Source organism: Pseudomonas sp. ANT_J28, from assembly GCF_008370005.1.
GTDB lineage: Bacteria > Pseudomonadota > Gammaproteobacteria > Pseudomonadales > Pseudomonadaceae > Aquipseudomonas > Aquipseudomonas frigoris.
This window is the reverse complement of sequence record NZ_VOBM01000003.1, coordinates 113,834-170,046: the sequence shown is the minus strand read 5'-3', so window position 1 is coordinate 170,046 and position 56,213 is coordinate 113,834. Positions and strand designations below refer to the sequence as shown.

52 protein-coding genes and 3 pseudogenes (1 of these 55 cut by a window edge) are annotated in these 56,213 nt (G+C 60.2%); 27 read left to right on the top strand and 28 right to left on the bottom strand.

What is annotated here, in order from left to right; all coding sequences use genetic code 11:
- Nucleotides 1-69: 69 nt before the first annotated feature.
- Nucleotides 70-726, bottom strand: coding sequence for an HAD family phosphatase (locus FQ187_RS02980; protein ID WP_129440255.1), 657 nt, complete (start codon nt 724-726; stop codon nt 70-72).
- A gap of 143 nt (nt 727-869) precedes the next feature.
- Between FQ187_RS02980 and FQ187_RS02975 the strand changes: the two genes are divergently transcribed.
- Nucleotides 870-1,349 carry an RNA pyrophosphohydrolase gene (locus FQ187_RS02975; protein ID WP_008150514.1) on the top strand — a complete coding sequence of 160 codons (480 nt, stop codon included), beginning with the start codon at nt 870-872 and terminating at the stop codon, nt 1,347-1,349.
- 22 nt (nt 1,350-1,371) lie between these two features.
- The gene (gene ptsP, locus FQ187_RS02970) at nt 1,372-3,651 is read left to right on the top strand and encodes a phosphoenolpyruvate--protein phosphotransferase (RefSeq protein ID WP_033060547.1); all 2,280 of its coding nucleotides are present in this window, start codon (nt 1,372-1,374) and stop codon (nt 3,649-3,651) included.
- Nucleotides 3,652-3,796: 145 nt separating this feature from the next.
- Here the strand turns inward: ptsP and FQ187_RS02965 are convergent, their stop codons facing one another.
- Nucleotides 3,797-4,543 (bottom strand): NRDE family protein, encoded by a 747-nt coding sequence (locus FQ187_RS02965; protein WP_149628344.1) that lies wholly within the window; start codon nt 4,541-4,543, stop codon nt 3,797-3,799.
- 120 nt (nt 4,544-4,663) lie between these two features.
- Between FQ187_RS02965 and FQ187_RS02960 the strand changes: the two genes are divergently transcribed.
- The 3 genes from FQ187_RS02960 (at nt 4,664) to FQ187_RS02950 (ending at nt 7,354) form a co-directional block, all read left to right on the top strand.
- Entirely contained in the window at nt 4,664-5,446 is a 783-nt protein-coding gene (locus FQ187_RS02960) for a sulfite exporter TauE/SafE family protein (RefSeq protein WP_149628373.1), read from the top strand.
- An 81-nt stretch (nt 5,447-5,527) separates the two neighbouring features.
- Nucleotides 5,528-6,334 carry a prolipoprotein diacylglyceryl transferase gene (gene lgt / locus FQ187_RS02955; RefSeq protein WP_123368536.1) on the top strand — a complete coding sequence of 269 codons (807 nt, stop codon included), beginning with the start codon at nt 5,528-5,530 and terminating at the stop codon, nt 6,332-6,334.
- 48 nt (nt 6,335-6,382) lie between these two features.
- Nucleotides 6,383-7,354 (top strand): thymidylate synthase, encoded by a 972-nt coding sequence (locus tag FQ187_RS02950; protein WP_149628343.1) that lies wholly within the window; start codon nt 6,383-6,385, stop codon nt 7,352-7,354.
- Between the two features lie 124 nt (nt 7,355-7,478).
- Here FQ187_RS02950 and cadR read toward each other — a convergent pair whose 3' ends face one another.
- The gene (gene cadR / locus FQ187_RS02945) at nt 7,479-7,928 is read right to left on the bottom strand and encodes a Cd(II)/Pb(II)-responsive transcriptional regulator (RefSeq protein ID WP_129440262.1); all 450 of its coding nucleotides are present in this window, start codon (nt 7,926-7,928) and stop codon (nt 7,479-7,481) included.
- 85 nt (nt 7,929-8,013) lie between these two features.
- Here cadR and FQ187_RS02940 point away from each other — a divergent pair, with 85 nt between their 5' ends.
- The 7 genes from FQ187_RS02940 to FQ187_RS02905 all read left to right on the top strand — a co-directional run bounded on the left by FQ187_RS02940 (nt 8,014) and on the right by FQ187_RS02905 (nt 17,098).
- Nucleotides 8,014-10,281 carry a heavy metal translocating P-type ATPase gene (locus tag FQ187_RS02940; protein WP_149628342.1) on the top strand — a complete coding sequence of 756 codons (2,268 nt, stop codon included), beginning with the start codon at nt 8,014-8,016 and terminating at the stop codon, nt 10,279-10,281.
- A gap of 16 nt (nt 10,282-10,297) precedes the next feature.
- Nucleotides 10,298-11,161: a LysR family transcriptional regulator gene (locus FQ187_RS02935; protein ID WP_134420738.1), complete on the top strand. Its 864-nt coding sequence runs from the start codon at nt 10,298-10,300 to the stop codon at nt 11,159-11,161.
- Between the two features lie 225 nt (nt 11,162-11,386).
- Nucleotides 11,387-12,463, top strand: a complete 1,077-nt coding sequence (locus FQ187_RS02925) for a putative 2-aminoethylphosphonate ABC transporter ATP-binding protein (protein ID WP_149628340.1) — start codon at nt 11,387-11,389, stop codon at nt 12,461-12,463.
- Nucleotides 12,463-14,187, top strand: coding sequence for a putative 2-aminoethylphosphonate ABC transporter permease subunit (locus FQ187_RS02920; RefSeq protein ID WP_149628339.1), 1,725 nt, complete (start codon nt 12,463-12,465; stop codon nt 14,185-14,187). The genes FQ187_RS02925 and FQ187_RS02920 overlap by 1 nt, the downstream gene beginning before the upstream one ends.
- 48 nt (nt 14,188-14,235) lie before the next feature.
- Nucleotides 14,236-15,261, top strand: coding sequence for a putative 2-aminoethylphosphonate ABC transporter substrate-binding protein (locus FQ187_RS02915; protein WP_090178483.1), 1,026 nt, complete (start codon nt 14,236-14,238; stop codon nt 15,259-15,261).
- A gap of 146 nt (nt 15,262-15,407) precedes the next feature.
- Nucleotides 15,408-16,541, top strand: a complete 1,134-nt coding sequence (locus tag FQ187_RS02910; protein ID WP_149628338.1) for a TIGR03364 family FAD-dependent oxidoreductase — start codon at nt 15,408-15,410, stop codon at nt 16,539-16,541.
- Complete coding sequence (locus FQ187_RS02905; RefSeq protein ID WP_149628337.1) at nt 16,541-17,098, top strand: phosphonate degradation HD-domain oxygenase; 558 nt, start codon at nt 16,541-16,543, stop codon at nt 17,096-17,098. Before FQ187_RS02910 ends, FQ187_RS02905 begins: the two co-directional genes overlap by 1 nt.
- A 138-nt stretch (nt 17,099-17,236) precedes the next feature.
- On the opposite strand, the gene FQ187_RS02900 is transcribed toward FQ187_RS02905, so the two are convergent.
- Both FQ187_RS02900 and FQ187_RS02895 read right to left on the bottom strand, forming a co-directional pair.
- Nucleotides 17,237-18,613 (bottom strand): GTPase/DUF3482 domain-containing protein, encoded by a 1,377-nt coding sequence (locus tag FQ187_RS02900; RefSeq protein WP_149628336.1) that lies wholly within the window; start codon nt 18,611-18,613, stop codon nt 17,237-17,239.
- Nucleotides 18,606-19,976, bottom strand: coding sequence for a DUF2868 domain-containing protein (locus FQ187_RS02895; protein ID WP_149628335.1), 1,371 nt, complete (start codon nt 19,974-19,976; stop codon nt 18,606-18,608). The genes FQ187_RS02900 and FQ187_RS02895 overlap by 8 nt, the downstream gene beginning before the upstream one ends.
- An 85-nt stretch (nt 19,977-20,061) precedes the next feature.
- Between FQ187_RS02895 and FQ187_RS02890 the strand changes: the two genes are divergently transcribed.
- Entirely contained in the window at nt 20,062-20,574 is a 513-nt protein-coding gene (locus FQ187_RS02890) for a dihydrofolate reductase (protein ID WP_149628334.1), read from the top strand.
- A gap of 99 nt (nt 20,575-20,673) precedes the next feature.
- On the opposite strand, the gene FQ187_RS02885 is transcribed toward FQ187_RS02890, so the two are convergent.
- The gene (locus FQ187_RS02885) at nt 20,674-22,065 is read right to left on the bottom strand and encodes an L-cystine transporter (protein ID WP_149628333.1); all 1,392 of its coding nucleotides are present in this window, start codon (nt 22,063-22,065) and stop codon (nt 20,674-20,676) included.
- Between the two features lie 242 nt (nt 22,066-22,307).
- Here FQ187_RS02885 and FQ187_RS02880 point away from each other — a divergent pair, with 242 nt between their 5' ends.
- Entirely contained in the window at nt 22,308-23,363 is a 1,056-nt protein-coding gene (locus FQ187_RS02880) for a haloacid dehalogenase-like hydrolase (RefSeq protein WP_149628332.1), read from the top strand.
- A 199-nt stretch (nt 23,364-23,562) separates the two neighbouring features.
- Here the strand turns inward: FQ187_RS02880 and ilvD are convergent, their stop codons facing one another.
- The 5 genes and pseudogenes from ilvD to FQ187_RS02855 all read right to left on the bottom strand — a co-directional run bounded on the left by ilvD (nt 23,563) and on the right by FQ187_RS02855 (nt 30,526).
- Nucleotides 23,563-25,404 (bottom strand): dihydroxy-acid dehydratase, encoded by a 1,842-nt coding sequence (ilvD, locus tag FQ187_RS02875; RefSeq protein WP_149628331.1) that lies wholly within the window; start codon nt 25,402-25,404, stop codon nt 23,563-23,565.
- 258 nt (nt 25,405-25,662) lie between these two features.
- A pseudogene (locus FQ187_RS02870) lies at nt 25,663-26,861 on the bottom strand (MFS transporter).
- Nucleotides 26,854-27,829 (bottom strand): annotated as a pseudogene (locus FQ187_RS02865) (diiron oxygenase). Before FQ187_RS02865 ends, FQ187_RS02870 begins: the two co-directional pseudogenes overlap by 8 nt.
- Nucleotides 27,826-28,905, bottom strand: coding sequence for a SagB family peptide dehydrogenase (locus FQ187_RS02860; RefSeq protein WP_149628330.1), 1,080 nt, complete (start codon nt 28,903-28,905; stop codon nt 27,826-27,828). Before FQ187_RS02860 ends, FQ187_RS02865 begins: the two are co-directional and overlap by 4 nt.
- Before the next feature lie 424 nt (nt 28,906-29,329).
- Nucleotides 29,330-30,526, bottom strand: a complete 1,197-nt coding sequence (locus FQ187_RS02855) for a class I SAM-dependent rRNA methyltransferase (protein ID WP_033060516.1) — start codon at nt 30,524-30,526, stop codon at nt 29,330-29,332.
- 233 nt (nt 30,527-30,759) lie between these two features.
- Here FQ187_RS02855 and FQ187_RS02850 point away from each other — a divergent pair, with 233 nt between their 5' ends.
- Genes FQ187_RS02850 through FQ187_RS02840 form a run of 3 tightly spaced genes read left to right on the top strand, consistent with a single transcriptional unit; the run spans nt 30,760 to nt 32,793 of the window.
- On the top strand, nt 30,760-31,575 hold the full coding sequence (locus FQ187_RS02850; RefSeq protein ID WP_178122664.1) for an HDOD domain-containing protein: 816 nt from the start codon (nt 30,760-30,762) through the stop codon (nt 31,573-31,575).
- Nucleotides 31,576-31,603: 28 nt separating this feature from the next.
- Complete coding sequence (gene mutM, locus FQ187_RS02845) at nt 31,604-32,416, top strand: bifunctional DNA-formamidopyrimidine glycosylase/DNA-(apurinic or apyrimidinic site) lyase (RefSeq protein WP_095127062.1); 813 nt, start codon at nt 31,604-31,606, stop codon at nt 32,414-32,416.
- Nucleotides 32,417-32,469: 53 nt separating this feature from the next.
- Nucleotides 32,470-32,793 (top strand): multidrug transporter, encoded by a 324-nt coding sequence (locus tag FQ187_RS02840; protein WP_149628328.1) that lies wholly within the window; start codon nt 32,470-32,472, stop codon nt 32,791-32,793.
- 131 nt (nt 32,794-32,924) lie between these two features.
- Here FQ187_RS02840 and FQ187_RS02835 read toward each other — a convergent pair whose 3' ends face one another.
- From FQ187_RS02835 to FQ187_RS02815, 5 genes are all read right to left on the bottom strand, one after another.
- Nucleotides 32,925-33,176 (bottom strand): YfhL family 4Fe-4S dicluster ferredoxin, encoded by a 252-nt coding sequence (locus FQ187_RS02835; RefSeq protein WP_038358877.1) that lies wholly within the window; start codon nt 33,174-33,176, stop codon nt 32,925-32,927.
- A gap of 136 nt (nt 33,177-33,312) precedes the next feature.
- Nucleotides 33,313-33,792 (bottom strand): pantetheine-phosphate adenylyltransferase, encoded by a 480-nt coding sequence (coaD, locus tag FQ187_RS02830; RefSeq protein ID WP_123368514.1) that lies wholly within the window; start codon nt 33,790-33,792, stop codon nt 33,313-33,315.
- A 115-nt stretch (nt 33,793-33,907) separates the two neighbouring features.
- Nucleotides 33,908-35,503 (bottom strand): GMC family oxidoreductase, encoded by a 1,596-nt coding sequence (locus FQ187_RS02825; RefSeq protein ID WP_149628327.1) that lies wholly within the window; start codon nt 35,501-35,503, stop codon nt 33,908-33,910.
- Between the two features lie 43 nt (nt 35,504-35,546).
- Nucleotides 35,547-36,092, bottom strand: a complete 546-nt coding sequence (locus tag FQ187_RS02820) for a twin-arginine translocation pathway signal protein (protein ID WP_149628326.1) — start codon at nt 36,090-36,092, stop codon at nt 35,547-35,549.
- 28 nt (nt 36,093-36,120) lie between these two features.
- The gene (locus FQ187_RS02815; RefSeq protein WP_149628325.1) at nt 36,121-37,551 is read right to left on the bottom strand and encodes a coniferyl aldehyde dehydrogenase; all 1,431 of its coding nucleotides are present in this window, start codon (nt 37,549-37,551) and stop codon (nt 36,121-36,123) included.
- 146 nt (nt 37,552-37,697) lie between these two features.
- Between FQ187_RS02815 and FQ187_RS02810 the strand changes: the two genes are divergently transcribed.
- Both FQ187_RS02810 and FQ187_RS02805 read left to right on the top strand, forming a co-directional pair.
- Nucleotides 37,698-38,369 (top strand): TetR/AcrR family transcriptional regulator, encoded by a 672-nt coding sequence (locus tag FQ187_RS02810; protein ID WP_134098681.1) that lies wholly within the window; start codon nt 37,698-37,700, stop codon nt 38,367-38,369.
- 44 nt (nt 38,370-38,413) lie between these two features.
- Complete coding sequence (locus FQ187_RS02805; protein ID WP_149628324.1) at nt 38,414-39,268, top strand: sulfurtransferase; 855 nt, start codon at nt 38,414-38,416, stop codon at nt 39,266-39,268.
- A 13-nt stretch (nt 39,269-39,281) separates the two neighbouring features.
- On the opposite strand, the pseudogene FQ187_RS02800 reads toward FQ187_RS02805, so the two are convergent.
- From FQ187_RS02800 to FQ187_RS02780, 5 genes and pseudogenes are all read right to left on the bottom strand, one after another.
- A pseudogene (locus FQ187_RS02800) lies at nt 39,282-39,501 on the bottom strand (helix-turn-helix transcriptional regulator); the annotation flags it as partial.
- A gap of 79 nt (nt 39,502-39,580) precedes the next feature.
- Nucleotides 39,581-40,579, bottom strand: coding sequence for a hydrolase (locus tag FQ187_RS02795; RefSeq protein ID WP_149628323.1), 999 nt, complete (start codon nt 40,577-40,579; stop codon nt 39,581-39,583).
- A gap of 63 nt (nt 40,580-40,642) precedes the next feature.
- Nucleotides 40,643-41,254 (bottom strand): 16S rRNA (guanine(966)-N(2))-methyltransferase RsmD, encoded by a 612-nt coding sequence (gene rsmD, locus FQ187_RS02790; RefSeq protein WP_033060498.1) that lies wholly within the window; start codon nt 41,252-41,254, stop codon nt 40,643-40,645.
- Complete coding sequence (locus FQ187_RS02785) at nt 41,254-42,744, bottom strand: pitrilysin family protein (protein ID WP_149628322.1); 1,491 nt, start codon at nt 42,742-42,744, stop codon at nt 41,254-41,256. Before FQ187_RS02785 ends, rsmD begins: the two co-directional genes overlap by 1 nt.
- On the bottom strand, nt 42,737-44,092 hold the full coding sequence (locus FQ187_RS02780; protein WP_149628321.1) for a pitrilysin family protein: 1,356 nt from the start codon (nt 44,090-44,092) through the stop codon (nt 42,737-42,739). The genes FQ187_RS02785 and FQ187_RS02780 overlap by 8 nt, the downstream gene beginning before the upstream one ends.
- A gap of 344 nt (nt 44,093-44,436) precedes the next feature.
- Here FQ187_RS02780 and ftsY point away from each other — a divergent pair, with 344 nt between their 5' ends.
- The 4 genes from ftsY to rpoH all read left to right on the top strand — a co-directional run bounded on the left by ftsY (nt 44,437) and on the right by rpoH (nt 48,600).
- A complete protein-coding gene (gene ftsY / locus FQ187_RS02770; protein ID WP_149628320.1) occupies nt 44,437-45,945 on the top strand; it encodes a signal recognition particle-docking protein FtsY in 1,509 nt (502 codons plus the stop codon).
- On the top strand, nt 45,942-46,613 hold the full coding sequence (gene ftsE, locus FQ187_RS02765) for a cell division ATP-binding protein FtsE (RefSeq protein WP_008152655.1): 672 nt from the start codon (nt 45,942-45,944) through the stop codon (nt 46,611-46,613). The genes ftsY and ftsE overlap by 4 nt, the downstream gene beginning before the upstream one ends.
- Complete coding sequence (gene ftsX, locus FQ187_RS02760; protein ID WP_149628319.1) at nt 46,610-47,632, top strand: permease-like cell division protein FtsX; 1,023 nt, start codon at nt 46,610-46,612, stop codon at nt 47,630-47,632. Before ftsE ends, ftsX begins: the two co-directional genes overlap by 4 nt.
- 113 nt (nt 47,633-47,745) lie before the next feature.
- Entirely contained in the window at nt 47,746-48,600 is an 855-nt protein-coding gene (gene rpoH / locus FQ187_RS02755) for an RNA polymerase sigma factor RpoH (RefSeq protein ID WP_007897890.1), read from the top strand.
- Between the two features lie 67 nt (nt 48,601-48,667).
- Here the strand turns inward: rpoH and mtgA are convergent, their stop codons facing one another.
- Nucleotides 48,668-49,390: a monofunctional biosynthetic peptidoglycan transglycosylase gene (mtgA, locus tag FQ187_RS02750; protein WP_149628318.1), complete on the bottom strand. Its 723-nt coding sequence runs from the start codon at nt 49,388-49,390 to the stop codon at nt 48,668-48,670.
- A gap of 74 nt (nt 49,391-49,464) precedes the next feature.
- Here mtgA and FQ187_RS02745 point away from each other — a divergent pair, with 74 nt between their 5' ends.
- From FQ187_RS02745 to trmB, 4 genes are all read left to right on the top strand, one after another.
- A complete protein-coding gene (locus FQ187_RS02745; RefSeq protein ID WP_149628317.1) occupies nt 49,465-49,836 on the top strand; it encodes a DUF423 domain-containing protein in 372 nt (123 codons plus the stop codon).
- A 90-nt stretch (nt 49,837-49,926) separates the two neighbouring features.
- Nucleotides 49,927-50,127 (top strand): sulfur carrier protein ThiS, encoded by a 201-nt coding sequence (thiS, locus tag FQ187_RS02740; RefSeq protein WP_007897898.1) that lies wholly within the window; start codon nt 49,927-49,929, stop codon nt 50,125-50,127.
- A 60-nt stretch (nt 50,128-50,187) separates the two neighbouring features.
- Nucleotides 50,188-50,982: a thiazole synthase gene (locus tag FQ187_RS02735; RefSeq protein ID WP_007897902.1), complete on the top strand. Its 795-nt coding sequence runs from the start codon at nt 50,188-50,190 to the stop codon at nt 50,980-50,982.
- A 9-nt stretch (nt 50,983-50,991) separates the two neighbouring features.
- Complete coding sequence (gene trmB / locus FQ187_RS02730) at nt 50,992-51,717, top strand: tRNA (guanosine(46)-N7)-methyltransferase TrmB (protein ID WP_149628316.1); 726 nt, start codon at nt 50,992-50,994, stop codon at nt 51,715-51,717.
- Nucleotides 51,718-51,848: 131 nt separating this feature from the next.
- On the opposite strand, the gene FQ187_RS02725 is transcribed toward trmB, so the two are convergent.
- The 6 genes in view from FQ187_RS02725 to FQ187_RS02700 are tightly spaced (at most 26 nt apart) and all read right to left on the bottom strand, a layout consistent with a single transcriptional unit that may run on beyond the window.
- The gene (locus FQ187_RS02725) at nt 51,849-52,172 is read right to left on the bottom strand and encodes a DUF3392 domain-containing protein (RefSeq protein WP_046045220.1); all 324 of its coding nucleotides are present in this window, start codon (nt 52,170-52,172) and stop codon (nt 51,849-51,851) included.
- 22 nt (nt 52,173-52,194) lie between these two features.
- The gene (gene hemW / locus FQ187_RS02720) at nt 52,195-53,400 is read right to left on the bottom strand and encodes a radical SAM family heme chaperone HemW (protein ID WP_149628315.1); all 1,206 of its coding nucleotides are present in this window, start codon (nt 53,398-53,400) and stop codon (nt 52,195-52,197) included.
- Nucleotides 53,397-53,993 (bottom strand): RdgB/HAM1 family non-canonical purine NTP pyrophosphatase, encoded by a 597-nt coding sequence (rdgB, locus tag FQ187_RS02715; RefSeq protein ID WP_149628314.1) that lies wholly within the window; start codon nt 53,991-53,993, stop codon nt 53,397-53,399. Before rdgB ends, hemW begins: the two co-directional genes overlap by 4 nt.
- Nucleotides 53,990-54,424 (bottom strand): DUF4426 domain-containing protein, encoded by a 435-nt coding sequence (locus tag FQ187_RS02710; RefSeq protein ID WP_149628313.1) that lies wholly within the window; start codon nt 54,422-54,424, stop codon nt 53,990-53,992. Before FQ187_RS02710 ends, rdgB begins: the two co-directional genes overlap by 4 nt.
- A 26-nt stretch (nt 54,425-54,450) precedes the next feature.
- Nucleotides 54,451-55,071 carry a methionine biosynthesis protein MetW gene (metW, locus tag FQ187_RS02705; protein WP_149628312.1) on the bottom strand — a complete coding sequence of 207 codons (621 nt, stop codon included), beginning with the start codon at nt 55,069-55,071 and terminating at the stop codon, nt 54,451-54,453.
- 7 nt (nt 55,072-55,078) lie between these two features.
- Nucleotides 55,079-56,213 carry the 3' portion of a homoserine O-acetyltransferase gene (locus FQ187_RS02700; protein ID WP_149628311.1) on the bottom strand. The gene runs 5 nt beyond the window's last position, so 1,135 of the gene's 1,140 nt are visible here — the last part of the coding sequence; its start codon lies off the right edge, out of view; the stop codon is at nt 55,079-55,081.

Here is a 56,213-nt window from a genome sequence, read left to right as displayed (position 1 = left end):
TTCAGCGAACACAGATTTTGTGTACGACGCAGATCAAATGTGGGAGCGGGCTTGCTCGCGAAAGCGGTATCAGCCGCGCAGAGTAATCACCGGCCAGCCACGCTTCTCGGCTTCAGCACGCAGATTCGGGTCCGGATCGACAGCGATCGGATGCGTCACCTGCTCCAGCAGCGGAAAATCATTCATCGAGTCGCTGTAGAAATAGCTGTCCTCCAGCGAATACCCAGTCTCCTCCAGCCAGCGATTCAACCGCGTCACCTTGCCTTCCCGGAAGCACGGGACGTCGGTGCTGCGCCCGGTGTAGCGGCCATCAACCATCTCGCATTCAGTGGCGATCAGGGTTTCGACGCCCAGACGCTGGGCAATCGGCCCGGTAACAAAACGGTTGGTCGCGGTGATGATCACCAGTTTGTCACCCGCCTCGCGGTGCTTGGCCAGTAGTTCGAGACCCTTGGGTAAAACAATCGGCTCAATGCAATCGCGCATGTAATCCAGATGCCATTGATCCAGCGTGGCCATCTCGGTGCGGCCGAGCACTTCCAGGCAAAAGTTCAGGTAGGCATCGTTATCCAGTTTGCCGGCCAGGTAATCCTGATAAAACTCGTCGTTGCGTGCCTTGTAGGCGACGGCGTCGAGGAAGCCGCGTTCGCACAGGTAATCGCCCCAAGCGTGGTCACTGTCACCGCCCAAGAGCGTGTTGTCCAAGTCGAATAAAGCCAGCCGCATTGCAGTTACTCGCTGAAAAGTCTGTAGAAAGGCGTCCAGAATACGGACTTTTCACAAGAGTGCACATAAGGTAGACCGGCTCGTTGCTGCTATCACAACCTTTGTGGAACAATGCGGCGACATGCGTTTGCGAGGTTGTTGCCGTGATCGACCCCGATGGTTTCCGCCCCAATGTCGGGATCATTCTCACGAATGATGCCGGACAGGTGCTATGGGCTCGCCGTATCAATCAAGATGCCTGGCAGTTTCCACAGGGCGGAATCAACCCCCAGGAGACGCCGGAAGACGCCTTGTACCGCGAGTTGAACGAAGAAGTGGGTCTTGAGCGCGAAGATGTTGAAATTCTCGCCTGCACTCGGGGCTGGTTGCGCTATCGTTTGCCGCAACGTCTGGTCAGGACACACAGCCAACCGCTGTGCATCGGCCAGAAACAGAAATGGTTTCTCCTGCGCCTGGTCTCCAACGAGCAGCGGGTGCGGATGGATTTGACCGGTAAACCGGAATTCGATGGCTGGCGCTGGGTCAGTTATTGGTATCCGTTGGGCCAGGTGGTGACATTCAAGCGCGAAGTGTATCGACGCGCTCTCAAAGAGCTTGCCCCGCGCCTTTTATCGCGCGACTGACGACGGAGTTCGACCCCGAGCCATGCTCAATACGCTGCGCAAGATCGTCCAGGAAGTTAACTCCGCCAAGGATCTCAAGGCGGCGTTGGGGATTATTGTGTTGCGCGTCAAAGAGGCCATGGGCAGCCAGGTCTGCTCGGTCTACCTGCTTGACCCTGAGACCAACCGCTTCGTGCTGATGGCCACCGAGGGCTTGAACAAGCGCTCGATCGGCAAAGTCAGCATGGCACCCAACGAAGGTCTGGTTGGCCTGGTCGGCACGCGTGAAGAACCCCTGAACCTCGAAAACGCCGCGGATCACCCGCGTTACCGCTACTTCGCCGAGACCGGTGAAGAGCGCTACGCCTCGTTCCTCGGGGCGCCGATCATTCACCACCGCCGCGTCGTCGGCGTGTTGGTCATTCAGCAAAAAGAACGTCGCCAGTTCGATGAAGGTGAAGAAGCCTTCCTCGTGACCATGAGCGCGCAGCTCGCGGGCGTTATCGCCCACGCCGAGGCCACCGGTTCGATCCGGGGTCTGGGCCGTCAGGGCAAGGGCATCCAGGAAGCCAAGTTCATCGGCGTACCGGGTTCGCCGGGTGCGGCAGTCGGTACCGCGGTGGTCATGCTGCCGCCGGCCGATCTGGACGTGGTGCCCGACAAGACCATTACCGACATCGCCGCCGAACTCGGGCTGTTCAAGACTGCCATCGAAGGCGTGCGCGCCGACATGCGTGCCTTGTCCGCCAAGCTGGCGAACCAGTTGCGCCCGGAAGAGCGCGCGCTGTTCGATGTCTATTTGATGATGCTTGACGATGCCTCGCTCGGCAGCGAAATCACCACCGTGATCAAGACCGGTCAGTGGGCCCAGGGCGCGTTGCGTCAGGTGGTGACCGAACACGTCAACCGTTTCGAATTGATGGACGACGCCTACCTGCGTGAGCGCGCCTCGGACGTCAAAGACCTCGGTCGGCGCTTGCTCGCCTACTTGCAGGAAGAGCGTCAACAGACCCTGGTCTACCCCGACAACACCATCCTGATCAGCGAAGAACTGACGCCGGCAATGCTCGGCGAGGTGCCGGAAGGCAAGCTGGTCGGTCTGGTGTCGGTACTCGGTTCCGGCAACTCCCACGTGGCGATCCTGGCGCGCGCCATGGGTATCCCGACGGTGATGGGCCTGGTCGACCTGCCGTATTCGAAAGTCGACGGCATCCAGATGATCGTCGACGGCTACCACGGCGAGGTCTACACCAACCCCAGCGAAGTGTTGCGCAAGCAGTTCGCCGAAGTGGTCGAGGAAGAGAAGCAACTGGCCCTCGGGCTGGATGCACTGCGGGACTTGCCGTGCGTGACCCTCGATGGCCACCGCATGCCGCTGTGGGTCAACACCGGCCTGCTGGCGGACGTGGCGCGGGCGCAGAAGCGTGGCGCTGAAGGCGTCGGTCTGTACCGCACCGAAGTGCCGTTCATGATCAACCAGCGCTTCCCGAGTGAAAAAGAGCAACTGGCGATTTATCGCGAGCAGCTCGCCGCGTTCCACCCGCAACCGGTGACGATGCGCAGCCTGGACATCGGTGGCGACAAATCGCTGTCGTACTTCCCGATCAAGGAAGACAACCCGTTCCTCGGCTGGCGCGGCATTCGCGTCACGCTCGATCACCCGGAAATTTTCCTGGTGCAGACCCGCGCCATGCTCAAGGCCAGCGAAGGCTTGAACAACCTGCGGATTCTGCTGCCGATGATCTCCGGCACTCACGAACTGGAAGAAGCCCTGCACCTGATTCACCGGGCCTGGGGCGAAGTCCGCGACGAAGGCTGCGACGTGCCTATGCCGCCGATCGGCGTGATGATCGAAATTCCGGCGGCGGTTTATCAGACCAAGGAACTGGCGCGGCAAGTGGACTTCCTGTCGGTCGGCTCCAACGACCTGACCCAGTACCTGCTGGCGGTGGACCGAAACAACCCGCGTGTAGCCGACCTCTACGACTACCTGCACCCAGCGGTGCTGCAAGCCCTTCAGAGCGTGGTGCGTGACGCTCATGCCGAAGGCAAGCCAGTGAGTATCTGCGGTGAGATGGCCGGTGACCCGGCGGCGGCGGTGCTCTTGATGGCGATGGGCTTCGACAGCCTGTCGATGAACGCCACCAACTTGCCGAAAGTGAAGTGGATGCTGCGTCAGATCAACCTGAGCAAGGCCAAGGAATTGCTCGCCGAACTGATGACCATCGACAACCCGCAAGTTATCCACAGCTCGCTGCAATTGGCGCTGAAGAACCTTGGGTTGGCGCGGATGATTAATCCGGCTTCGGCCAAGACCCTCTAAACGCTGATGGCCCCTTCGCGAGCAAGTCGAGTCGTCGCACCGCCGCTCCCACATTTAACCGAGTTTTCCCAGAAGAACGCGGTCGAATGTGGGAGCGGCGGTGCGACGACTCGACTTGCTCGCGAAGGCGTCAGTCCTGACAGCGCTAAACCCTGATTTCCACTTCCCCCAAATGCCCGCCATACGGCCCGAAACTCCGTTCAACCATCCACCGCGTCCCATCCGCCTGAACAATCAGCGCCGTACTCGCTCGCGTCCCATAAGTCGGACTGGCAATAAACACACTCGACAGCAACGTCTCGGTGGCCAACCCGACCCCGGTATCCGGCAGTTCGGTAAATGGTGCCGCCTGCGGATCATTCAGCAACGCCAATAAAGCCTGAGGTTGCGGATCGTCCAGCACTTCCTCCAGCGCTGCCCGCGCCTTGAGCAGTTTCGGCCACGGCGTATCCAGCCCCGCGTTCGACAACCCATACACCCCCGGTGGCAGCATCACCGCCTCAGTCTCCCGGGCATTGAAGTGCCATAGTTCGTTGGCATTACCGATCAGCAGATTAAATCCGGAATATTCCAGCGAACGTGCAACAACGTCGCTCAAATAGTCATCTATCGGCATATCCCCGCTAAGAAATCGTGCCACCAGCTCGCCTCGCGACTTGCGCGCGGGCGGCTGATGCGGATCGCGGATATTGGTCAACGCAGCGAAGCGTCCATGGGCGCCAACACCGAGCCAGGTGCCTCCGGCCTCCAGATCGCGACCGGCATGCACGTGCGGTGCTTCGGGCCATTGCGCCAACGGCAGGCTGGGCCGGGCATAGAATTCGTCACGGTTGGCCGCCACGATCAGCGGCTGGGCGTGACCCGGTCGCCAAGCGAAAACAATCAGGCACATAAGGTAGTCCTTGTGTGTTTTCTGCCCACTCTACTCAGTCATCGTGTGGGTATCCATCGCCATCCAGTGGAGCTTGAGGCCATGCATCCGTTACCATGCCGCTCTCATTTGGGGATGCGCATGGAATTTCTGCTCTATCTGGCGCTGGGCGCCTGTGCAGGCGTGCTGGCCGGGCTGTTCGGGGTCGGCGGCGGGATCATTATCGTTCCGGTGCTGGTCTACAGTTTCAAGCTGCAAGGGTTCGATCCGTCGATCCTCACGCACCTGGCGGTCGGCACGTCCCTGGCGACAATCATATTTACCTCGGTCAATGCGATTCGCGAACATCACCGTCGCGGTGCCGTGCGTTGGCCGATTTTTGCCTGGATGACGCTCGGTATTCTCATCGGCGCCGGTTTTGGGGCGCTGACGGCGGAGGCGATTTCCGGGCCCAACCTGCAGAAAATCATTGGCGTCTTCGCCTTGGTCATCGCCGCGCAACTGGCACTGGATTTCAAACCCAAGGCCAGTCGAACGGTGCCGGGTAAAGTCGGTCTGACCATGGCCGGCAGTGTGATTGGCTGGGCCTCGGCGATTTTCGGGATTGGCGGCGGCTCGCTGACGGTGCCGTTCCTGACCTGGCGCAGCGTACCGATGCAGCAAGCGGTGGCGACTTCATCCGCCTGCGGCCTGCCGATTGCCTTGTCCAGTGCGTTATTTTTCATGATTCTGGGCTGGCACGATCCATTGCTGCCGGCCCATAGTCTCGGTTTTGTTTATTTGCCGGCGTTGCTGGGGATCGCCCTGGCCAGCATGTTCTTCGCCCGCCTCGGCGCACGACTGGCCCACAGCCTGTCGCCGAAGTTGCTGAAAAGACTGTTCGCCGCTTTGCTGTTCTGCGTTGGCCTGAATTTCCTGCTCTGACGCAGCGCAATCCTGGCTTAATCCTGGCGTGACAGCGTCGCCCGGGAATTTTAAAGGTTTCAACTCTAACGAGGAGTCGCAATGCTGCCTTACCCGCAGATCGACCCGGTGGCATTGGCCATCGGTCCGCTGAAAATCCACTGGTACGGCTTGATGTACCTGATCGGCATCGGTGGCGCCTGGCTGCTGGCGTCGAGCCGGTTGAACCGCTTCGACCCGACCTGGAGTAAAGAGAAACTCTCCGACATGGTGTTCTGGATGTCGATGGGGGTCATTGTCGGCGGCCGCTTGGGCTATGTGCTGTTCTACGATCTGAGTGCTTACATCGCCAACCCGCTGTTGATCTTTGAAGTGTGGAAGGGCGGTATGTCGTTCCACGGCGGGTTCATCGGCGTGATGTTGGCCGCGTTGTGGTTCGGTAAAAAGAACGGCAAGTCGTTCTTCCAACTGATGGACTTCGTTGCACCGATGGTGCCGATCGGTCTGGGCGCCGGACGTATCGGCAACTTCATCAACGCCGAGTTGTGGGGCAAGGCCACCGATGTGCCGTGGGCGATGGTCTTCCCGACCGATCCGGCGCAACTGGCGCGTCACCCGTCGCAGCTGTATCAGTTCGCCCTCGAAGGCGTGGCGCTGTTCGCCATTCTCTGGTTGTTCTCGCGCAAGCCGCGGCCGACCATGGCGGTGTCCGGGATGTTCGCGCTGTTCTATGGCATCTTCCGTTTCATCGTCGAATTCGTCCGCGTACCGGACGCGCAACTGGGCTATCTGGCCTGGAACTGGCTGACCATGGGTCAGGTGCTGTGCGTACCGATGATCGTCGGCGGTCTGTACCTGATCTGGCTGGCGTATCACCGCGCTCCGGCGGCTCCAGCGGCGGCCGTATAAATTCGAACCCCGGGGCGACGGTCCCGGGTTCAAGGACACAGGTAACTCATGAAGCAATATCTCGAACTGGTCGCCCACGTCATCAAGAACGGCACCAAACAGGCCAACCGCACCGGCGTGAACACCATCAGCTTCCCTGGCGCGATGCTGCGTTATGACCTGAAGGAAGGTTTCCCGGCGATCACCACGCGCAAGATGGCCTTCAAATCGGCCATCGGCGAGATGTGTGGTTTTCTGCGCGGGGTGAACAACGCCGCCGAGTTCCGTGCCTTGGGCTGCAAGGTCTGGGATCAGAACGCCAACGAAAACGCCCAGTGGCTGGCCAACCCGTTCCGCCAGGGCGAAGACGACCTTGGCGAGATCTACGGCGTGCAATGGCGCAAATGGCCGGCGTACAAGCAGATTCCGGTCAGCAATCAGGCCGCCATCGAACAGACCCTGAGTCAGGGCTACCGCCAAATCGCCGAAGGCGAAGAAGACGGCCAGGCCTACGTCGTTCTGTACAAGGCGATCGACCAGATCCGCCAGTGTGTCGACACCATCATCAAAGACCCGGGCAGCCGCCGCATTCTGTTCCACGGCTGGAACGTCGCCCAGCTCGACGAAATGGCCCTGCCGCCGTGCCATCTGCTGTACCAGTTCCACCCGAACGTCGAGACCAAAGAGATTTCTTTGACCCTCTACATCCGTTCGAACGACCTGGGCCTGGGCACGCCGTTCAACCTCACCGAAGGCGCCGCGCTGCTGAGCCTGGTCGGTCGGCTGACCGGCTACACGCCGCGCTGGTTCACCTATTTCATCGGTGATGCCCACGTCTACGAAAACCATTTGGACATGCTGAATGAACAGCTCAAGCGCGAGCCGTTCGCGATGCCGAAACTGGTGATCAGTGATCGTGTGCCGGAGTTTGCCAAGACGGGTGTTTATCAGCCGGAGTGGCTGGAGTTGATAGAGCCGAGTGATTTCTCGCTGGAAGGTTACGAGCACCACGCGCCGATGACCGCGCCGATGGCGGTCTAAGCCTTAACACCGACCAAATGTGGGAGCGGGCTTGCTCGCGAAAGCGGTATGCCAGTCGACATCATCGTTGACTGACACGACGCATTCGCGAGCAAGCCCGCTCCACATTTGATTTTCGGTGTTCTTAATGCCCGTGACTGCGGCCAACATGGGAATGCTCCACCTCCGTCGCCACAACCCCGCCGTTCACTTCAAGCCGCTGCAAAATCCCGCACTGATCAATATCCGGCCCCTCGCCACAACGTTGGCGCAGGTCGAGTAGTTGTGTCTGCAACGCCATCAACCCATCGATCCGCGCCTTCACGTGATGAATGTGCTCGTCAATCAACGCATTCACGCTTTCGCACTGATCCTGCGGACTGTCACGCAGGGCCAGCAGGCTGCGGATTTCCTCAAGCGTCATGTCGAGGGTGCGGCAGTTGCGGATGAAGGTCAGGCGCTCGGCGTGGGCCTGGGTGTAGACGCGGTAGTTGCCGTCGCTACGGGCCGGCTCCGGCAGCAGATTTTCGCGCTCGTAGTAGCGAATGGTTTCCACGGCGCAGTCGGTGAGTTTGGCCAGTTCTCCGATCTTCATGACGGCAATCTCCAAAAGGGTGCTTGACCCTATAGTGGCTACAGGGTCTTTACTTGGCAACAGGCACCTTTCCGGACGCGACCCAATGAGCGATTCCCTTCACACGCACAAACCCGCGGCTGATCACGATCACGATCACAGCCACAAGCTGCAGCCTGTGCAGAAGCATGACCATGGCAGTCACGGTGATTCCTGCTGTGCATCCAAAGTGGTAGCACCTTCGCTGATCAAGTTGAGCGATAAGCCGACCGACGGCGCACGGCTGAGCAGTTTTCGCATCGACGCCATGGATTGCCCGACCGAGCAGACGCTGATCCAGAACAAACTGGGCAAGCTGGCGGGTGTGCAGCAACTGGAGTTCAACCTGATCAATCGGGTACTGGGCGTGACCCATGACCTGCCGAGCACTGCGCCGATTATCGCGGCGATCAAGTCGCTGGGCATGGTGGCCGAACCGATGGAGCAGGGCACCGAAGCGCCAGCGCCAATCCCCGAGAAAAAGCACTGGTGGCCACTGGCGCTGTCCGGCGTGGGCGCGCTTGCTGCAGAAGTGATCCACTTCACCAACGCCGCACCGACTTGGGTGGTGGCAATCATCGCGCTGATTTCAATCCTCAGTGGCGGCCTCACCACTTACAAGAAAGGCTGGATTGCGCTCAAGAACCTCAACCTGAACATCAACGCGCTGATGAGCATCGCGGTGACTGGTGCGATTTTGATCGGTCAGTGGCCGGAAGCGGCGATGGTGATGTTCCTGTTTACCGTGGCCGAGTTGATCGAAGCCAAGTCGCTGGATCGGGCGCGCAACGCCATCGGCGGCCTGATGCAGATGACCCCGGAACAGGCCACGGTGCAGCAGGCCGACGGCAGTTGGATCGAGCAAGACGTCAAAACCATCGAACTCGGTGCGCGAGTGCGGGTGCGTCCCGGCGAGCGAATCGGTCTGGACGGTGAAGTGGTGGCGGGCAGTTCAACCATCGATCAGGCGCCGATCACCGGCGAAAGTCTGCCGGTTGAGAAGACTGTTGGTGACAAGGTTTTCGCCGGGACCATCAACCAGGCCGGCTCCCTGGAGTACTCGGTAACCGCTGCGGCCAACAACTCCACCCTGGCGCGGATCATCCACGCCGTCGAACAGGCTCAGGGCGCACGGGCACCGACCCAGCGTTTCGTCGACAGCTTCTCGAAAATCTATACGCCGGCGGTGTTCATCCTGGCCCTTGCCGTCGCGGTAATTCCACCGCTGTTCATGGGCGCTGTGTGGTTCGACTGGATTTACCGGGCGTTGGTGTTGTTGGTGGTTGCGTGCCCATGTGCTCTGGTGATTTCCACCCCGGTGACCATCGTCAGCGGACTCGCGGCAGCGGCGCGCAGAGGGATTCTGGTGAAGGGCGGCGTTTATCTGGAGGGCGGTTACAAGCTCGACTATCTGGCCTTGGACAAGACCGGCACGATCACACACGGCAAACCGGTGCAGACGGATTACTTGTCCCTTGATCCGACTGCCGACGAATCGGCCCCAGGCATTGCGGCGGCGCTGGCCGGTCGCTCCGATCACCCGGTGTCCTTGGCCATTGCCAACGCGGCTGTGGATAAACAACTCGCGCCGCTGATTGTGGATAACTTCGAAGCGCTGGCCGGTCGCGGTGTACGCGGCGAAATTAACGGTCATGTTTACCACTTGGGTAATCACCGTTTAGTGGAAGAACTGAACCTGTGCTCGCCTGCACTGGAGGAAAAGCTGTTCGCGCTGGAGAAACAGGGCAAGTCCGTGGTGCTGCTGCTCGACAAGTCCGGCCCGCTGGCGCTGTTCGCCGTGGCCGACACCGTAAAAGAGTCCAGCCGCGAGGCGATCCAGCAACTGCACGACCTGGGCATCAAAACCCTGATGCTGACCGGCGACAACGTCCACACCGCTCAGGCGATTGCCGCGCAAGTCGGCATCGACGAGGCCAAGGGCGATCTGCTGCCGACCGACAAGCTGCAAGCCATCGACGCCCTTTATGCACAGGGCCATATCGTCGGTATGGTCGGCGACGGCATCAACGACGCTCCGGCGCTGGCGCGAGCCGAGATCGGTTTTGCCATGGCGGCGGCCGGCACGGATACCGCCATCGAAACCGCCGATGTCGCCCTGATGGACGACGATCTGCGCAAAATCCCGACCTTTATCCGGCTCTCTCGGCAGACCTCCAGCATCCTCAAACAGAACATTGCCCTGGCATTGGTCATCAAAGCGATCTTTCTTGGGGTAACCTTCGCCGGGATCGCCACCATGTGGATGGCGGTGTTCGCCGACATGGGCGTGAGCTTGTTGGTGGTGTTTAACGGTTTGCGTCTGTTGCGCAAATAGACGATGAGGAAAGGGTGTGCTGAGTGCCGAACTGAAGGCGTTTTACATGGTTGCCCGCCTGGGCAGCATTACCCTGGCGGCGAAAAAACTCGGCCTGAGCCAACCCACGGTGACGACGCAGATCCGCAATCTGGAAAGTCAGTACTCGGTTGAACTGTTCTACCGTGGCGGCCGCCGCCTCAGTGTCAGCGATGAAGGCGCGCGGTTGCTGCCGATGGTCAAGGCGCTGTTGCAGCAGGAAGCCGACATCGAGTTTTTCCTGCGTAACAGCGGACAGGTCCAGGGCACGTTGCGCATCGCCGCGACCGCGCCGTATTACATCCTCGATCTGGTGAAGACCTTTCGCGAGCGCTTGCCGCAGGTGGAGGTGTCGGTGGAAATCGGTAATTCCCAGCAGGTGCTTGAAGCGCTGGAGGATTACCGGGTAGATGTCGCGGCGTCGTCGCAATTGCTCGACGATGCACGGCTGATTCGCCGGGTGCTCGGCAGTGATCCGCTGGTGCTGGCGGTGCATCGCAATCATCCGCTGGCGGTTCACGACCATGTTCCTCTGAGTGCATTGGCCGGGCATACGTTATTGATGCGCGAATCGGGTTCGACCACTCGACGCCTGACCGAGGAATTGCTGGCCAGCGCGGGGGTGAGTTTCGGGCCGTTGTTGGAGATTGGCAGCCGTGAGTCGATCCGTGAGGCGGTGTTGCGCAATATCGGCATCAGCATCATTGCCCGGCAGGAAGTGCCGCATGATCCGCAACTGCGCGTGCTGACCATCGAGAATGCGCCGCAGATTCCCGAGTATTTGTACTGCCTCAAAGAGCGAAAAGGCGCACGGCTGCCGGCGGCGTTTCTTGGGTTGGCGCAGGAAATGGCTCCGGTTTGAGAGTTGCGCTGACTGTGCGGGCCTCTTCGCGAGCAAGCCCGCTCCCACAGGGGGAACGCATTCCAAAATGTGGGAGCGGGCTTGCTCGCGAAGGCGCCAGACCAGACAACCCATAACTCCAACCCAAATCCTTGAATACCACTATCAGCCGTTTTTGCCTCACTGCCACATGTCGGACGCATTACAAATCTAGGATGGCCTTCATCTGCTTGATGAGGACTGTCCATGAACCACTCGATCGCAACTGCCCTGACCAACCCCGGCGCCCCGATGAAAGTGCGCGGTGTGCAGAAACGCTTCGGCGCCTTTACCGCGCTGGATAACGTTTCCCTCGAAGTGGCGGCTGGTGAACTGGTGTGTCTGCTCGGTCCGTCGGGCTGCGGAAAAACCACCTTGCTGCGCTGCATCGCCGGTCTTGAGAAACAGGACCGCGGCGAGTTGTACCTCGGCGATCGCGACGTTTCCCACCTGGCGCCCCAGGCGCGGGACTACGGCATTCTGTTTCAGTCCTACGCGCTGTTTCCCAATCTCACCGTCGAAGCGAACATTGCCTACGGCCTCGCCGGCAGTGGTCGCGATGAAGTGCGCCAGCGCGTCGGTCAGATGCTGGAACTGGTCGGCCTGATCGGCAGTGAGAAAAAGTACCCTGGCCAATTGTCCGGCGGCCAACAGCAGCGCGTCGCACTGGCTCGGGCCTTGGCGCCGGCACCTTCGTTGCTGCTGCTGGACGAACCGATGTCGGCCCTCGACGCCCGAGTCCGCGAGCACCTGTGCACCGAACTGCGCCAACTGCAGCGCAACCTCGGCATCACCACCCTGATGGTCACGCACAATCAGGACGAAGCCATGCTGATGGCCGACCGCATCGCCGTGATGAACAACGGCAAGGTCGAGCAATACGCCACGCCGCAGGAAATCTACGACCGCCCGGCCACACCGTTTGTGGCCGAGTTCGTCGGCCAGGGCAATTGGCTGCCGTTCCGCCGCAGCAGCGACAGCCACGCTCAGGTCGGCGGGATGAACCTGCGCCTGGCCGACGGCAGCGCCCAAACCGCGTCCGGACGTTTGTTCTGCCGCCCGGAAGCGATCAACGTCAACCCGCCCGCGCCTGAAGAAAACCTGTTCCCGGCCAAGGTTCGCGAGATCACCTTCCTCGGCAACCGCTGCCGCATGAGCTTCGAACTCGATCAACTACCGGGTCATGCGCTGCTGGCGGAACTGGCGCCAGAAGCCATGCCGCGCCTCGGCGCGCAACAGATCATGGTCGCCTTGCCACCGCGCAGCCTGCAGGTGTTTGCCTGATGAGCGCGAACCTCGCGCTGCCGATACCGCACAAGCAGGTTCGGCAGACCTCCCGTGCCGAGATCGGCGACCGGGTGTTCGTGGTCGGCGGCAAAGTCCTTTTGCTGGTGTTGCTTGGCGTTGCGGTACTGATGCCGTTGCTGGCGATTTTCTGGCGCGGTTTCAGCCCGGAAGCCGGGCAGGGCGGCGGTCTGGTGGCTGCCCGTGAATTGGTGACCAGTGCGAATTTCCACTGGTTGCTCGGCAATAGCCTGAAAGTTTCCCTCAGCGTTGCGGCGATTGTCGTACCGCTGGCCTACCTGTTTGCCTACGCCCTGCAACGCACATTGATACCGGGCAAAGGCATCTGGCGTGGGATGTCGCTGTTGCCACTGATGGCGCCGTCGATGTTGCCGGGCATTGCGCTGGTTTATCTGTTCGGCAACCAGGGCATGTTGCGCGGTTTGCTCTCGGACAATATCTACGGTTTCTGGGGCATCGTGCTGGGCGAGGTTATCTACACCTTCCCACATGCGTTGATGATTCTGCTGTCGGCGCTCTCCCTGGCGGATGCGCGACTGTTCGATGCCGCCTCCAGCATGGGCGCCAGTCCGGCGAAAGCCTTTCGCAGCATCACTTGGCCGGCAACGCGTCAGGCTGTGTTCGCGGCGTTCTGTCTGGTGTTCACCCTGACCATCACCGACTTCGGCGTGCCCGTAGTGGTCGGTGGCGATTATCAAGTGCTGGCGCTGGAAGCCTACAAAGCCGTGGTCGGCCAACAACAATTCGGTCGCGGCGCGTTGATCGGCATGGTCCTGCTGCTGCCAGCGCTGTTCAGTTTTGGGGTCGACGCCTGGCTGCGTCGGCGTCACGGCGATTCCATGAGCGGCCGGGCTCAGGTGTTTCAACCGGCACCGTCGAAACTGCGGGACGGCTGCTACCTGGCCATCGTGCTGCTGATCTGCGCGGTGTTGCTGCTGGTGTTCGGCATGGCGGTGTACTCGTCGCTGGTAAAATTCTGGCCGTACAACCTGTCGCTGTCGCTCAACCATTACCAGTTCAACGACACGGCGGGTGGCGGCTGGCTGGCCTACGGCAACAGCGTGAAGATGGCGCTGTGCACGGCGTTGATCGGCAGCGTGCTGATCTTCACCGGCGCCTACCTGATGGAAAAAACCAAGGGCCAGCGCGGGCTGAATCTGACACTGCGCATGCTCAGTTTCGTACCGATGGCGGTGCCGGGTCTGGTACTGGGCCTGGGTTACGTCTTTTTCTTCAACCTCAGCGGCAACCCGCTGCATGTGCTCTACGGGACCATGACCCTGCTGGTGGTCTGCACCATTGCTCACTATTTGACCACCGCGCAAATGACCGCCACCACGGCGCTGCGCCAACTCGATGCCGAGTTCGAAGCCGCCGCGCTGTCGCTCAAGGCGCCGCTGTATCGGCACTACCTGCGCGTCACCGTGCCGATCTGCCTGCCGGCGCTGCTGGACATCGTGCGCTACCTGTTCGTCTCGGCCATGACCACCGTGTCAGCGGCGATCTTCCTCTACAGCCCCGACACCATCCTCGCGGCGGTGGCGGTGCTGAACATGGACGATGCCGGCAACGTCGGCGGCGCGGCGGCGATGTCGACCCTGATTCTGTTCACCTCGGCGGGCGTGTCCCTGCTGCTGGCCTGGGCTTCGCGCGGTTTGTTGCGCCGCTCCCAGGCCTGGCGGCAGACCGCGCCTGGTCATTGATTCCCCGCTCCTCAACCCAAAAGCCTTCAACTCAAACAGGAAAAGATCATGTTCAAGCCCCTGGCCCTGGCCGCTGCTGTCCTCACCGCTTTCAGCCTGAACGCCTTCGCGGCGAAAACCGAGTTGACGGTGTACACCGCCCTCGAAGCCGAACAACTGAAGACCTACAAAGAAGCCTTCGAAAAGGCCAACCCGGACGTCGAGATCAAGTGGGTGCGCGACTCCACCGGCATCATTACCGCCAAGCTGCTGGCGGAAAAAGCCCGTCCGCAGGCTGATGCAGTCTGGGGCCTGGCCGCTTCGAGCCTGGCGATACTCGATCAGCAAGGCATGCTGCAAAGCTACGCGCCGAAGGACCTGGGCAAGATTGGCGGCAACTACCGCGACGCCGCCAACCCTCCGGCCTGGGTCGGCATGGACGTCTGGGCCGCGACGATTTGCTTCAACACTGTCGAAGCCGAAAAACAGGGTTTGAGCAAACCCGTGAGCTGGCAGGACCTGACCAAGCCTGAGTACAAAGGCAAGATCGTCATGCCCAACCCGGCCTCGTCCGGCACCGGTTTCCTCGACGTCAGCGCCTGGCTGCAAACCTTCGGCGAGAAGCAGGGCTGGGCCTACATGGATGGCCTGCACCAGAACATCGGCCAGTACGTTCACTCCGGTTCCAAGCCGTGCAAGCTGGCGGCGGCGGGTGAATTCCCGATCGGCATTTCCTTCGAGTACCCGGCCGTTCAACTGAAACGCCAAGGTGCGCCACTGGACATCATCCTGCCGAAAGAAGGCCTGGGCTGGGAGATCGAAGCGACGGCTGTGATCAAGGGCACACCGCATGAAGACGCGGCGAAGAAACTGGCTGACTTCTCGGCAAGCCCTGCAGCGATGGAGCTGTATAAAGAGAACTTCGCGGTGCTCGCGCAACCGGGTATCGCCAAGCCGCAAACCGAATTGCCGGCGGATTATGAGCAGCGTTTGATCAAGAACGACTTTGCCTGGGCTTCGAAGAATCGCGATGAAATCCTGACCGAATGGCGCAAACGCTATGACGGCAAGTCCGAGAAAGTGGTTGCCAAGTAAGATTTTCATCGGCTGACAGGGCCCCTTCCCGAGCAAGCCCGCTCCCACACTCGATCTCTAGCGGACACTAAATTTGTGAATGACAAAGATCAAATGTGGGAGCGGGCTTGCTCGCGAAGGCGGTTCAGATTTTGGGGCATCTCTTAATGACACAACACAACGACATGCTGATCGTCGGCGCAGGTATCCTCGGCCTGTCCCACGCTTACGCCGCCGCCAAACGCGGTCTCAAAGTCACCGTTTTCGAACGCAGCGAAACGCCTTTGGGTGCCTCGGTACGAAACTTCGGTCAGGCACTGGTCACCGGCCAACCACCGGGCCCGATGCTCGAACTGGCCAAAGCCAGCCGCGAGATCTGGGGCCAATGGGCACAACTCGCCGGTCTGCAACTCAAGCGCAACGGCTCGTACCTGTTCGCCCGCACCGAAGCCGAAGAACACCTGCTGGAAGCCTTCTGCTCCGGTCGCGCCGTGGAACACGGCTACCGCGTCGACTTGCTGCGCGGCGCTGCATTGCGCGACTTGTACGGCGGCCAGTTCAGCCATCATCGCGCCGCGTTGCACGGAATGGACGATCAGCAGTTGTATTCGCGCGAAGCGATTCCGGCGTTGATCGACTACCTGCACCGCGAACTTGGCGTCGCGTTTCACTTCTCCACCCTGGTGCGCGACATCGAGCCCGGCCGCTTGCACAGCACCGCCGGATCCTTCAGTGCCGAACAGATCATCGTCTGTTCCGGCCACGATTATCAGACGCTGCTGGCCGAGCCAATCGCCGAGCTCAACCCGCAAATCTGCCGCCTGCAAATGCTCCGCGCTCGACCGCAGATCAACCTCAACCTGCAACACGCGCTGCTCACCGGTTTGAGTTGCGTGCACTACGGCGCTTTCGCCGACCTGCCGGAAGCGGCGGCGGTGCAGGCGCACATCCTGCGAGAGGAACCGCATCTGCATGAAAACGGCATTCACCTGCTGATCAGTCCGACGCCGTATGGTGAATTGATCATCGGCGACTCCCACCATTACGGCAGCGCCCCGTCGCCATTCAATGCCGAGCAAGTGGACAACTGGATGATTGAACTGGCCGAGCAGACGTTGGGTTGCAAGGTGCAAGTGGTGGAACGCTGGCAGGGTGTCTATGGTTCGCGGGGACCGGGGCCATTCTCGTTTCTGCGTCCGATGCCGGGTGTGAGCGTGGCACTGATGCACACCGGTGTCGGCATGAGCGTCGGGCCGGCGATGGCTGAACGCAACGTAGCGACGTTGTTGGGAGAGCGTTGATGGACCGCAATGAGCAAGTGATCGCCGAGGTGTTCGCGTTATACGAGCGCTTTGGCGACAGCGATTACATCGGCGAGCCGGTGTCGCAGATCGAGCACATGTCACAGGTCGCCGAACTGGCCATGGCCGAGGGCTTCGATGACGAAGTGGTGCTGGCCGCGTTCTTCCACGACATCGGGCATATCTGCGCCGAGAGCGCCGAGACCATGGGCGGCTTCGGCGTGGTCAGTCACGAACGGTTGGGCGCGGATTATTTACGACGCGCAGGTTTCAGCGAGCGCATGGCGCGGCTTGTGGAATACCACGTTCAGGCCAAGCGTTATCTGACGCTGAAAGAGCCTGGGTATTACGAGAGATTGAGCGAAGCCAGTCGCCGCACTCTGGAATATCAGGGCGGAGTGATGACCGCTGAAGAGGCTGAAGCTTTCGAGCAGGATCCGTTATGTGCGGTGAGTTTGCGGATGCGGCAGTGGGATGAGCAGGCCAAGGAAATGGCGGTGCCGGTGATTGATCTTCGTCTCTTGAAAGAAAAGGCGTTGCGCCTATTGGTGGCTTAATGCAAATGAACCGAGGTGCGGCCTTCGCGAGCAAGCCCGCTCCCACATTAGATCCGTGTCATACACAAATATTGGGTCACTGAAAATCAAATGTGGGAGCGGGCTTGCTCGCGAAGGGGCCGCCCCAACACCCCAGACCTAAAGCTGCTGCGCCAATACCTCAACCTGCTCTAGCCTTTCCGCCTGATTCAACTTCGGATGCGGATTGAGCGACGACCACTGCGGATGCGCCCGCGCCTTGTTCAGTGCCTCGGGCAGTTTGCCTTCGCGCCAGGATTTGTCCTGGGGCGTGGCGACCTGAATGCTGTCCATCGCCGCATGCCCGCGCGCATTGAGCGCTTGCAGCAGTTGTCGCTGACGCAATGCCAATAGCCGCAGCACGCTGTCATCGACGGTCAGTTCTCGCTGACCTTTGATCTTGCCCAATAACCGGCTGCCATAACTGCGGGCGGTTTGCAGGGCGCCGCCGGCAATTGCGCCGGCGAGTGCCGCTGCGCCAAGGGTCAACCCACCCACCAACAAGTCGACCCCGGCCCCGGCTGCCGCGCCGGCCGCGATACCGCTACCGACTCGCACGCCGAGCTGTTTCAGGGTTTCCGGATTGAACAGGTCATCGCCCCAGCGGCCATCGAGCAGTGGCAGATCACTGGCCGCCGCGTCCTGCGGGCGGAAGGCGTAGAGCTTGAGCAGCGCTTCGACGCAGCGTTGTTCTCGTTGGCGAACCGCTTTGCGCAGTTCGTTGATGGCCTGCTGTTCTTGCTCGGCTTCGCTGACCACGCTGCGTCGGCAGGCGGCACAGTCGATCAATAATTCGGCAATCAGCCGCGCCGCACTCTGTTGCCGGGCCTGGCGTTGGGCTTGCTGATCGGCGATCAGGCGTTCCAGTTGCGGGCGGGCGTTTTCCAGCAGCAGCGCGAGGCTTTCGTAGAGTCGACGTTCGCCATCCTCCGGCGGTGCGACGCTGTCGAAACGCACCAAGGCGTGTAAGCCCAGACGTGCCAACGCTTCGCGCCAATCCGGCTCGCGGTGGTTGGCGCTGCTGACGAAATTCAGCACCGGCAGCAGCGGTTTGCCGCAGCTGGCCAACACGTCCAGTTCGTCGCGGTACTTGGCCAGCACCGGCTCCCGGGCGTCGATCACATAGAGGCCAGCGTCGCAGGTCAGCAGTTGCCGCAGCACCTTGGCTTCCTGTTCGAAACGCTGCCGGGCTTCGCTGCCCTCAAGAAAGCGCGCCAGACGCGCCGGACCGTCGAGGCGTTCACCCGGTCGTTCCAGACGTTCGAGATAGTCGAGCAGGGCGATGGCGTCTTCCAGGCCCGGCGTATCGAAAAGGTCGAGCAAGGGCTCGCCGTCTACCGACAACCGTGCACCTTCCACGTGTCGAGTGGTGCTGGGGCGATGAGAGACTTCGCCGAAGCCGACATCTCGGGTCAACGTTCGCAGCAACGAGGTTTTGCCGACATTGGTGTGGCCGACCACAGCGAGCTTCAAGGGCGCTTTCCATGGATTAGTCATGACCGCTCTCCAGCCAGCTCAACGGCGCGCAATCGGCGAACGGCAAGTCCAGCTGTTGCAGCGCCACGTGCCAGTCACCCAGCCTTTCGGCGTCCAGCGCTTCGCCCGGCGGTGCTTGCAGCAACCAGACGCGGGTGGCAGTGGCGTTGCGCGCCAGTTCGGCGATCAATGCCAGGCTGCCACGGTCCGGCGAGCGCCGTGGATCGCAGGCGATGGCCAAGCGTGCCGGGGGGAAACGGCTCAGTTGTTCGAGCAGTTTGTTGCGCGATTCGCGGCTGTCGAGGATCCCGGCGTTGCTGACGGTTTTCGGTAGCTGCGGCGGCCACGGACGTTGATCGTCCAGCTCGATGGCCACCAACAATGCGCCATCGCTTGGCAGGTCGCTGGCAGCGGTCTCGACGCGATGAAGGTGTTCCGGGGCGGCGTCGCTGATGCCCAGGCGTTCACTGGTCGGCATCAGCCGTTCGCGCAGTTGGGCATAACCGGGCAGGTTCAAATCCAGACGCAATGCCGCTTGGCCGGTTTTCCAGCACCACAGGCAAAACAACGCCAACAACAGTCGCGGCAAAACACCGTAGACCACCAGTACACCGACCAGCCATGTTGCCCAGGCCTGACGGGCGCTTTCGATGTTCAGCGCGGCATCGCCGCTGGTGCGGATCATTTCCATGGTCGGAACGTTGAAACCCAGCATGGCCGGTAGGGCGCCGAGGGCCTGGGTCATGGCGACGAAGGTGTCGCCGCCGAGGAGCGTGGTTTCCCAGACAAAGCCGTAACGCCGGGTCGCCATCAGCATCAACAGCATCACCAGCGCACTGAGCATCGCCAGCAACCACAAGCCATTGACCAGCACGCCGACCGCCCAGCGATTGAGTTTCTGTCGTTGCAGCAAGAGCAGCAGGGCCGGGGCCAGTTGCGCGGCTTTGGCATCGCGAGCGAGTTTTTCGCTGAGCCATAACCACAAGCGTCCGAGGGTGGCGCCGTGTTCGCCAGCGAAGACCAGGCCCAACGCCCAGCTCAGCAATAGAATCAGGTTCAGTCCAAGCAAACTGCCCAAGGCCCAGAACACATTCACCGGAGTTTGTCCGTCGCCCAGCGCGGCAAACGCCAGGCCAGCGCCGCTGGCAACGGCGAGAACAGCCAGCACCAACAGAGCCAGCCGCGCACCTTGCCGCCAATTTTTTAGGGCACTGGCCAGCCCATCGCGCTCGGCCAGCCACAGGGCGCGGCGTTGAATGCGTGTCGGCAGGTCGCCGCCGGCGCTGCGGGCCAATCGGTTGGCTTCCAGATCATCCAGGGGGCCGGCGTGTTCTTCACGCAGGCGAATGGTTTCCGTCAACCAGAGGTTATTCAGTTCAGTCACGCGGCATCCCGTCGCTCAATTGAACGGTGAGCATAACCGCTGTGGCGCTTATCGGGGTACGGGAGGCTCTGGTATCCTCGCCGGCATGACTAAATCACTCCCCCTCAGCCTGATCGCAGCCCTCGGTGAAAACCGTGTGATCGGCGTCGACAACAGCATGCCCTGGCACTTGCCGGGGGACTTCAAATACTTCAAGGCCACCACCCTCGGCAAGCCGATCATCATGGGTCGCAAGACCTGGGATTCGCTCGGTCGTCCGTTGCCGGGCCGGTTGAACATCGTGGTCAGCCGTCAGGTGGATCTGGTGTTGGAGGGCGCGGAGGTTTATCCGTCGCTTGCGGCTGCCGTTGTTCGCGCTGAAGAGTGGGCAAAGGAGCAAGGCGTCGATGAGCTGATGCTGATTGGCGGGGCGCAGTTGTATGCGCAGGGGATGGCGCAGGCTGATCGGCTGTATTTGACGCGCGTGGCGTTGAGCCCGGAAGGGGATGCGTGGTTTCCGGAGTTTGATTTGGGGCAGTGGAAATTGGTGTCGAATGTTCCGAACGCGGCGGAAGGCGACAAGCCAGCGTACAACTTCGAGGTTTGGGAAAAAGCCTAACAGCTTCGCGAGCAAGCCCGCTCCCACACTTGATCTGCGTCGTGCACAAATCCAATGTGGGAGCGGGCTTGCTCGCGAAGGCGGACTATCAGGCACTACTTAAGCGTGAGCCAACTCCGAATGCTCATCCGCCTCCAGCAGCTCTTTATCGGTCTGCTGCATGATCTGGCTGGTGATCGCCCCGGCGGTAATCGAACCGCTGACGTTCAAAGCCGTACGGCCCATATCAATCAGCGGCTCAACCGAAATCAGCAACGCCACCAGTGACACCGGCAAGCCCATCGCCGGCAACACGATCAACGCGGCAAACGTCGCGCCACCGCCGACACCCGCCACACCGGCCGAACTCAGCGCCACAATCGCCACCAACGTCGCGATCCACAGCGGGTCCAACGGGTTGATGCCCACAGTCGGCGCGACCATCACCGCCAACATCGCCGGGTACAGACCGGCACAACCGTTCTGGCCAATGGTCGCGCCGAACGACGCGGCAAAACTGGCGATGGACTGTGGAATACCCAAACGGCTGGTCTGGGCTTCGATGCTCAGTGGGATGGTCGCGGCACTGGAGCGGCTGGTGAAAGCAAACGTCAGCACCGGCCAGATCTTGCGGAAGAAGCGCAGCGGGTTGATCCCGGCGGCCGACACCAGCAGGCCATGGACCACAAACATCAGGCCGAGCCCGATGTAGGAAACCACCACGAAACTGCCGAGTTTGATGATGTCCTGCAGGTTGGAGCCGGCGACCACTTTGGTCATCAGCGCCAATACGCCGTACGGGGTCAGCTTCATCACCAAGCGCACCAGGCGCATCACCCAGGCTTGCAGGGTGTCGATGGCGTTGATCACTTTCTGACCTTTCTCGACATCGTCCTTGAGCAGTTGCAGCGCAGAGACCCCAAGGAACGCAGCAAAAATCACCACGCTGATGATCGAGGTCGGCTTCGCGCGAGCGAGGTCGGCGAACGGGTTTTGCGGAATGAACGACAGCAACAGCTGCGGCACATTCAGGTCGGCAACCTTGCCCGCGTAGTCGGTCTGGATGGTTTGCAGGCGGGCCATTTCCTGGGTGCCTGCGACCAGGCCTTCGGCCGTCAGGCCGAAGAGGTTGGTCAGGCCGATGCCGATCAGCGCCGCGAAGGCGGTGGTGAACAGCAGCGTACCGATGGTCAGGAAGCTGATCTTGCCCAGCGACGAGGCATTGTGCAGCCGGGCCACGGCGCTGAGGATCGAGGCGAACACCAGCGGGATCACGATCATTTGCAGCAACTGCACGTAACCGTTGCCCACCAGATCGAACCAGCCGATCGAGGCTTTCAGTACCGGGTTGCCGGTACCGTAAACGGTGTGCAGAGCCACACCGAACACCACGCCCAGCACCAACGCGAGCAGGACTTTTTTTGCCAGGCTCCACGTGGTGTGTCGGGTTTTCGCCAGGCCAAAGAGCAGGGCGAGGAACACCAGCAGATTCAGGATCAGCGGCAGATTCATTGGAAAACTCCGATAAGACTTGTGCCAGCCACCTTCCGGGGTGACTGCGAGCCGGCAAGCCTAACAGCTTGATTTACAATGAATTAATACCAAAAACGTATGGAATCAGTCGTTTTTGGAATAAGCACGCGTCGCTCTCAGGGATGCAGCTGGCGCAATAGGGACGTGGACGGTCGCTGACAGACGAGGACTGTCACACTTATTTGTTAGCGTCGATGTCTTTAATTCAGGGAGAAATGCCGATGAAACTCGCACCGAAATTTCTGGCTGCCGCACTCTGCTTGGGCCTCGCCGGCCAAGCCTTTGCTACGGATTTGAAGCATTGGCCAGCCGATCAGGCCAAGGCGCTGGACGCAATGATTGCCGCCAACGCCAACAAAGGTAACTACGCGGTGTTCGACATGGACAACACCAGTTACCGCTACGACCTCGAAGAGTCGTTGCTGCCGTTCATGGAAAACAAAGGCCTGATCACCCGCGAGAAGCTCGACCCCTCCCTGAAACTGATGCCGTTCAAAGACACCGCCGACCACAAGGAAAGCCTGTTCAGCTACTACTATCGCCTCTGCGAAGTCGACGACATGGTTTGCTACCCATGGGTCGCGCAAGTGTTCTCCGGCTTTACCCTCGAGGAACTCAAAGGCTACGTCGATGAGTTGATGGCTTCCGGTAAACCGGTGCCGGCGACTTATTTCGAAGGCGATGTGGTCAAGAACCTCGACGTCAATCCGCCGAAAATCTTCACCGGCCAGAAAGAGCTCTACAACAAGCTGATGGAGAACGGCATCGAGGTCTACGTGATGACCGCCGCCTCCGAAGAACTGGTGCGCATGGTCGCTGCCGATCCGAAATACGGCTACAACGTCAAACCGCAGAACGTAATCGGCGTGACCACGTTGCTAAAGGATCGCAAGACCGGCGAACTGACCACGGCGCGCAAGCAGATCACCGCGGGCAAATATGACGAGAAGGCCAACCTCGGCCTCGAACTGACCCCGTATCTGTGGACTCCGGCGACCTGGATGGCCGGCAAGCACGCGGCGATCCTGACCTACATCGACGAGTGGAAAAAACCGGTACTGGTGGGCGGCGATACGCCGACCAGCGACGGTTACATGCTGTTCCACGATGTCGACGTGGCCAAGGGCGGCATCCACTTGTGGGTCAACCGCAAAGACAAATACATGACCCAGATTAACGGCATGATGGCCAAGCACGCCGCGGCTCAGGCCAAGGAAGGGTTGCAGGTCACGGCGGACAAGAACTGGGTGATTGTGACGCCGGCAGAAATCCAGTAAGCGAGATCAAGCTCACTCTCACTGGCAACACGGAGCAAATGTGGGAGCGGGCTTGCTCGCGAAGAGGTCGTCACATCCGACATTGATGTCGACTGATACACCGCTTTCGCGAGCAAGCCCGCTCCCACAATTGACCGAGTTGGCCGCAAAAAAAATGCCCCGCACTTGGCGGGGCATTTTTTTGTTCAACGGTTAAGCATCATAGTCCGTCGAGCATCGCCTTATTACGCACTGCACCCTTGTCGGCGCTGGTCGCCAGCAGGGCGTAGGCCTTCAGTGCGGTGGTCACCTTGCGTGGACGTTTTTCCACAGGTTTCCAGCCTTTCTGATCCTGCTCGGCACGACGGCCGGCCATTTCCTCGTCGCTGATCAACAGGTTGATCGAGCGGTTCGGAATGTCGATCAGCACTTTGTCGCCATCCTGCACCAGACCAATCGCGCCGCCCGCCGCCGCTTCTGGGGAAGCGTGGCCGATGGACAGGCCCGAGGTGCCGCCGGAGAAACGGCCATCGGTGAGCAGGGCGCAAGCTTTGCCCAGGCCTTTGGATTTCAGGTACGACGTCGGGTACAGCATTTCCTGCATGCCCGGGCCACCTTTCGGGCCTTCGTAACGAATGATCACGATGTCGCCGGCCTTCACTTCGTCAGCGAGGATGCCGCGTACGGCGCTGTCCTGGCTTTCGAAGATCTTCGCGTTGCCTTCGAAGACATGAATCGACTCGTCGACGCCGGCGGTTTTCACCACGCAGCCGTCCAGCGCGATGTTGCCGTACAGTACGGCCAGGCCGCCTTCTTTCGAGTAGGCGTGTTCGACACTGCGGATGCAGCCGTTTTCACGGTCGTCGTCCAGGGTCTCCCAACGGGTCGACTGGCTGAACGCGGTTTGCGTCGGGATGCCCCCAGGGCCAGCCTTGAAGAAGTGATGCACCGCTTCGTCGCTGGTCTGGGTGATGTCCCACTTGGCGATGCCTTCGGCCAGGGTTTTGCTGTGCACGGTCGGCAGGTCGGTGTGCAGCAGACCGCCACGGGCCAGCGAGCCGAGGATGCTGAAGATCCCGCCAGCACGGTGCACGTCTTCCATGTGGTACTTCTGGATGTTCGGCGCGACTTTGCACAGTTGCGGCACGTGGCGGGAGAGGCGGTCGATGTCCTTCAGGTCGAAGTCGATCTCGGCTTCCTGGGCAGCGGCCAGCAAGTGCAGGATGGTGTTGGTGGAACCGCCCATGGCGATGTCCAGGGTCATGGCGTTTTCGAACGCCTTGAAGTTGGCGATGTTGCGCGGCAATACCGACTCATCGTTGTCGCCGTAGTAGCGCTTGCACAGCTCGACGATTGTGCGCCCGGCCTGCAGGAACAGCTGTTCACGGTCGCTGTGCGTAGCCAGGGTCGAACCGTTGCCCGGCAATGCCAGACCGAGGGCTTCGACCAGGCAGTTCATCGAGTTGGCGGTGAACATGCCGGAGCACGAACCGCAAGTCGGGCAGGCGCTGCGCTCGTACTCGGCGACTTTCTCGTCAGAAGCGCTGGCATCGGCGGCGATCACCATGGCGTCGACCAGGTCGAGACCGTGGCTGGCCAGTTTGGTCTTGCCGGCTTCCATCGGGCCGCCGGACACGAAGATCACCGGGATGTTCAGGCGCAGGGCAGCCATCAGCATGCCTGGGGTGATCTTGTCGCAGTTGGAGATGCAGACGATGGCGTCGGCACAGTGGGCGTTGACCATGTACTCGACGGAGTCCGCGATGATCTCGCGGCTCGGCAGCGAATACAGCATGCCGTCGTGGCCCATGGCGATGCCGTCATCCACGGCAATGGTGTTGAATTCCTTGGCGACACCGCCGGCGCGTTCGATTTCGCGGGCGACGAGTTGGCCCAGGTCCTTGAGGTGGACGTGGCCTGGAACGAACTGGGTGAAGGAGTTGGAAATGGCGATGATCGGCTTTTTGAAGTCGTCATCTTTCATCCCCGTGGCGCGCCACAGTGCGCGCGCGCCGGCCATGTTGCGGCCGTGGGTGGATGTTTTCGAGCGGTAATCAGGCATGAAGCACTCCGGGCGGCTAATCAGGTATCAAAAGGGAAGTGAGCTTCTATTGACGTCTGGAACACTCAGAAATGGCCGTGTGTCCGGAAGTTGCCGATAACTTTGCGGGATCGCCGCGCGCTTCAGCTTGAGCTCATAAACCCGCCGGGGGATGACTGGCGATGAATGTCGCGATTCTACACGGCTGGCGTCAGGAGGGAATGCCGGAAAAGGGTGATCCAGCGCTGACGGAACGTGTGGGATGACCATCGGTAGGAATCACCCGCTATTCAGCGCGAGCTGCCGACGTGCGATCAGTGCATTGAAGGAAACGCCGACGGTGCTCAAGGCGAGGAAACTCAGTGCGAGAGTCGTTTGCAGATGGGCTCCACTCAGATTGATCAGGGCGCTGATCAGCCCGCCAGAGATGAAGACCAGCGTGTTCCCGGCCGACGCCGATGTACCGGCATTGTCCGGGAAAACTTCCATGGCTTTGGAAGTGGCGACAGGGCGGGTGATGGTCGTGCCAGCGGTGCAGATGATCATCGGGATCAGCACGGTCAGGGCTGAAAGCCCCAGCAGGTTTGAGAGCAAGAGCATCACCAGTCCAGAAATGAAGATCAGGCCCAGGCCGACGACTATCTGGGTATCGGCCGTGACCCGCCCGACGAGGACTCGAGCGACAATGCCGCCGATGATGTAGGCCACGCCATACAGCAGCAGCGTCAGGGAAAACTCGTAGGCCGAAAGCTGTAGCTGCTCCATGAAGATCAGGGGCGAGATGACAATGAAGGAAAAGTGGCAGGTGAAGGCGATTGCGGCGATCAGCCAATAGCCGAGGAACCCCGCATCGCGACATACACGCCGGTAGGATTGAAGAATACTTCGGCGCTGGGTTGCGGCGGTGTGCCGGTTTTCAAGAAAGAAGCAGGCCTTAAGGAACACGGCGGCGGCGAGGGCAATAAAGACAATAAAGCTTGCGGGCCAGTCCAGTGCCTGTTGCAACAGGGTACCAGCCAGTGGCGAGAAGGAAATAAAGATCCCGCTGACGGTGGCCATCAGAATCCGCAGTTGATCCCGCTCCTTGCCGTCGAACAGGTCCTGGACCAACGCCTGTGAAAGTACGAAGCAACCGCAGCCGATGGCCTGCACCACCCGGAACACCAGGAACCAGGCGTAGTCGGTGGACAGCACGCAACCTGTCGCACCGATCATCGAGACCACCATTCCCGCCAGCAGCAGACTTTTGCGCCCGATGACATCCGAGAGCGGCCCGACCAGTAGTTGGGAAAGTGCAATCCCGATGGCAAACAGACTGATGGAAAACGCGATGTCGTGGTCCGGAAGTGTTCGGCCAGCGCCGGGAACGATGGCAGCAGAACATCCAGAGGGAAGACCCCGAGCATCACCATGGTCATTAATAGGGTGATCGCAGAGCGGCGGTGTTTGACACTGACCGCAGATTTTCCTTCATCCATCGACAAGGCCTGCCTGTGCGAAGAGCTGCTGGTTAAAAGGCAGGTCGAAAAAACCTGCCTTTTCCATTGCCAGTAGCGTCGCGCCTGCGCCTGATCGGGCGCGCTGAAGGCAGGCTTGCGGGCCGGTAGGGCACTGAGAATTTCTGCGACGCAACTCTCCCGGAGGCCCACGCTGTTCAGGCTTACCTTCAGCCATCGCTCATCGACCTCGAAGAAAATCATGATGATGTCCACCAGCAGCTTCGCGGCGAACGTGCGTTGGCTGCTGTTCAGGGTCAGCCACAGGTAATGGAACACTTCGCAAAAATAACGACTGTGTCGGGCCTCGTCGGTGAGGTGGTCCCTGAGCATTTCCTGGACGCTGGACACCAGCTCGTTGCGACAAACCTCGAGCAGTTCCCTGGCGATGATGGTCTCGATACGAAACCGACGAGAAACCAGGCCAGCGCCTTATGCCTCTCTGGGCTGTGGTCAATCAGGGCGTTCAGTCGGGTAATGCGGCGCGGCATCACCGGGCGTTGGGTCATGCCGTAGAGGTCGGCTATCTGCTCGGCGAGACTATTGGAGAACAAGGCGTGATAACCCTCATCGGTGTACAGCTGGAGGGCGGCTGTTTTCATCCGTCGGGGGATGGACGCGCCGAGCTCATCGTGGACGAGGGTTTCCACGGAGCGGTTGACGATTCGATGTTCGAGCCGGGTGGTGTAGTCGAGGAAATACACCAGATGGTTGGCCGATAAACGATGGGTGATCGCACTGCCGGCTGCATCGATTTCCGGGTGATTCAGGTAGGGCAGGAAGGCGGGCGGGAACCAGTGTCGTGTTTCCAGTTGCCGTTCCAGATCAGATGGCAATTGATAGGTGTGCTCGCTGGTTCGTACCGAGGCCCGGGCATTCCACTCGCCGAGTGTGAAGCGCTGTGCCCAGGCATCGGGCAGTGACAGGTCGCCTGTGCGGGGCTCGGTCATTGTTGTGAGCCTCGGTTGCGCAGCAGCGCTTTCAATTCCTTGCACATCACTTGACCGTCACTCCGCCCGCAGCCCACAAAAAACAACGGCTGTTCGGCGCTGTCCTCGATCCCCAGCAACGTTTCGACCTGATCGTCCGCCAACGCACCGGTCAGCCAGGTGCTTAACCCGAGTGCGGTGGCCACCAGTTGAAAGGTCTGGGAAATATGACCTGCTTCGACGTAAGCCATTCGGTAGGCCCGCGAGTGTTCATATTTCCACCACAGTTTGTCGAAGCGAGCGGTGATGAACAGGCCGACTGGCAGATTGTTGATGAAATGCTGCCCACACAACAACTGCCCCAAGGGCGAGTCAGGCAGCGGATTGACGAAGCTCAATGCGTGTTCGGTGGGGTGGTAGGCGTAGAACCCGGGATTCAGGCCGTTGACGTTCTGAACGTGAAGAAAACCTTCGCAGGCATTCAGTCCACCACCGGATGGACTGCTACGCCGGGCGCCATGGCCTTCTGCGATGGTTTCGTCGATATCGTTTTCGCGCTCACGCAGATAGCCAAGGGACAAATACAAAAGAGTGCCCACATCGTCGAGAGAAACCCCTTCACCCGTGAAGGAGCGACAGGTCTTTCGGTCGATCAAGGTCTTTGCAAGTGCGCTTTGCGGCAGACAGGAAGGTTGAGGCAGGGCAATCCGTTCGCTTGTCGGGCGTTCTGCGAGTATGACCTCCGGGGCAGGCGTGGCCAGTACTTCGGCGCAATGGTCCAGATAGTGTCTCGACCATTCATTAATATCCTGGGGGACATATTCACAAGGAATGTTCTTGGTCCCGATATGAAATATCTTCGACAGTTCATCCCATCCCCATTCAAGGGGGGCTTGTATTGAAGGTGTGAGTATTCCCGCGTTCAGGAGTTGTGTGTCGATTATATTGTTGTGATCAAACTTTTCGGGGTTGTCGATAAGGTGTGCGAGACGGGTTGAGTATTCCAGATTAAGTTCGAATTGTTTATGGTTCTTGTAATCCCAGACTATTTGTCCGGGCGAACGAGGAAGTATGAATATATACGGGTTTATCTGCATGATCGGCGACTCACTCTGGTCCGTGCCATAGAAAACGCTGGGTAGCCGGCACTCCCCAGCGTCTCATTTATTTAGCGGGCTTTTGGAGCAACCAGAAAAGACAGGTTGGCGATTTTGTTAGATTCCAGAGTAATTGCTTTCATGTTTTGAACTCCTTGTAGTTGATAGTGAGTGTCACTCCTTTGTGACGACTTAATCATAGTTTGTAATGAATTCTTATCAAGGGGAGATTGGGTAGGAATGTTCCAGTAATTTTGTCGGATTGATCTGATGGTTGTATGGATCTTGTAAGCACTGTCCGCTTAAATAAAAGACAAAGTGAAACGTCCTGCAAGTCATTAAGGCCGCTGGAGTAGGAAGTTGGAGAATTCAATAACAGATAACAGAACGGGGAGCCGGCGGGCTCCCCGTCAAACCGGCAAAATCAGCTGTTTGGCAGCAGACGGCAGGTGATGCTCTTGATGTAGCGGGTTTCGGCGATGGCCGGGTGAACCGGGTGATCCGGGCCCTGACCGCCACGCTCCAGCATCTGGATGTTGCGGTCCAGGTGACGGGCGCTGGTCAGCAGGATGTTCTGCAGATCGTCCTCGGGCAGGTGCATCGAGCACGAAGCGCTGACCAGGATGCCGTCCTTGCTGAGCAGGCGCATGGCTTGCTCGTTCAGGCGACGGTAGGCACCTTCACCGTTCTTCATGTCTTTTTTGCGTTTGATGAACGCCGGAGGATCGGCAACGATCACGTCGAAACGCTCTTCGCTGGCTTTCAGCTCTTTCAGGGCTTCGAACACGTCGCCTTCGATGCAGGTCATCTTGTCGGCGAAACCGTTCAGCGCGGCGTTGCGCTCGACGCCGTCGAGGGCGAAGGCCGATGCGTCGACGCAGAACACTTCACTGGCGCCGAACGCAGCCGCTTGCACGCCCCAACCACCGATGTAGCTGTACAGGTCCAGCACGCGTTTGCCTTTGGCGTAAGGTGCCAGACGCGCGCGGTTCATGCGGTGGTCGTAGAACCAGCCGGTTTTTTGTCCCTGGATGACGGGCGCTTCGAATTTCACGCCGTTTTCTTCCAGGGCAACCCACTCCGGCACCAGGCCGAACACGGTTTCGACGTAGCGGTTGAGGCCTTCGGCATCACGGGCAGCGGAGTCGTTCTTGAACAGAATGCCGCTAGGCTTGATCACTTGGGTCAGCGCTGCGATCACGTCTTCTTTATGGGCTTCCATGGTTGCCGAAGCGATCTGTACCACCAGGATGTCGCCGAAACGGTCGACTACCAGACCTGGAAGCAGGTCGGAATCGCCGTAGACCAGGCGATAGAACGGCTTGTCGAACAGGCGATCGCGCAGGGACAGCGCGACGTTCAGGCGATGCACCAGCAGCGACTTGTCCAGCGGCAACTTGATGTCGCGCGACAAGAGGCGGGCGCAGATCAGGTTGTTCGGGCTCATGGCAACGATGCCCAGCGGCTTGCCGCTGGCTGCTTCGAGGATCGCCTGGTCGCCGGCCTTGAAACCGTGCAAAGGAGTAGCAGCTACATCGATTTCGTTGCTATAGACCCACAAATGGCCGTTTCGCAGGCGACGGTCGGCGTTGGCTTTGAGGCGCAGGCTAGGCAGGGACATGACGTCGCTCCGGAAAAAAGAGCGGGAGTATAGCGTGTTGCGCACGGCCACGGTTTGGCGGATGGACATGCGGTGAGGAAGGGCCGGCATTTGATGAAACTTCAGACGATGGGCCGGCCAAGGTGTCGGATCCAACTTTATAAGGGTTAGAATCGCCGCCTGTCCCAGAGTGTGTACTTATGTCCCCAGAGCTGACTACCGAACAGATTCAACAGTCCCTGCAAGGCATCAGCGTGCCGGCCCAGCCGCAAATCATGGTGGATTTGCAGATGGAACAGTACATGCCCGATCCGGATCTGGAGGTGATCGCGAAGCTGATCTCCCAGGACCCGGGCCTCTCTGGTGCCTTGTTGAAAATCGTCAACTCGCCGTATTACGGCTTGAGCAACAAGATCGCCTCGATTCAGCGTGCAGTGAACCTGCTGGGCAGCCGCTCGATCATCAACCTGATCAACGCGCAGTCGATCAAGGGCGAGATGAACGACGACACCATCGTCACCTTGAACCGTTTCTGGGATACCGCTCAGGACGTGGCGATGACCTGCCTGACCCTGGCCAAGCGTATCGGCGCCCAGGCCGGCGATGAAGCGTACGCCCTGGGTCTGTTCCATGACTGCGGCGTGCCGCTGATGCTCCAGCGTTTCCCCAACTACATGACCGTTCTGGAAGAGGCCTACGCCAGTGCCAGCGCCGAATGTCGGGTGGTGGACACTGAGAATCGGGTGTTCAATACCAATCATGCGGTGGTGGGTTATTACACCGCCAAATCCTGGCGCCTGCCGGAGCATGTGACCGCCGCCATCGCCAATCACCACAATGCGTTGGCGATCTTCAGCGATGAGTCGTCGCGCAACAGTCAGCTGAAGAACCTGCTGGCGATCCTGAAAATGGCCGAGCACATTTGTGCGTCCTTCCGGGTGCTGGGCAACCAGCGTGATGACCACGAGTGGAACAGCATCGCACCGCTGGTTCTCGATTATGTCGGTCTCTCGGGCTACGACTTCGAGACCCTCAAACAAACGATTCGCGACCTTGGCGCTCACCGCTGAGCGTTGCACAGCCTGATTCGAGAGCACCATGCCGGAACTGCCTGAAGTCGAAACCACCCGCCGCGGAATTGCGCCGCACCTGGAAGGCCAGCGCGTCAGCCGGGTGATCGTGCGTGAGCGGCGCTTGCGCTGGCCGATTCCCGAAGACCTGGATGTGCGGCTGTCTGGCCAGCGTATCGTGCTGGTGGAGCGACGCGCGAAGTACCTGCTGATCAATGCCGAAGTCGGCACGCTGATCAGCCATTTGGGGATGTCGGGAAATCTGCGTCTGGTGGAAGTCGGCACGCCGGTGGCCAAGCATGAGCATGTGGACATCGAACTGGAATCCGGCCTGGCCTTGCGTTACACCGACCCGCGACGGTTTGGCGCGATGCTCTGGAGCCTTGACCCACTCAACCATGAGTTGTTGATTCGCCTGGGGCCGGAGCCGTTGACCGACCTGTTCGACGGCGAGCGCTTGTTCCAGCAGTCCCGTGGGCGATCCATGGCGGTCAAGCCGTTCATCATGGACAACGCGGTGGTGGTCGGCGTGGGCAACATCTACGCAACCGAAGCGTTGTTCGCCGCCGGTATCGACCCGCGTCGTGAGGCCAAAAGCATCTCTCGGGGGCGTTATCTGAAACTGGCGATCGAGATCAAGCGCATCCTGGCGGCCGCTATCGAGCGCGGCGGCACCACACTGCGAGACTTTATCGGCGGTGACGGTCAGCCGGGTTATTTCCAGCAGGAGCTGTTCGTGTATGGCCGTGGTGGTGCGCCCTGCAAGGTCTGCGGCACGGAGTTGCGGGAAGTGAAGCTCGGGCAGCGCGCCAGCGTCTTTTGCCCGCGTTGTCAGAGCTGATACGCCTACGGTCTATAGTCAGTGTTCTGACTGCCTAGCCCAAGGACCGTGCCATGAACCTGTTTCGAACCCTTGTCGTCGTTTTGCTGCTGAGCGTCGGTGCGCCAGCGCTGGCAGCAAACACAGGCAGCGGCGACCCGCGTTACACCATCCAGAATCCCCCGGCGTACGCCATGATCGGCGATTTGCTGATTGCCCGACCCTTGCTGGTCGTGGCAACAGTGATCGGTGCCGGAGCGTTTGTGGTGTCGTTGCCGTTTACCGCGCTGGGCGGCGGCGTCGGCGATGCGGGGCGGGCGTTGGTGGTCGACCCGGCGAAAGCGGCGTTCGTGCGGTGTCTGGGGTGTATCGGAGAAGGGTTTGAGCAGCGGGAGTGAAGTCGGTTAATTCTTGGGTGTGGCTGATGGCCTCATCGCGAGCAAGCTCGCTCCCACATTAGACCGCGATCAACTGTGGGAGCGAGCTTGCTCGCGATGAGGCCCTTACAAACGCTACAAAACTATCTGACTCAAGCCTTACCGGTAATGATCCGGTACTTCTCCATCAACTGCTCTTCAGTTTCCGGATGTGCCTCGTCCAGCGGTATGCAATCCACCGGGCACACTTGCTGGCACTGAGGCTCGTCGTAGTGGCCGACGCACTGGGTGCACAGGTTCGGGTCGATCACGTAGATTTCTTCGCCCTGGGAGATGGCGGCGTTCGGACACTCGGGTTCGCAGACGTCGCAGTTGATGCAATCGTCGGTGATGATCAGGGACATGCTAACTCCAGCCAGGGCGGAAGGCCCGGGCGCAATAAACCAATGCGCACAATTGTGCCGCATTGGCGCCCGCAGTGCACGCGGGCGCGATCAAGGGAAAAGATCGTCCGAACGCGGCCCGAACCTTCGGCAGCTCCTACTTTTTAAAGCGTTCGTTCAGGGCGTCCGCCACCACAGGGTGGACAAACTTGGTGATATCGCCGCCCAGGGCTGCAATTTCACGCACCAGCGTCGAGGAAATGTACGAATAACGCTCGGATGGGGTAAGAAACAAACTTTCCACATCCGGCGCCAGCTGACGGTTCATGTTGGCCAGCTGGAATTCGTATTCGAAGTCCGACACTGCACGCAAACCCCGCAGAAACACGTTGGCGTTCTTCTCTTTGGCGAAGTGCGCCAGCAGCGTCGAGAAGCCGACGACTTCAACGTTGGGCAGATGTTTAGTGACCTCGCGGGCCAGCGCCACACGCTGTTCCAGGGGAAACAACGGGTTTTTCTTCGGGCTGGCGGCGACGGCGATGATCACATGATCGAACAGGCGCGCGGCGCGTTCGACCAGATCGCCATGGCCCTTGGTAATAGGGTCGAAGGTACCTGGGTACAACACTCGGTTCATCGCGTCGTCCTGGCGGGAGTCCGTTGGGGAGTCGGATGGTATCGCAGCCTTCCCGGTCGGCCAAGTCGCCTTTTGGGTAAGAAAGCACTATAGACCAGTGGAATATTCTCCATTTTCATGGGTTTTTCAAACGTTCGGCCAAAGAAGTTGCCAGCTGCGCCGTCAGCCCGTAGACCGACAATTGCGGGTTTGCGCCAATGCTGGTGGGAAACAGCGAGCCGTCATGAATCGACAGGTTGCCTAACTGATGATGCCGGCCGAGGCTGTCGGTCACAGCGTTTTTCGGGTCTTCACCCATGGCACAACCGCCCATCACATGGGCGCTGCCCAGGCGTGTGCGATACAGCTCAAGGCTCAGGCCGTCGATCAGTGTGCGCGCTTCGGCCAGGGTTTTCACGTAGCGAGCGTCGGCGTGCATTGGCATCACCGCATGGGCACCGCCCGCGAACTGGATCTCGGCCATGCTGTGGAACGCCCGCCGCAACCCGTCCCAGGCATAGGGTGAAACCTGATAGTCGAGCACTGGCGTGCCGTCACCGCGCAACTCGACGCTACCGCCGGGGCTGTCCGGGTGAAAACCGTCCCGCAGCAAGGCCAGCATGGCGTGGGTGTGGGGCAGCTTTTCCATATGCTGGGCGTTTTCTTTGCCGAAGCCTCCGAGCAGAGTGGTCGCCAGCGCTGGGTGCAGCGGCGGCACTTCGAGTTTGTAAGACATTTTTCCAGTGGTGCCGTCCTGCCATTGGAAGTGGTCGGAATAGATCGACTGTGGCGCGCCATAAAACGGGTTGATCACTTCGTCGAACAGCCCTGCCGACATGTTCACCAGGTGTAGAAAAGTTCGTTTGCCCAGCCGTTTGTGCGGATCCGGTGCCTCGGAGCGCATGAGCAGCGCCGGGCTGTTGATCCCGCCGCCGGCTAGCACGTAATGCCGCGCCTTGACCGTGATCGTGTGTCCGGTAGGCGCGACGCAGCGGTCATCCATCGCTACGCAATGCAAGCCCGTGACCTTGTCGCCGCTGATCAAGAGCTTTTCGGCGCGAGCCAGATAGAGCAACTCCCCACCTTTTTCCAGGGTCGCCGGGATGGTCGTGACCAGCATCGATTGCTTGGCGTTGGTCGGGCAACCCATGCCGCAGTAGCCAAGGTTCCAGCAGCCACGCACATTGCGCGGGATCACATGCCAGGCGTAGCCGAGTTTTTCGCAGCCCTTGCGGATCACGTCGTTGTTGGCGTTGGGCGGGATCATCCAGGGGGCGACGCCCAGGCGTTGTTCCATTTTCTCGAACCACGGCGCCATCTCGGCCGGCGAGTGGCCTTTGACGTCGTGTTCCTTGGCCCAGTGGTCGAGGGTCGGATCCGGCGTGCGAAAACTTGAGGTCCAGTTGATTAGCGTGGTTCCGCCCACCGCCCGGCCCTGAAGGATGGTGATCGCGCCGTCCTTGCTCATGCGGCCGATACCTTCCTGATAAAGGCTGGTGTAGGCCTGGTCTTCGAGCATCTTGAAGTCGCTGCTGGTCTTGAGCGGGCCTTCCTCGATCAGCAATACCTTGTAGCCCGCGGCGCTGAGGATTTCGGCGGTGGTGCCGCCGCCCGCGCCGCTGCCGATAATCGCCACGTCCGCTTCGAGGGTCAGGTCCTGGGTCAGTTGCGAACCGTTATAGGTTTTCCAGCCACGGGCCAGGCCTTCGCGGAACGGATCGGGTACGGGCATCTTCAGTTCTCTTTTTATTATTGGAGGTGTGGGCGGGCCGATCTCAAACGGTAGGCGGTCCGGGATACCCGCAATGCACCCAGGATTCCGAGCGGCTGTACCACGCCATCATCACCAGTTGCAGCAACGAGCTGTGTCCCATGCGCAGAAGGCCTAACGAGCTGTTTTCCCAGCGATCGAGAAAGTGCCGGATATCGTCGGCACTGGCGTTTTCCCAGCTGCCCCAGATCCCGGTCAGTGGGCCGCGGGTGATGCTCATTCCCAGCACATCGAATAACTGCCGGGTGAGCTTGAGCATTTCCGGTGACAGGTGATTCAGACCGTTATCCAAGGTTTGAAGGGTGTAATCGACGGCTGCTGGCATTGTTTCGACGGCCACAGCGCCGTCGAGCATCACCGGAATCAGTGCGCGCAAAAACAGCAAGTCACCGCTGCGCAGAATCGCGTAACCGCTGGCCGGAATGCTCGATGAGCAGCCGCTGAGGTTCGCTCCCAAACCGGCGGTGGCGAGAAAGGCGCTGGCACCCAGGCTGAACTTAAGCAAGCCGCGCCGTGACAACGCGGGTGTATCGGACAGGCTTGGGCTCATTGTTGTTATTACCCGAAGGGGATGATCGTTAGCGGATAAACAGCTTCTGAATCAGCTTCTGAATGGATTTCCCGTACGGCGGATAGATCAATTTCGCTGCGTTGAACCGCTGTTTGATCAGCACACCTTTGGCTTTGCTGAAGGTCAGGAAACCTTCGTGGCCATGGTAATGGCCCATGCCCGAGGCGCCGATCCCGCCGAATGGCATATCGTCCTGAGCGACGTGCAGCAGGGTGTCGTTCAGGCACACGCCGCCGGAATGGGTTTCGTGAAGTACGCGGTGTTGCTCACGCTTGTCGTAGCCGAAGTAATACAGGGCCAGCGGACGGGGTCGTTCATTGATGTAGGCAAAGGCCTGATCCAGATCCTTGTAGGGAACGATCGGCAACAGCGGACCGAAGATTTCGTCCTGCATCACCATCATGTCGTTGCTGACGTTGAGCAGCAGGCTGTGGCTCATGCGGCGCCCCTGGCCCTTGTCGAACAGCGGAATCAGCAGCGCGCCCTTGCTGGTGGCGTCGCTGATGTAGCCGTTGAGGCGTGCCAATTGTCGGTCATTGATGATCGCGGTGTAGTCCGGGTTATCGGTCAAAGTCGGATAAAACCCGCGAACCGCCTGACGATAGGCTTCGACGAAAGCGCCTACGCGATCTTCCGGCACCAGCACATAGTCCGGGGCCACGCAGGTCTGTCCGGCGTTGAGCGTCTTGCCGAAGGCGATGCGTTCGGCAGCATCCTTGAGCGGCACGTCGCGCGACACGATGGCCGGGGATTTGCCGCCGAGTTCGAGGGTCACCGGGGTCAGGTTCTCGGCCGCAGCGCGCATCACGTGTTTGCCGATGCTGGTGGCGCCAGTGAACAGCAGGTGATCGAAACGTAATCTGGAGAACGCTACACCGATATCGGCTTCGCCCAGTACCACGCAGACCAGGTCTTGCGGGAAGATTCGGCCCAGCAGTTCCTTGAGCAACAAACCGGTGGCGGGAGTTGATTCGCTGAGCTTGAGCATCACCCGATTGCCTGCCGACAATGCGCCCACCAACGGCCCGATGGCCAGATACAGCGGGTAGTTCCACGGCACGATCACCCCGACCACACCCAACGGTTGATAAATGACTTTGGCCGCCGCGGGTTGAAAGGCAACCCCGACCTTGCGTTTCGACGCTTTCATCCAGCCTTTGAGATGCTGACTGGCGTAGTGAATGCCGTGCAGGCTGGGCATCAGTTCGGCGAGCAGGGTTTCATCGGCGCTGCGGTGGCTGAAATCCTGGCTGATCGCATCGATCAGTGCCTGACGCTCATTGCTCAACAGATCGCGCAGAGCTTTCAGCCATTGCTGGCGCTGGGCGGCGGGCGGCATCGGGTTGGCGGCATACGCCGCGCGTTGGGCGTCGAACAGGGTCTGGAGCTCTTCCAGAGGCTGCTGCAGGTTCTGCAAGTAGGCGATGTCAGCAGTCATGGTCAGCTCCGGATTTATTGTAACGAGGGACTTTTTAGAGTCTATGCTCTATAAAGTCAAATGACATCCTGGCGCAGCTTTGTTTTATCCAGCCACGGATAGGTCGTAAGATGCCGGTCAACGCACTTTGAATTAAAGCCCAAGCCATGGCCCCTCGGATCAAAACCAGCGAGCGCATCGTGCAGAACAGCTTGGAGCTGTTCAATCAGCAGGGTGAGCGCAGCATCAGCACCAACCACATTGCCGCCCATATGGAAATTTCCCCGGGCAACCTGTACTACCACTTCCCCAACAAGCAGGCGATCATCGCCGTGCTGTTCAGTGAGTACGAAAGCCTGGTGGACAGCTTCCTGCGCCCGCCACAGGGTCGTGCCGCCACGGTCGAAGACAAGCGCTTCTACCTTCAGGAGCTGCTGGCCGCCATGTGGCGCTACCGGTTTTTGCACCGCGATCTGGAGCACTTGCTCGACAGTGATCCGGAGTTGGCCGCCCGTTATCGACGCTTTTCCCAACGCTGTCTGATCCATGGCACGCACATCTACGCGGGCTTCGTCGAGGCCGGCATCCTGCAAATGGACAAGGTTCAGATCGAATCCCTGACGCTCAATGCTTGGATCATCCTGACGTCCTGGGTGCGTTTTCTGTGCACCACACGTGAAAATTCCAATCACCTGAGTGAACAGGCCATTAAACGTGGGGTGTATCAGGTACTGGTGCTTGAGGCCGGTTTTGTCACGGATCAGTCTCGCGATGCGGTGAATGCGCTGTTCGAGGAGTTTTACGTGCCGCTGGCCCAAGCGCTGGAAGAAGTGGGGTAGAAAGTGCAGTAGGATCAAACATCGCCTAATCACAGGAGCCCGTTATGCCCATTGCGCAACTGATCAGCCCGCAAGCGTTGGACCTGAAAAAGGAGCAGCGGGGGCTGGTGATTCTGGATTGTCGTTTTGCCCTCGAAGACCCGGACTACGGTCAGCGCAGCTATGCCGAAGGGCATATCGCCGGGTCGAGCTTTGCCGATCTTGAGCGTGATTTGAGCGGGACAGTGGTCAAGGGTGTGACCGGGCGACATCCGTTGCCTGAGCCTGAAGACTTGATCGAACGTCTGCAAGCCTGGGGCGTCAACGCCGACAGCGACGTGATTTTGTACGACGACGGTCCGGGTGCGTTCGCGGCGCGGGCCTGGTGGTTGCTGGCCTGGCTGGGCAAACGTGATGGCGTGTTCATTCTGGATGGCGGGCTCAAGGCCTGGCACGCGGCCGGTTTGCCCCTGAGTCTTGATGCGCCGCAGATTGAACGTGGCACCTTCACGGGGTCGCCGGACGACGCGCTGGTCTTGAGCGCCGGACAGCTCCAGAAACGTCTCGGCCAGCCCGCGCTGACCCTGCTTGATGCCCGCGGCTTGCCGCGTTTCAAGGGCGAAGTAGAGCCGATCGATCCGATTGCCGGGCACATCCCAGGCGCGCAATGCGCGGCGTTCACCGACAACCTGGGCAGCGACGGGCGTTTTCTGCCGGCCGATCAGCTCAAGCAGCGCTTTGCTGCGAAGCTCGGTGATCGCTCGCCGAGCGATCTGGTCGCGTACTGCGGTTCTGGCGTGACGGCCTGCCACAACCTGTTCGCGTTGTGCCTGGCGGGTTATCCGTTGGGATCGTTGTATGCCGGTTCATGGAGCGAGTGGATCAACGATCCTGCGCGGGGCGTCGCCATCGGCGAATGAAGATCTTTTGATTCTAAAGCCGGGCGCTGCGATACGCGCCCGGTCCCACGCCGTAAACCTGCTTGAATTGCCGGCTCAGATGACTCTGGTCAGCAAACCCCAACTGCGTCGCCACTTCCAGTGGCAAGCAACCGCTCTGTAACAGCGCCCTCGCCCCGAGCGATGCGCTGCTGCATCAGCCAGGTGTGCGGCGGCATGCCCGTGGCGCGGCGGAACACCCGGGCGATGTAGCGCGCGGACAGTAACTCGACCCCGGCCAACGGTGCTGTTTGCCAGAACCGGATCGACTCGCCCTGATCGACGGCCATGGCCTTACTGACGACCCACGGCGGTCAGCCACTGCGGGATACGGCGTTCCAGGTAGTAACCCGGTTGCTTGAACGAACCATCGACGAAGCCGACATGCCCACCCTTGGTCTGTAACTCGAATTGAGTGCAGGCGGACAATTCGTCGGCTTGCGGCAGGCTATGAGGAAAGACAAACGGGTCATCGGCCGCTTGAATGATCAGGGTCGGCGTACGAATCTCGCCAAGGAAATAGCGACTCGAAGCGCGTTGATAGTAATCCTCGGCATCGGCGAAACCATTCAGCGGCGCGGTGACCCGGCCATCGAAATCCCAGAACGTGCGCATGTTCTCCAGCGAGCCCAGCGCGGCCAATGCCGCCAGTCCTTCCTCGCGCCCATCGTGCTGGAACTGGCGTTGCTTGTTTTTAATGTAGGCCACCATCTCGCGCATGAAATGCGCCTGATAGACCTTCGAGAAGCCCTGGCCGATACGGTCGGCGCATTGATCGAGACGAAACGGCACCGATACCGCCACCGCGCCGACCACGCCACTGTTGTTGCCGGATTCGCCCAAGTGCTTGAGCAACACATTGCCGCCCAGGGAATAGCCGACCGCATACAACGGCGCGAGCGGTCGTTGGGCCTTCAGGTGTTTGATGGTTTCGGCCAGGTCTTCGCTGGCGCCGGAATGGTAGCTGCGCGGCAACAGATTTGGCTCGCCCGAACAGCCGCGCCAGTTCAGTGCGACGCTGGCCCAGCCTTGGGCACCCAGTGCTTTCTGCACTCCGGCCACGTAAGGCGAATTTGAAGAGCCGGTCAGGCCGTGCAACACCAGCACCAGTGGCGCATCGGCGCTGTGCGGGCCGTGCCAGTCGAGATCGAGAAAGTCGCCATCCTCAAGCCACAAGCGTTCGCGCTGGCGTTCGATGTGCGTGGTTTTACGCCACAGCGGTCCCCACAAGGTTTGCAAGTGCGGGTTGCCGAGGCCGAAGGCGGGGGTGAAGCGTTCTGGCGTTTGGGGCACGATGGTTCTCGATGCAGCGGTGCGAGCCTCGCTTGAGGCGCGCACCTTTTTCAGGCCGGTTGGTTAACCGGCAATCTCTGCCATACGTTGCCACAACGCGTAATACACCCGCCCGGATTTCTGCTCCCGGTGCAGGCGCCAGTTGCCTGGTAAGCCAAGGCTCGATGGCGCATTCTCGCTTTCAGTGTAGATCCAGGCTTCATCGGCCAGCCACTGACGCTCTTCAAGTAATGCGCAAACGCCCGGCAACAGGTTCTGGTTGAACGGCGGGTCGAGGAACACCAGGTCGTAGGCGGTCGCTGTCTGGGTTTCCAGATAGCGCAGGGCATCGGCGGTCTGAATCTGGCCGGTGGTGCAGCGCAGTGTGCCCAGATGCTCCTTGATGCTGGCGACCGCGATGTTACTGGCGTCCAGCGCCTGACCCATGGCCGCGCCACGGGACAAGGCTTCGAGGAACAACGCGCCGCTGCCGGCGAACGGGTCCAGAACCTTGGCGCCAGCGACATAAGGCGCGAGCCAGTTGAACAGGGTTTCACGCACCCGATCCGGGGTAGGGCGCAGGCCCGGTGCATCCGGGAAACTCAGCTTCCGGCTGCCCCATTCGCCGCCGATAATGCGCAGTTGGTTCACGCCGTTATGGACGTTGTGTACGGGTTTTTTAGGACGAGTGGCCATTAATGCTCCGGAACCCCGAGCGGTTGCTCGGCAGGTTTATCAGTTGGGGCCGGTAACGGCTTTTGCGGCACGGTCGGGCCTGCGCTGACGATGACCATTTTGTCCGTGCTCAAGTGTTTGTTCAGTGCGGTTTTGACCTGCTCGACCGTCAGGCTCTGGGACTCGCGCATAAAGTCATCCAGATAACTCAGCGGCAGGTTGTAGAAACCCATGGCGCCGAGTTGGCCGACGATATCGGCGTTGCTGGCAGTGGACAGCGGGAAGCTGCCGGCCAGTTCACGCTTGGCGTCGTCGAGTTCTTTCTGGGTCGGGCCGGTTTTAAGGTAGTCGGCGAGCACGTCCTGCACCAGTTTCAGCGTGCCTTCGCTCATCTCTGCGCGGGTTTGCAGGTTGATCATGAACGGGCCGCGTGCCTGCATCGGGGTGAAGCCCGAATACACGCCATAAGTCAGGCCGCGCTTCTCGCGCACTTCGCTCATTAACCGCGTGCCGAAGCCACCGCCGCCAAGAATCTGGTTACCCATGGACAGTGCCGCGTAGTCCGGGTCGTCACGGTCGATGCCCAATTGCGCGAGCATCAGGTTGGTCTGCTTGGACGGGAACTCGATATGGCCGATGCTGGCTTTCGGTTCCACAGGTTGCGGGATTTTCGCCAGCTCCGGGCCTTTTGGCAGCGCGCTGGAGACCTGCGAAGCAATCGCCTCCGCCTCGGCACGAGACAGGTCGCCCACCAGCGCAATCACCACGTTGCCAGCCGCATAGGCCTTATCATGGAACGCCTTCAGTTGAGCCAGTGTGATCGCTGGAACGGTTTTCGCCGTGCCGTCGCTGGAATGTGCATACGGGTGATCGCCGTACAGACGGTTCATCAGCTCCAGGCTCGCGAGTTTGCCGGGGTTCTGCTTCTGGTACTCGAAACCGGCGAGCATCTGGTTCTTGATGCGCGCAAAGGAATCGGCCGGGAAGGTCGGTTTGCCGACGACTTCGGAGAACAATTTCAGGGCCGGTTCGCGTTTGTCCGCGGCGCTGAGGCTGCGCAGCGAAGCCAGTGCCATGTCTTTAAATGCGCCGTTGCCAAAGTCTGCGCCCAGGCCTTCGAAGCCCTGAGCGATGGCGCCGACATCTTTGCCGGCCACACCTTCGTTGAGCATGGCGTTGGTCAGCACGGAAAGACCGGGTGCATTGCCGTCCTGGCTGCTGCCGGCGGCGAAGATCAGGCGCATGTCGAACATCGGCAGCTCCCGGGCTTCAACGAACAGCACCTTGGCGCCCTCGGCGGTTTTCCAGGTCTGCACGTCCAGGGTGCGGTGGCTTGGCGCCTTGCCGTCGAGTTCAGCCAGCGATTGCAGCTTCTGGCTGGCCTTGGCCTTGTCGAGGGCTTCGCTGGCCTTGGGCTCGTCGGTCTTTGAGAAGTAAAACGCGGCAGACCCGATCAAGGCGACAGCGATCAGGCCAATCAGCGCCAGGCGCGGTTTTTTACGCTCACTCATGAGTCGTCTCCTCTGGCAGTACATGGGCGACGCTGAGACGTTCGCGGGTGAAATACAGCTTGGCGGCTTTCTGGATGTCTTGCGGGGTCACGCTTTCCAGCTCGGCGAGTTCGGTGTCCATCAGTTTCCACGACAGACCGACGGTTTCCAGTTGGCCAATGGCGGTGGCCTGGCTGGTGATCGAGTCACGCTCGTAAACCAGACCGGCGATGACCTGCGCGCGGACGCGTTCCAGTTCTTCAGCGGACGGCGCGGTGGTTTTCAGCTGTTCGAGCAGCTTCCACAGGCCTGCTTCAGCCTGAGCCATGGTTTTGTTTTTCTGGGTATTGGGCGTTGCCGACAAGGTGAACAGGCTGTCGCCACGGGTATAGGCGTCGTAACTCGACGAACCGCCGGACACCAGCTCTTCGCCGCGCTCCAGTTGTGCCGGGATACGTCCGCTGTAGCCGCCGTCGAGCAGGGCAGAGATCAGGCGCAAGGCGTTGACCGAGCGTTTGTCTTCAGCGGTGGCTATGCTTGGCACGTTGAAACCCAGTATCAGGCTTGGCAGTTGGGTCTGCACATGCAGAGTGATCTGCCGTTCGCCGGGTTCGGCCAGTTCCAGCGGGATTTTCGCCGGTGGCACATCACGTTTGGCGATCGGGCCGAAATAGCGCTGGGCCAGGGTTTTGACCTCGTCCGGGGTCACATCGCCCACCACCACCAACGTGGCGTTGTTCGGCACGTACCAGGATTGGTACCAGTGGCGCAGCTCTTCGACTTTCATGCGGTCCAGGTCAGCCATCCAGCCGATGGTCGGCGTGTGGTAACCGCTGGCCGGGTAGGCCATGGCCTTGAAGCGTTCGTAGGCCTTGGACATCGGCTTGTCGTCAGTGCGCAGGCGACGTTCTTCTTTAATGACTTCGATCTCGCGGGCGAACTCGTCGGCCGGCAGACGCAGGCTGGCCATGCGATCGGCTTCAAGCTCGAAGGCCACGCCCAGACGGTCGCGGGCCAGCACCTGGTAATACGCCGTGAAGTCATCGCTGGTGAACGCGTTCTCTTCGGCGCCGAGGTCGCGCAGGATCAGCGACGCTTCGCCGGGGCCGACTTTCTCGCTGCCCTTGAACATCATGTGTTCCAGAGCGTGGGACAATCCGGTCTGACCCGGGGTCTCATAGCTAGAGCCGACCTTGTACCAGACTTGGGAAACCACCACCGGCGCGCGATGGTCTTCGCGCACGACGACCTTCAGGCCGTTATCGAGGGTGAATTCGTGGGTGGGTTGTGGATCGGCAGCCAGGGCCGAAAGGGGCAGACAAACTGTGCTGAGCAGCAGGCCTGCAGCGCGGCGGGCTAGAGCATTCATTCGTTTTTAAACCTTTGGGGCTGCCCGCTTGGTCTTAGCGTCGGCGGGCGAGAGGGTGCTAGGATACTGATCCGTTTTACTGGCGGCCACGCCTATCAGGCCTTTGATCGGTCAGCAGGTTGTTTGGGTTTACGGCGGAAGCTTTGAGTTTGTCAGCTAAACTCTGCGTTTTCGCCGACGATGCCGTTCCAGTCCTTCGTATTAGTCGACCTTTTAGGTGCTGTTTGCACCTCGATAAAATGTTGCGCGTGAACAAGCTGGGTCAATCGCAGTCTGTTCTGCATCGAATATTTATTTGCCGAGGCGCCCTTTGGCGCGTCGCTACCGTGAGATAGCCGTCCTCCATGTTTGGTTCCAACGACGACAAGAAAGCCCCAGCTGCGGCTGGCGAGAAGAAAAGCCTGTTCGGATGGCTGCGCAAAAAGCCGCAGGAACCCGTCGTCGAACAGCCACAGCCATTTCCTGAGCCAACGCCTGCGCCTGCGCCGGTAATAGAAGAAGAGCCTGCGCCGATTGTCTTGCCGATCGCCGAGCCGGTGCTGCAACCGGTCACCGAGCCTGAGCCTGATGTTGTCGCCGAAGTCGTGGCCCAGGTGCCGCTCACGCCCGTTGCCGAGCCGTGGCTGACGTTGCCAGTGGCGGAAGAGCCGGTGGCATTGGTCATAGATGAGCTGGCACCGCACGTTACACCACCAATTCCAGCCCCGACTGCCTTTGCTCCTGAACCCGTTCAAGCGCCAGTGGTTGAGCCGGTTGTCGCGCCGGTGGTGGTGGCCGAGCCTGAACCGGTTGTTCCAGAGCCTGTGGTGCCCGCATTCGTTGCCCCGGTTCAAGCACCGGCACCGGTCGTCGCTCCCGTTGCAGCCGCACCTGTCGATCCCGTCGAAGAGTCTGCCGAGCCCGTGCGTACCGAAGAAACCAAAGCCGGTTTCTTCGCCCGCCTGAAACAAGGCTTGTCCAAGACCAGCGCCAGCATCGGCGAAGGCATGGCCAGCCTGTTCCTGGGCAAGAAGATCATCGATGACGAGCTGCTCGAAGACATCGAAACCCGTCTGCTGACCGCCGATGTGGGTGTCGAGGCGACTTCGGTGATCATTCAGCGTCTGACCCAGAAGGTCGCCCGTAAAGAATTGGCCGATGCCGATGCGCTGTACAAATCCCTGCAAGCGGAACTGGCGGCGATGCTCAAGCCCGTCGAGCAACCGCTGAAAATCACTTCGCAGACCAAGCCGTTCGTGATTCTGGTCGTCGGCGTCAACGGTGCCGGCAAGACCACCACCATCGGCAAACTGGCGAAGAAGCTGCAGCTCGAAGGCAAGAAAGTCATGCTCGCGGCCGGCGATACCTTCCGCGCCGCCGCCGTCGAACAATTGCAGGTCTGGGGCGAGCGCAACAAGATCCCGGTCATCGCCCAGCACACCGGCGCTGACTCGGCTTCGGTTATCTTCGATGCCGTGCAAGCGGCCAAGGCCCGAGGCATCGACGTATTGATCGCCGACACCGCCGGTCGTTTGCACACCAAAGACAACCTGATGGAAGAGCTGAAGAAGGTTCGCCGGGTGATCAGCAAACTTGACGCCGACGCGCCTCACGAGGTGCTGTTGGTGCTCGATGCCGGTACGGGGCAGAACGCGATCAATCAGGCCAAACAATTCAACCAGACCGTCGAACTGACCGGCCTGGCGCTGACCAAGCTCGATGGCACCGCCAAAGGTGGGGTGATTTTTGCCCTCGCCAAGCAGTTTGGCCTGCCGATTCGCTATATCGGTGTCGGTGAAGGCATAGATGATTTGCGTACTTTTGAAGCAGAACCCTTTGTCCAGGCACTGTTTGCCGAGCGGGAGCGTTCATGATTCGTTTCGAACAGGTCGGTAAACGCTACCCGAACGGCCACGTCGGCTTGCATGAGCTGAGCTTTCGAGTCCGTCGGGGCGAGTTTTTGTTTGTGACCGGGCACTCTGGCGCCGGTAAAAGCACCTTATTGCGCCTGCTACTGGCGATGGAGCGTCCGACCACCGGCAAATTGCTGCTGGCCGGGCAAGACCTGAGCACCATCAGCAACGCACAGATTCCTTACCTGCGGCGGCAGATCGGTGTGGTGTTCCAGAATCACCAACTGCTGTTCGATCGCACGGTGTTCAACAACATCGCGCTGCCCTTGCAGATCCTTGGGTTGTCCAAGGCCGAGATCGCCAAGCGTGTGGATTCGGCGCTGGAGCGCGTGGCGCTGTCGGACAAGACCGATTTGTACCCTGGCGACCTGTCCACCGGTCAGCAGCAGCGCGTCGGCATCGCCCGCGCCATCGTTCACCGCCCGGCCTTGCTGCTGGCGGACGAACCGACCGGTAACCTCGATCCACGTCTGGCGGCAGAAATCATGGGAGTGTTCGAAGACATCAACCGTTTGGGCACCAGCGTGTTGATTGCCAGCCACGACTTGGCACTGATCGCCCGCATGCGCCACCGCATGCTGACCCTGCAACGCGGTCGATTGATCGGTGACGGGGAGGCCGGCGTATGAGTGCGACACGCAGCCCCAAGGTTTCCGAGCGCGTGGCCCCCAAGGCCGCCGATCAGCAACCGCAGAAGAAAAAACGCGACGATGATGACGGCCCGGATTTCGCCACATTGTTCCGCGCTTGGGTCGAGAGCCATCGCGCCAGTTTGCTCGATAGTTTGCGTCGCTTGGGCAAGCAGCCCATCGGTAGCTTCTTCACCTGCATGGTGATGGCGGTTGCCCTGAGTTTGCCGATGGGCCTGTCACTTTTGCTAAGTAACGTCGAGCGTCTCGGTGGTTCCTGGCAGCGTGCGGCGCAGATTTCCCTGTATTTGCAAATCGAGGCTAGCCCTGCTGAGGGCGAGTCGTTGCGCGAGCAGATCAAAGGCATGCCTGGCGTAGCTGATGCTGAATATGTCGGCCGCGATCAGGCGCTGGAAGAGTTTCAGCAGCAGTCGGGTTTGGGCGAGGCGCTCAAGGAACTGCCGGAAAACCCGCTGCCGGGCGTGATTTTGGTGACGCCGAACGAAGTCGACAAGCCGGCCCTTGAAGCATTACGACAAAAACTTTCCGAGTTGCCCAAGGTACAACAGGCGCAACTTGATCTAGTCTGGGTCGAGCGTCTGGCAGCCATCCTCAAGTTGGGTGACCGTTTTGTCTTCGGTCTGACCGTGCTTCTGGTTTCTGCATTACTTTTGGTGATAGGCAATACCATTCGTCTTCATATTGAAAACCGCCGCACAGAGATAGAAGTGATTAAACTCGTCGGCGGCACTGACAGCTATGTGCGCAGGCCCTTTCTGTATATGGGCGCGCTTTATGGCTTCGGTGCGGGGATTCTTTCCTGGGGCGTATTGGCGTTCGGCCTTGATTGGCTGAACGACGCGGTGGTGGGGCTGGCCGGTCTGTACGGCAGTGATTTCGCGCTGGCCGGAGTGCCAGTTGCCGACGGTCTGTCTCTCTTGCTTGGCGCGGTGCTGTTGGGGTATATCGGTGCATGGATTGCAGTCGCACGCCACCTGAGGGAGCTTGCGCCTAAGTAGTATCATTTTGCTCGTATTGACTTTTCAGCGTTTATGGGAACTTGTCTTTCGGTTTCCGGTCAATTTTCGCAGTGCTGAACTGCACGAGTTATGTAAGTGGGAGGTTTTTTCGTATGACCAATTCTTTGCAACCTGCATATGCTCTGGTCCCGGGTGCGAACCTGGAGGCCTATGTGCACACGGTGAACAGCATTCCATTGCTGACGCCGGAGCAGGAGCGTGAACTGGCCGAGAGTCTCTATTATGAGCAGGATTTGGGGGCGGCTCGGCAGATGGTGCTCGCCCACCTGCGTTTTGTTGTACATATCGCCCGTAGCTATTCCGGCTACGGTCTGGCTCAGGCTGACCTGATCCAGGAAGGCAACGTCGGCCTGATGAAGGCCGTGAAGCGCTTCAACCCGGAAATGGGTGTGCGTCTGGTTTCGTTCGCTGTGCACTGGATCAAGGCTGAAATTCACGAGTTCATCCTGCGCAACTGGCGCATTGTGAAAGTCGCGACCACCAAGGCTCAGCGCAAGCTGTTCTTCAACCTTCGCAGCCAGAAGAAGCGTTTGGCGTGGCTGAACAACGAGGAAGTCCACCGTGTGGCGGAAAGCCTCGGTGTAGAGCCTCGGGAAGTGCGTGAGATGGAAAGTCGCCTGACGGGCCATGACATGGCCTTCGACCCGGCCGCGGAAGCGGACGACGACAGCGCTTTCCAATCGCCGGCCAACTACCTGGAAGACCACCGGTACGACCCGGCCCGTCAGCTGGAAGATGCCGACTGGAGCGACAACTCCAACCACAACCTGCACGAAGCGCTTGAAGTGTTGGACGACCGCAGCCGTGACATCCTCTACCAGCGCTGGCTGGCGGAAGAAAAAGCCACGCTGCATGACCTGGCGCAGAAGTACAACGTGTCGGCCGAGCGTATTCGTCAGCTCGAGAAGAGCGCGATGAACAAGCTCAAGTTGTCGATCGCCGCCTGACCGCAGCTCAGGCATAAAAAAACGCCCCTATCGTTGATCGGGGCGTTTTTGTTTGTGCATCAAAAGGTCACTCGGCCCAAGGTGCGCGGCGTGAATCATTGATCCCTACCAGATAGCTGTCGCCACCGAGCTGACTCATCTGCTGTCGAATCCATCCCGCTCGCCGTGCGACGTAGTTAGTTGGATGACTGGCGCTCCACACTCGCGGGTTAGGCAACACCGCCGCCAGCAAACTGGCCTGCTGACGGGACAGCGAACGAGCGCTGACGCCAAAGTGATGCCTGGCTGCTGCTTCCGCGCCAAACACCCCGTCATCCCACTCGACGCTGTTCAGATACACCTCAAGAATTCGCTGCTTGGGCCAGAACACTTCGATCAGCCCGGTAAACCAGGCTTCCAGGCCTTTGCGCAGCCAGCTGCGGCCGGACCACAGAAACAGATTCTTAGAGACCTGCTGACTCAAGGTGCTGGCGCCACGAATCGATCCGCCGAGCTCGTTGTGGGCCAGTGCGGCCTGGATCGCGCCAAAGTCAAAACCCCAATGCTCCGGGAATTTCTGATCCTCGCCGGCAATCACTGCGACTTTCAGGTCATCGGAGATTTCATCCCAGGGTTTCCAGGTACGTTGCAGGTCGATGGGCTCGCCGTCGAACCAGGATTCGACCTTGCGCTCGACCATCAACGCGGTTCCCGGTGGCGGTACCACGCGAAAGATCAGCACCAGCAATACGCTGCCACCCGCGAACCAGAGCAGGGCCTTAATGAATCGTCGCAAAAATAAACGCAGCATAGAGATGGCTTGGCCGAACCCGTTGAGCGGGCCATTATACAGACCCTGTGGATCGAGTCTGACTGGAGTTCTTCATGCTGCGTGGCTTTCTGATGCTGGCTGCTTTTTTCGGCTTCACCGGCGTTGCCCTTGGCGCGTTTGCCGCCCATGGCTTGAAAAGTCGTCTGACGCCCGAGTACCTGGCGATTTTCCACACCGGCGTGACCTACCAATTGGTGCACACCTTGGCCTTGCTGGGCGTTGCACTGCTGGCCACGCAGATTCCCGGGCGCCTGATCACATGGGCGGGTGCATCGTTTGTCATTGGCATACTGTTGTTTTCCGGCAGTCTGTACCTGTTGACCGTGACCGGCGTCAGCAAGCTAGGGATCATCACCCCCTTCGGCGGGCTGGCGTTTCTGGTCGGCTGGTTCTGCCTGGGACTTGCCGCCTGGCGGTTGAGCTGACCGAGCAGTCCATTTCATGACGAATGGCTTGGGTCGCCAAGACTGATCGGGCTAGAATGCCAGCCCCTAAAAATGATGGCGGCATCCGGCATGCGCATTCAGTTGAACGGCGAATCCCTTGAACTGCCCGACGGTGAAACCGTTGCGGCCCTGCTGACCCGTCTGGAACTGACCGGACGCCGGGTGGCGGTCGAACTCAATCTGGATATCGTCCCGCGCAGCCAGCACGCAGAAACCACGCTGAACGACGGCGATTCCGTCGAAGTGGTACACGCTATCGGCGGCGGCTAGTCGTCCGGCCCTTATGGGCACAGAATTCTGCAAGAACCTCACCCCTACAGAGGATTTCCCATGAGCATCGTTCGTAGCGACAAGCCCTTCGTCCTGGCCGGTCGTACTTACCAGTCACGTTTGCTGGTAGGTACCGGCAAGTACCGCGACATGGAAGAAACCCGCCTGGCCATCGAAGCCTCGGGTGCCGAGATCGTCACCTTCGCCGTGCGCCGCACCAACCTCGGCCAGAACCCGGGCGAACCGAACCTGCTCGAAGTCCTGTCGCCGGATCGCTACACCTTCCTGCCTAACACCGCCGGTTGCTTCGACGCTACCGAGGCTGTGCGCACCTGCCGCCTGGCCCGTGAGCTGCTCGGTGGCCACAACCTGGTGAAGCTGGAAGTGCTGGCGGACCAGAAAACCCTGTTCCCCAACGTGATCGAAACCCTCAAGGCCGCCGAAGTGCTGGTCAAGGAAGGTTTCGACGTGATGGTCTACACCAGCGATGACCCGATCATTGCCCGTCAACTGGCGGAAATCGGCTGCATCGCGGTGATGCCGCTGGCCGGCCTGATCGGCACGGGCCTGGGGATCTGCAACCCGTACAACCTGCAGATCATCCTCGAAGAAGCCAAGATCCCGGTGTTGGTGGATGCCGGTGTCGGTACCGCCTCCGATGCAACCATCGCCATGGAACTGGGTTGCGAAGCGGTGCTGATGAACTCGGCTATCGCCCATGCCCAGCAGCCGATCATGATGGCTGAAGCCATGAAACACGCCATCGTGGCAGGTCGCTTGGCCTACCTCGCCGGCCGCATGCCGAAAAAACTCTATGCCAGCGCCTCCTCGCCGCTGGATGGTCTGATCAAGTAAGAGCCATTGATGACTGAATCAAACGAAACGCCTGTCCAGCCGGAAGAAGGCGAAGAGCGCCAACACCGCCGCATCAAGAGTTTTGTGATGCGCGCCGGGCGCATGACCGAAGGCCAGCAAAAAGGTCTGGAGCAGGGCACGCCGCTGTTCGTGCTGCCACTGGCCGATGCGCCGGTGGACTTCGATCAGGTGTTCGGTCGTTCGGCACCGCGCTCGCTGGAAATCGGTTTCGGCATGGGCCATTCGCTGCTGGAAATGGCCGCAGCCTCTCCAGAGCAGGATTTCATCGGCGTGGAAGTGCACCGTCCGGGTGTGGGAGCGCTGCTCAATGGCGTGCTGACTCAGGGCCTGACCAACCTGCGGGTCTACGATTGCGATGCGATTGAAGTGCTCAACCGCTGCGTGGCCGACAACAGCCTCGATCGCCTGATGCTGTTTTTCCCGGACCCATGGCACAAGAGCCGCCACCACAAGCGCCGTATCGTTCAGGCGTCGTTCGCTGAACTGGTGCGCAGCAAGTTGAAGGTCGGCGGTGTGCTGCACATGGCCACCGACTGGGAACCGTACGCCGAGTACATGCTGGAAGTGATGAACGTCGCGCCGGGTTACCGCAACCTGGCCGAAGACGGCAAATGCGTCCCGCGCCCGACCGAGCGCCCGATCACCAAGTTCGAACGCCGCGGCGAACGTCTAGGGCATGGCGTGTGGGATCTGAAGTTCGAAAAACAGTCCTAAACCGTACGCAATACCCAATGTGGGAGGGGGCTTGCTCGCGAAGGCGTCGTGTCAGTCGACATTTAAGTTGAATGACACACCGCTTTCGCGAGCAAGCCCGCTCCCACATTTTTTTTGGTTGTGCCAGGGGGTTAGCGGCGATCTGCGACGACGCCTATCAACACCAGAACCACCAGTAATACCGGCGCCAGGCTGTAGTTGTTGAACTGACTCAGGCCTTTGATGATCCACGGCGTGGCGTAGATCAGCGCGACGCCGCTGCCGATCATGCACAGCAGGGCCATCAGCGGGACGCGCAAGGCGCCGGCGATGCTGCCCAGGCGTTGGTCGACCCAGCCTTTGATATCGGCGCCAAACAACACCAGCAGGCAGCCCACCAGTGCCAGAGCGATTTCAGACAGGTTGCTACGGCTCCAGCGGGACGCGGTGGCGAGCAGGTCGAGTATCAAATCCATTCGTTTTCCCTTAAGGCTGAAATCAGCTCAAAAATGTCTGCAACAAGTCATTGAGGAAGAGTTGTCCGCGCTCGGTGGCCGCCAGACGTGACGGTTCGACCTGCAACAAGCCACTTTGTTCGGCCTCGCGGCGGCCTTCGGCGAGGCTTTCCAGACTCAGCCCGGTGCGTTCCGGGTACAGTCGCGATTCCACGCCGGCGGTCAGGCGCAAGGCGTTCATCAGGAAATCGAACGGCAGTTCTTCATTGGTCAGGGCTTTCTCGCCAGCCTTGAAGCTTTTGGCCGGGTTGAGGTAGTCCTTCGGCAAGCGGGTCTTCCAGGTACGAACGATGCGCCCGTCCGGGTGACTGAGCTTGCCGTGAGCCCCGGCGCCGATGCCGATGAAGTCGCCGAAACTCCAGTAATTGAGGTTATGCCGCGCCGGACGGCCGGGCTGGGCATACGCCGAGACTTCGTATTGCGCGTAACCGTGCTCGGCCAACAACGCCTGACCGGCTTCCTGAATGTCCCACAACGTGTCGTCTTCCGGCAGCGTCGGCGGCTGGTTCCAGAACACCGTGTTCGGCTCCAGGGTCAGCTGATACCAGGACAAGTGGGTCGGCTTCAGGGCGATGGCCTGGCGCAGGTCGCTCAGGGCGTCGTCCAGGGACTGATCGGGTAAACCGTGCATCAGGTCCAGATTGAAATTGTCGAACCCGGCCTGACGGGCCATGCCGGCGGCACGTACCGCTTCGTCACCATTGTGAATCCGCCCCAGCGCCTTGAGTTTCTCTTCCTGAAAGCTCTGGATGCCGATTGACAGGCGATTGATGCCCAGCGCCCGGTAGGCGACGAACTTCTCCTGCTCGAATGTCCCCGGATTGGCTTCCAGGGTGATTTCGATGTCGCTGGCAAACGGGATGCGCTGCTCGACGCCTTTGAGCAAACGGCCCAAGGCTTCAGCGCTGAACAGGCTCGGCGTGCCGCCACCAAAGAAGATCGAACTCAGCTCACGGCCGTAAACCGCATGCAGGTCCTGATCGAGGTCGGCCAGCAGCGCGTCCACATATTCTTCTTCCGGCAGCACCGGGCTGGCGGTGTGGGAATTGAAGTCGCAATAAGGACATTTGCGCACACACCACGGGATGTGGATGTACAACGCCAGGGGCGGCAGCACAGGCAGGGCGGCCCGAGGCGATTGCGCGGCGCCGCCGAAGATCAGCGGCGACACGGATGAGTCATGGATCATTTCAGGCCCAGACGCTGGCGCAGCAGATCCATTGCACGGGCGCGGTGACTGATGAGGTTCTTGTCGCTCGGGCTCAGCTCGGCGCTGGAACAGTCGCGTTCCGGCACCCAGAACAGCGGATCGTAACCAAAGCCATGCTCGCCGCTGGCCGCTGGCAGGATTCGTCCGTGCCACAAGCCTTCGCAGATAATCGGCAACGGATCGTCGGCATGACGCACCAGCGCCAACACACAGACGAACTGTGCACCGCGCTCGGCTTGCGGCACGTCCTTCAATACGTCGAGCAGTTTGGCGTTGTTCGCCGCATCGCCCCGACCATCGGCGTACCGAGCCGAGTAGATACCCGGCGCACCGCCGAGGAAATCCACGGCCAACCCCGAATCGTCGGCCAGCGCCGGCAGGCCGCAGATGCGCGCGGCATTGCGGGCCTTGAGGATGGCGTTCTCGACGAACGACAGGCCAGTTTCTTCAGGTTCGACGCTGCTGAACTCACCGATCGAGCGCAGTTGCACCGATTCGCCGAGCATGGCCTGAAGTTCCTTGAGTTTGCCGGCGTTGTGGCTGGCCAGTACGAGTTGCGTGAAGTTGATCATTCGCCGGGGAAAAGCTCTTGGTTGAAATTGATGGTGTTGATTTTGTCACCGTTCTGCACCTTGATGTCGAAGGTGCGGACTTCCTGCTGATCGACCGGGAACTGGGCGATGTAGTAGATCGCGCCTTGTTCAGTGATCTGTTTGAACTTCAACGGCACGGTCTGGCTGGTCAGGTCCTTCACCGATCCGCTGACTTCAGCGGTCAGTGGTTTGCCATCCTTGAGCACGGAGACGTTTATCACGCCTTGGTTCTTGCTTCGCGTCAGCCCGGCTGCTTTGGCGATATCCAGTGTCAGGAAGGTGGAGTTGAAGGTGTTGTAGTGCACCGTTACATCGCCAAAGGTTTCTTTGCGCTCGCCTTTGATGACGTCGGCGGCCATGGCGGTGACGCTCAGGCAGGCAGTAAGTACAAACAGCGCTAGACGACCCATGTTCATTCTCCTCGAAGTGTCGTGACTCAGACCGCGACCTTGTGGTCTTGCAGCCCGGGGCTGCTGACGCGGTAAATACCGATTTCACCTAATAGATTAGGCCATAGCTTACTGGCCCACCCGTGACGGTGCTGTTGATCCACGGCAAGCCGATCAATGACCTTGGCTTCGCGTTCGCGACACAACGCTTCGAAGTCTTCGAAAGTGCAGAAGTGGATGTTCGGCGTGTTGTACCAGGTGTACGGCAGAAAATCGGACACTGGCATCCGGCCCTTGCTCGCCAGGTACCAGCGGCAGCGCCAGTGACCGAAGTTGGGGAAGGTGATGATGCACTGGCGACCGACGCGCAGCATTTCGTCGAGGATCTTGTCCGGGTAGTGCACGGCTTGCAGCGCCTGGGTCATGACCACGACGTCGAAGCTGTTGCTGGCAAAGTTGCCCAGGCCCTTGTCCAGGTCCTGCTCAATCACGTTGATGCCCTTGGCCACGCACTCGGCGATGTTGTCCGGGTCATTTTCCAGGCCATAGCCGGTCACTTGCTTGTTGTCGCGCAGCCAGGTCAGCAGCTCACCGTCGCCGCAGCCGAGGTCGAGTACGCGGCTCCCGGCGGGGATCCATTCCTGGATGATTTCCAGATCAGCTCTCATGGCTTTCTCACAACGTAATTCGGTTCATGTAGTTGCTGAACGCCTGCAGGTAGCGCGGGATCGGAATCAGGAAGGCGTCGTGGCCTTGCGGAGCGTCGATCTCGAGGTAGCAGACGTCTTTCTTGGCCGCCATCAGCGCGTCCACCAGTTCCCGCGAGCGGGCCGGGGAGAAGCGCCAGTCGGTGGTGAAGGACATCACACAGAACTTGGCTTGGGCGTTGGCGAAGGTTTTCGCCAGGTCGTCGTCGAAGTTCGCCGCCGGATCGAAGTAGTCCAGTGCCTTGGTCATCAGCAGGTAGGTGTTGGCGTCGAAACGTCCGGAGAATTCTTCGCCCTGATAACGCAGGTAGCTTTCGACCTGGAATTCGACGCTGTGGAAGTCGTAGTTGAGCTTTTCGCTCTTCAGGCCACGACCGAATTTCTCACCCATGGAGTCGTCGGACAGGTACGTGATGTGCCCGACCATCCGCGCCAGCATCAAGCCACGCTTGGGGATCACGCCCGCTTCCTGGAACGAACCGCCGTGGAACTCGGGGTCGGTGAGGATCGCCTGACGTGCCACTTCGTTGAAGGCAATGTTCTGTGCCGACAGCTTGGGGGCCGAAGCGATGGCCAGGCAGTGACGAATGCGATCCGGGTAGGTGATGCTCCACTGCATCGCCTGCATGCCACCGAGACTGCCGCCAATCACGGCGGCCCATTGGCCGATGCCGATGCGGTCTGCCAGGCGCGCCTGGCTGTGAACCCAATCTTCCACGGTCAGCACCGGGAAGTCGGCGCCGAATGGCTTGCCGGTTTCCGGATTGATGCTGCTCGGGCCGGTAGAGCCGTTGCAACCGCCGAGGTTGTTGAGGCTGACTACGAAGAATTTGTTGGTGTCGATCGGCTTGCCGGGGCCGATGCAGCTATCCCACCAACCGGGTTTGCGGTCGTCGGGGCTGTGGAAGCCGGCAGCGTGATGATGACCGGACAAGGCGTGGCAGATCAGCACGGCGTTACTCGCCGCGGCGTTCAGCGTGCCGTAGGTTTCGTAGATCAGGTCATAAGCTGGGAGCGAACGGCCGCAGGCCAAGGCCAGGGGTTCGTTGAAGTGCGCCACTTGCGGCGTCACCAGACCAACAGAATCGGGGGGAAAGGCAGCT

Coding starts and splice junctions, on each gene's coding strand:
- FQ187_RS02980 (WP_129440255.1), bottom strand. CDS start 726: ATGCGGCTGGCTTTATTCGACTTGGACAACACGCTCTTGGGCGGTGAC.
- ptsP (WP_033060547.1), top strand. CDS start 1,372: ATGCTCAATACGCTGCGCAAGATCGTCCAGGAAGTTAACTCCGCCAAG.
- FQ187_RS02965 (WP_149628344.1), bottom strand. CDS start 4,543: ATGTGCCTGATTGTTTTCGCTTGGCGACCGGGTCACGCCCAGCCGCTG.
- FQ187_RS02960 (WP_149628373.1), top strand. CDS start 4,664: ATGGAATTTCTGCTCTATCTGGCGCTGGGCGCCTGTGCAGGCGTGCTG.
- lgt (WP_123368536.1), top strand. CDS start 5,528: ATGCTGCCTTACCCGCAGATCGACCCGGTGGCATTGGCCATCGGTCCG.
- FQ187_RS02950 (WP_149628343.1), top strand. CDS start 6,383: ATGAAGCAATATCTCGAACTGGTCGCCCACGTCATCAAGAACGGCACC.
- cadR (WP_129440262.1), bottom strand. CDS start 7,928: ATGAAGATCGGAGAACTGGCCAAACTCACCGACTGCGCCGTGGAAACC.
- FQ187_RS02940 (WP_149628342.1), top strand. CDS start 8,014: ATGAGCGATTCCCTTCACACGCACAAACCCGCGGCTGATCACGATCAC.
- FQ187_RS02925 (WP_149628340.1), top strand. CDS start 11,387: ATGAACCACTCGATCGCAACTGCCCTGACCAACCCCGGCGCCCCGATG.
- FQ187_RS02920 (WP_149628339.1), top strand. CDS start 12,463: ATGAGCGCGAACCTCGCGCTGCCGATACCGCACAAGCAGGTTCGGCAG.
- FQ187_RS02915 (WP_090178483.1), top strand. CDS start 14,236: ATGTTCAAGCCCCTGGCCCTGGCCGCTGCTGTCCTCACCGCTTTCAGC.
- FQ187_RS02910 (WP_149628338.1), top strand. CDS start 15,408: ATGACACAACACAACGACATGCTGATCGTCGGCGCAGGTATCCTCGGC.
- FQ187_RS02905 (WP_149628337.1), top strand. CDS start 16,541: ATGGACCGCAATGAGCAAGTGATCGCCGAGGTGTTCGCGTTATACGAG.
- FQ187_RS02900 (WP_149628336.1), bottom strand. CDS start 18,613: ATGACTAATCCATGGAAAGCGCCCTTGAAGCTCGCTGTGGTCGGCCAC.
- FQ187_RS02890 (WP_149628334.1), top strand. CDS start 20,062: ATGACTAAATCACTCCCCCTCAGCCTGATCGCAGCCCTCGGTGAAAAC.
- FQ187_RS02885 (WP_149628333.1), bottom strand. CDS start 22,065: ATGAATCTGCCGCTGATCCTGAATCTGCTGGTGTTCCTCGCCCTGCTC.
- FQ187_RS02880 (WP_149628332.1), top strand. CDS start 22,308: ATGAAACTCGCACCGAAATTTCTGGCTGCCGCACTCTGCTTGGGCCTC.
- ilvD (WP_149628331.1), bottom strand. CDS start 25,404: ATGCCTGATTACCGCTCGAAAACATCCACCCACGGCCGCAACATGGCC.
- FQ187_RS02860 (WP_149628330.1), bottom strand. CDS start 28,905: ATGCAGATAAACCCGTATATATTCATACTTCCTCGTTCGCCCGGACAA.
- FQ187_RS02855 (WP_033060516.1), bottom strand. CDS start 30,526: ATGTCCCTGCCTAGCCTGCGCCTCAAAGCCAACGCCGACCGTCGCCTG.
- mutM (WP_095127062.1), top strand. CDS start 31,604: ATGCCGGAACTGCCTGAAGTCGAAACCACCCGCCGCGGAATTGCGCCG.
- FQ187_RS02840 (WP_149628328.1), top strand. CDS start 32,470: ATGAACCTGTTTCGAACCCTTGTCGTCGTTTTGCTGCTGAGCGTCGGT.
- FQ187_RS02835 (WP_038358877.1), bottom strand. CDS start 33,176: ATGTCCCTGATCATCACCGACGATTGCATCAACTGCGACGTCTGCGAA.
- coaD (WP_123368514.1), bottom strand. CDS start 33,792: ATGAACCGAGTGTTGTACCCAGGTACCTTCGACCCTATTACCAAGGGC.
- FQ187_RS02825 (WP_149628327.1), bottom strand. CDS start 35,503: ATGCCCGTACCCGATCCGTTCCGCGAAGGCCTGGCCCGTGGCTGGAAA.
- FQ187_RS02820 (WP_149628326.1), bottom strand. CDS start 36,092: ATGAGCCCAAGCCTGTCCGATACACCCGCGTTGTCACGGCGCGGCTTG.
- FQ187_RS02815 (WP_149628325.1), bottom strand. CDS start 37,551: ATGACTGCTGACATCGCCTACTTGCAGAACCTGCAGCAGCCTCTGGAA.
- FQ187_RS02810 (WP_134098681.1), top strand. CDS start 37,698: ATGGCCCCTCGGATCAAAACCAGCGAGCGCATCGTGCAGAACAGCTTG.
- FQ187_RS02805 (WP_149628324.1), top strand. CDS start 38,414: ATGCCCATTGCGCAACTGATCAGCCCGCAAGCGTTGGACCTGAAAAAG.
- rsmD (WP_033060498.1), bottom strand. CDS start 41,254: ATGGCCACTCGTCCTAAAAAACCCGTACACAACGTCCATAACGGCGTG.
- FQ187_RS02785 (WP_149628322.1), bottom strand. CDS start 42,744: ATGAGTGAGCGTAAAAAACCGCGCCTGGCGCTGATTGGCCTGATCGCT.
- FQ187_RS02780 (WP_149628321.1), bottom strand. CDS start 44,092: ATGAATGCTCTAGCCCGCCGCGCTGCAGGCCTGCTGCTCAGCACAGTT.
- ftsY (WP_149628320.1), top strand. CDS start 44,437: ATGTTTGGTTCCAACGACGACAAGAAAGCCCCAGCTGCGGCTGGCGAG.
- ftsE (WP_008152655.1), top strand. CDS start 45,942: ATGATTCGTTTCGAACAGGTCGGTAAACGCTACCCGAACGGCCACGTC.
- ftsX (WP_149628319.1), top strand. CDS start 46,610: ATGAGTGCGACACGCAGCCCCAAGGTTTCCGAGCGCGTGGCCCCCAAG.
- rpoH (WP_007897890.1), top strand. CDS start 47,746: ATGACCAATTCTTTGCAACCTGCATATGCTCTGGTCCCGGGTGCGAAC.
- mtgA (WP_149628318.1), bottom strand. CDS start 49,390: ATGCTGCGTTTATTTTTGCGACGATTCATTAAGGCCCTGCTCTGGTTC.
- FQ187_RS02745 (WP_149628317.1), top strand. CDS start 49,465: ATGCTGCGTGGCTTTCTGATGCTGGCTGCTTTTTTCGGCTTCACCGGC.
- thiS (WP_007897898.1), top strand. CDS start 49,927: ATGCGCATTCAGTTGAACGGCGAATCCCTTGAACTGCCCGACGGTGAA.
- FQ187_RS02735 (WP_007897902.1), top strand. CDS start 50,188: ATGAGCATCGTTCGTAGCGACAAGCCCTTCGTCCTGGCCGGTCGTACT.
- trmB (WP_149628316.1), top strand. CDS start 50,992: ATGACTGAATCAAACGAAACGCCTGTCCAGCCGGAAGAAGGCGAAGAG.
- FQ187_RS02725 (WP_046045220.1), bottom strand. CDS start 52,172: ATGGATTTGATACTCGACCTGCTCGCCACCGCGTCCCGCTGGAGCCGT.
- hemW (WP_149628315.1), bottom strand. CDS start 53,400: ATGATCCATGACTCATCCGTGTCGCCGCTGATCTTCGGCGGCGCCGCG.
- rdgB (WP_149628314.1), bottom strand. CDS start 53,993: ATGATCAACTTCACGCAACTCGTACTGGCCAGCCACAACGCCGGCAAA.
- FQ187_RS02710 (WP_149628313.1), bottom strand. CDS start 54,424: ATGGGTCGTCTAGCGCTGTTTGTACTTACTGCCTGCCTGAGCGTCACC.
- metW (WP_149628312.1), bottom strand. CDS start 55,071: ATGAGAGCTGATCTGGAAATCATCCAGGAATGGATCCCCGCCGGGAGC.